The sequence below is a fragment of the Gluconobacter sp. Dm-62 genome (genome assembly GCF_018256155.1).
Classification (GTDB): domain Bacteria; phylum Pseudomonadota; class Alphaproteobacteria; order Acetobacterales; family Acetobacteraceae; genus Gluconobacter.
On sequence record NZ_JAERLY010000006.1, the window covers coordinates 1 to 56,856 of the forward strand.

Sequence of the window (56,856 nt, forward strand, 5' to 3'; positions counted from 1 at the left end):
CTTGCCCATAAAACCCGTCCTCTCTCAGGTCGGATTATAGCTTAGACACCTGTCCGAAAAATGGGGGCCACCTCTGGGGGACGGCAATTTCCACACCCTCATCATCACGGACGACACCGCCGAAGGACACCAGCTTGCCCTTGATCTGGACCGCAAGATCGTGGCCCGCGCCCTGTCGCTGAACGGGTCATGCAGCGGTGAACATGGCGTCGGCATGGGCAAGCTGGAGTTTCTGGAAACCGAGCATGGCGCAGGAAGCCTCAGCGTGATGCGTGCCCTGAAGAACACGATGGACCCGCACCATATCCTCAATCCCGGCAAGCTCCTGCCGCCCGGTCCTGTTTACACGGGCTAAGCTTTCAGGGATCTTTCAGCCAGCTTTCTTTTCAGTCCCTTCCGGATTTCAGCACCATGTCATCACTCTCCAGCCTCTGCCCCGATGTCGTCCTGATCGGTGCCGGGATCATGAGTTCCACGCTCGCCGCCCTGCTGCGGGAGCTGGACCCGTCGCTTTCGATGATAATATTCGAAACGCTGAGCGATTGCGGGCAGGAAAGTTCCTATGCCTGGAACAATGCCGGGACCGGACATGCAGGCAACTGCGAGCTGAACTACACGCCCCAGCGCGCGGATGGCAGCATCGATATCTCCAAGGCGCTGTCCGTTAATACGGAGTTCGATCTCTCGCGGCAGCTCTGGGCCCACTGGGTGCGTGAAGGCCGCATTAACGATCCGGCTTCCTTCGTTCAGCCCTGCCCGCATATCAGTCTGGTCTGGGGGACCGAGGACGTAGCCTTTCTCAAGGCCCGCTATGAAGCCATGGTCGCCCATCACTGCTTTGCCGACATGGAATATACGGACGACCCTGCCGTCATCGCACAATGGGCGCCGCTCGCCATGGCAGGGCGCGACACGACGCAACCCGTTGCGGCCACACGCATCAAGGAAGGAACGGACGTCAATTTCGGCGCCCTGACCCATGCCCTGACCGCGTCGCTCAAGGCAGACCGCAACGTCTCCATCCGCTACAACCATCGCGTCACCGATCTGACGCGGACCGAGGACGGACGCTGGCGCGTTACCGCGACGGATACTGAAAGCGGCCATGTTATAACGGTCCTAACGCGCTTCGTGTTCATCGGCGCGGGCGGCAATGCGCTGCCCCTGCTTCAGGCATCCGGCATTCCCGAAGCGACGCATTATGCGGGTTTCCCCGTGAGTGGCGTGTGGCTGCGCTGCACCGATCCTGCCATCACGCGCCAGCACCACGCAAAGGTCTATGGCAAGGCTCCCGTCGGCTCCCCCCCCATGTCAGTCCCGCATCTCGACACGCGCGTGATCGACGGAAAATCCTGCCTGCTCTTCGGCCCCTATGCCGGTTTTTCCACGAAATTCCTCAAAAGCGGTTCCTGGACGGATTATTTCCGCTCCCTGACGCCAAAAAACATCATTCCCGCTCTGACCGCTGGCAAAGACAATCTCGGCCTGCTGGATTATCTGGTGCGTCAGGTGATCCAGACGAACGATGCGCGTTTCCAGGCACTTCTGGATTTCTATCCGAATGCCCGACCGGAAGACTGGAGCAAGGTCGTGGCCGGTCAGCGGGTGCAGATCATCCGGCCAGACAGCGGATTATATGGAAAACTCCGCTTTGGAACGGAACTCGTGAAAAGTGCCGACCACTCCATCGTGGCCATTCTGGGCGCCTCTCCCGGAGCCTCTGTCACAGCGTCCGTGGCTCTCCAGGTCGTACAGAGCTGCTTTTCCGAGCGGCTTACGGAAACCGACTGGTTCCCGCGTCTGCGTCAGGTTTTCCCCGCCTATGGCGTGGATCTCACGCGGGACGCAGATGCCTGTGCGACGCTTCGTCATGACACGGCACGGGTTCTGGGGATTAGGGCCGAGGCGTGATAATCGCCTTTTTGCAGCCATATCCTGCTCATCGGACGTTACAGAGCCATCCGGGCCTGTTATGATGAATGTGATTTTACATTCATCTGTTTGTATTCACGCTCAGGAATCGATTTGAAACATGACTGATGGTTCGGGCTCCGTGATTACCACCGCCTCACCGCAGGGTTCAAAACGACGGGACAATTCCGCCCGCCAGAAACAGATTTTGGACGTGCTTCTCGAAGCTGGCAGCGCCACCATCGAGGGTCTGGCGGAACGTTTCGACGTCAGCCGGATGACGATCCACCGGGATGCCCATGCGCTGGTTCAGCAGGGTCTGATCGACAAGCTGCATGGCAGTATCGTCCTGCGCAACAAGGTCACGACCCAGAAAACCGTCAATTTCCGCCGTTCGCGCGCAACGGATCTCAAGGATGCTATCATCCAGCGCGCCGTCTCGCTGATCCAGCCAGAGCAGGTTCTGGTCCTCGATGATTCCACAACCGTGGCCGCGATGCTCCCGCTCCTCCCGGCTCTGGCACCGCTGACGATCATCACCAATGCCGTCGGCGTAATCCAGGCACTGTCGCCCTATCCCAATCTGAAACTGATCTGCCTTGGTGGCGACTACAATCCGCCGCGCAATGCGTTTTTCGGTCTGGTCTGCGAGCAGGCCGCGCAGTCCCTGCGAGCGAACATGATGTTCCTCTCGACGTCCATCATCCATAACGGGACCGCGTTCCAGAACGATCAGGACGTGGTGAAGGTCAAGCGGGCCATGATGGACATCGCAGACCAGTGCGTCCTGCTGGTAGACAGCACAAAGTTCCGCAAGGGCGGGTTGCACCGTCTGGCGTCCCTGTCAGAGTTCGACCGGGTCCTGACAGACTCCCAGCTCAAGCCATCAATTGCCAAAGCGCTGGCTCAGGATGACGTAACGCTCGAAATCTGCACCTGAGTGCAGTTCTCAGGCGTCGGGCAACGTTTGCATAAACTGTTTCAGGTTGCCCCGAATTGCTTTTTCAAACAGGGCAAGCGTTTCACTTCCCACGTAATGTTCCACGCCCTCGGAATCGACGCGGGCATTCTCTTCGCTGACGCCCAGCGCCAGAAGAAATGCCTCAACGATCCTGTGCCGGTGCCGTGCCTTGTCCGCCATGTCCTGCCCCGCAGGCGTGAGGAAAACGCCCCGATAGGGCTTTTGCGTGACGTAGCCTTCCGTTGCGAGACGGGCGAGCATCTTCGCCACAGTTGGCTGTGACACGCCCAGACGTCCGGCGATATCGACCTGCCGAGCCTCCTGTCCTTCCGATAGCAGATCGGAAATCAGCTCCACGTAATCCTCGACCAGCACATTGCGACGGGCTTCACGGTTGGCGCGGAACCCTTCGGAATGGGTTTCGACATCGGGCAGCGTCTCTTTAGGCGCGAGGTCCTTCAGCCGTTTTTTCCGTTCCATTTGCGTCCTGTGCCTCTATGCAGAAAACATTATTCACGGCGGAATAAAACATTCCCGACTGTCCTGCCAGTACGATCCATCACAATATCCCGATATTCAGTGTTTTTCATGAGGCTCATCAATATAGCACATTGAATACTGATCCCGAATGGGATTGAATATCTTCCTGATGTCAGACGCCCCTACTCCCCGCACCGCTTCCTCCGAAATCCGCCAGAGCCTGCCCGATGCGTTTTCCAGCATCCGCGTGCCGGGAGCGGACGCGTCGTGGTTCAGCCGCTTCATGGCGTTTGTCGGGCCGGGCTTCATGGTCTCGGTCGGCTATATGGATCCCGGAAACTGGGCCACGGATCTTCAGGGTGGGTCGCGCTACGGCTACACGCTGCTGTGTGTGATCATGCTGTCGAACCTGATGGCCATCCTCCTTCAGGCTCTGTCTGCGCGGCTGGGGATCGCGACGGGGCGTGATCTGGCTCAGGCCTGCCGGGAGCATTTTTCTCCACGCGTGAACATCGTGCTGTGGCTGGCTTGCGAACTGGCCATCATCGCGTGCGATCTGGCGGAAGTTATTGGCACCGCCGTAGCGCTTCAGCTCCTGTTCGGACTGCCTCTTCTGGGCAGCGCACTGCTCTCCATTCTGGACGCCCTGATCGTCCTGCTGCTGATGAACAAAGGATTCCGCTATCTGGAGGCGTTCGTGATTGCGCTTCTCGGCATCATCGCCCTGTGTTTCGGAATCCAGCTTGTCGCGGCAGCCCCTCCCATACACAGCATTCTGACCGGTCTGCTTCCCAACCCGAAAATCGTGACGACGCCCGGGATGCTCTATGTCGCAATCGGTATTATCGGCGCGACCGTCATGCCGCATAACCTGTATCTGCATTCCTCGATCGTGCAGACCCGCGCCTATGACCGCACACCGGCCGGACGTCGGGACGCCATCCGCTGGACGACGTGGGACAGCACGATTGCCCTCACGCTGGCGCTGTTCATCAATGCGGCGATCCTGATCGTGGCGGCGGCAGCATTCCACAATTCCGGCCATCAGGACGTGGCGGAAATCCAGGACGCCTACCGGCTACTCTCCCCAATCCTGGGGCTTGGCATGGCCTCTACGTTGTTCGCGCTGGCCCTTCTGGCGGCAGGTACGAACTCGACAATCACGGGCACTCTCGCCGGGCAGATCATCATGGAGGGCTTCCTGCACCTCCGCATCCCGCACTGGGCACGACGGCTTCTGACGCGCGGACTGGCGATCGTGCCCGTGGCCATCGTCACGCTGATTTACGGCAACCGGGGCGTGGGCGATCTGCTGATGGCCAGTCAGGTTATTCTTTCGCTGCAACTGCCCTTTGCCGTCATACCGCTGGTGATGTTCGTCTCGGACCGTCGGAAAATGGGTGAGTTCGTGATTTCCGCACCCGTTCGCGTCATCTCATGGGGCGTTGCGGGGCTGATCCTGCTGCTGAACTTCAAACTGCTTTACGACACGCTGGCGGGCTGAGCGTCAGGTCGGGTTGGCAACCCACGGGTTCGCCCGGAAAACCGACCAGCCCGTATGCTGCACAAGCCGTTCCAGCGCGCGCGTCCCAAGCAGGGAGTTGCCCTGAGCATTCAGCCCTGGCGACCAGACGGCAATAGACGCTACGCCCGGCGCAATCGCCAGAATACCGCCCCCCACACCGGATTTTCCGGGCAGTCCGACGCGGATGGCAAAGGCGCCAGAGCCGTCATAGTGGCCGCACATCATCATCAGGGCGAGGATCGTCTGGGCGTTGCGCTCTGACATGACCTGCTCGCCCGTGCGCGGATTGCGGCCGCCCGTCATGAGATAGGTGCCGACCTGTGCGAGCTGGTGGCAGCTCATGGTGAGCGCGCACTGGTGGAAATAGAAATCCAGCGTATCCTCGACCACATTGCGGATATTGCCGAAGGTCCGCATGTAGTTCGCCAACGCCATGTTGCGAAAACCGGTCTCACGCTCCTGCCGGGCCACATCTGTGTCGATGTCGATTGAGGACGGGTCACTTACCAGAGGACGCAGGAAATCCAGCAAACGGGTCTGCGCGTTTTCACGGCCATAGCGGGACACCAGAATGTCGGCAATGACGATGGCGCCTGCATTGATGAACGGATTGCGAGGGATCCCCTGCTCGTTTTCCAGCTGGACGATGGAATTGAACGCGCTGCCTGACGGCTCCTGACGCACGCGGCCCCACAGCTCTTTTCCCATGGCATTGAGCGCCATACTCAGGCTGAACACCTTGGACACGCTCTGCACCGAGAACGGGATTTCCGCATCTCCAACTGTATGCGTTTCCCCGTCCATCCCCACGACTGCCATGCCGAAACGGTTCAGATCCACCCGTGCGAGCGGCGGAATATAATTGGCCACCGTGCCCCGTTCGGACGCCGTGCGCATTTCCTCTGCGATCGAGACGATACTGGACGCAAGTGTGGTCATGGAGCCTCGGTGAATGGAGCGCGATGTGACTGAAAGAGCAGGAGTTTCACAGGCTGGTGCGGGTCCGGGCAACCCGCGCAGGCATGAAGAGGGATATGCACCCAAAGCATGGCTGGGAAGACGGACCTTCCCGCCATGCAGGACGCATCAGGGGGAAATCACGCGATGCCGCACCACCTGCCCCACGATGACCAGCGCAGGTGATTTGACCTGCGCTTCAGCGGCCTGTTGCGCGATGCTGGACAGCGTCCCCGTCAGGACCCGTTGCGTAGGCTGCGTTCCACGCTCGACGATGGCCACCGGCCAGTCGATGGGAAGTCCTTTCGCCAGCAGTCCGGCAGCAAGCTGCGGCAGGGTCGAGATCCCCATATAGATCACGACTGTCTGTCGCCGATCGGCCATATCGTCCCACGGCAGATCCAGAACACCATCGGCTTTTGCATGTCCTGTCACGAACAGACAGGCCTGGGCGCAGTCGCGATGTGTCAGGGGAATGCCAGAATAGGCCGCGCATCCATTGGCCGCGGAAATGCCAGGCACCAGCCGGAACGAGACGCCTGCTTCTACCAGAGCCTCGATTTCCTCACCGCCCCGTCCAAAAATGAAGGGGTCCCCCCCCTTGAGGCGCAGAACGCGCTCGCCGGCCTGCGCACGCCGGACCATTTCACGATTGATCTCTTCCTGCGGCAGCGCGTGACGGTTCCGCTGCTTGCCAACGAAAACAAGTTCGGCGTCACGACGCACCATATCCAGCAGGGCCGGAGACAGCAGATTGTCATAGAGGACTGAATCGGCGTTCTGCATCAAATGCAGGGCCTTGAGCGTCAGGAGATCCGGATCGCCCGGGCCAGCACCCACCAGCCAGACTTCTCCGGGCTTGCGATCCGCGTCCAGAAGCGCCCCCAAAAACACATCCGAGCGGCTTTCATCGCCAGCGCGCGCAGCCTCTGCTCCCGGACCGTCCAGAAAGCTTTCCCAGATGCGCTTACGGTCCTGAACTGCGGGATAACGACCGGAAACCAGTGCACGACGGGACTGCATATAGGCCGCGAGACGTCCAGTCCCGTCGGGGAGAAGTGTCTCGATCTGTTCACGCAGACGACGTGCCAGAACGGGCGCTGCTCCGCCGGTGGAGACCGCCACACGCACCATCCCCCGCCGAACCTGCGCAGGCGTGATAAAACTGGAGGGCTGGGGATCGTCCACTGCGCAGACGGGAATATTCAGTTCGTCCGCAAGGGACGCAACCCTCCGGTTGATGTCCCGATTGTCCGTCGCGGCATATACCAGGCGACAGCCCGGCAGATAAGATCTCAGGGCTGTATCATCAGCCCGGCCGCCGACGTGATAGGCCCGACCTTCGTCAATCCAGCCCTGAACAACGGGATGAAGATCCTCGGCCAGAATATCGATGCGCGCGCCATGATCGAGCAGGAGACGCCCCTTGTTAACGGCGATTTCTCCTCCACCCACCAGCAGGACACGGGCGCCTGAAAGCCGAATGGAGATCGGGAACCAACCCGTCTCGGGATTTGCCTCAGGGGAAGATACGGTAGGCTGGATGTTCATCGAGGCGCGGGTTTCCGGATTAGGACATGTCATTGGCTTATGTGCCATATTCAGCGACAGGTAAGCCTCAACGTCAAATCTGAAAGAGAGCCTCGGTCAGGAAACGGGGCGCATGGCCTGAACACCACACGCCCCGTGAGAGGTTGTTACCAGCCGCCCTGACGTCCCGGCCCATTGCTCTGGCCGCCCATGCCGCCCCCATTCATACCGGGGCCACCCATGTTCTGCCCGCCCATATTCTGACCATAGCCCTGATTTCCATGACGGTGATGATGGTGTCCGTCATCACGACGACCATCGTAGGGGCCGTCGCAAGCTGCCAGCGATAAAGAAAGACCGGTACCAAGCGCCAGAGCGATAATCTTTTTCATCATGTTCTCCATCGAAACTGTCTTGGCCCCGATTATGTCGGGCAGAATATGGTGTTCTCAAGGACAGAACGTAACGGAGGATAACAATCCTGGCTTACCGCGAAGAAAGTCCAGCAGACATTCTGATAGAATGTTATAATCGGCCCCAGAAAAGAGACGGGTTGACTGATCCTTCCTCATCACACTGCTTTTTATGGAACATGTCCTGTGCCTGGATTGATCGTCAAAATCTTCAAGTCCATTCAGGACGGCCCCGGTTTTCTTATTCTGCTCGGAATTCTGGCGGTTGCCGTCTTTGTGGGATATGTCATCCTGCATGCACTTGTCGGCTAAGGCATCCGCCCCGGCAGACAAGCGCATCGCCACAGACAGGACCCTCTGCATGACCAAAGGCGATCTTGAAAAGCGCCTCGATTTTCTTCGGGAAGCCTCCCGCCTCAAGGATATTCTCAGACGGACCTATACCCATAGCGGCCAGACCGAAAGCACGGCCGAACACACCTGGGCCCTCTGCCTTCTGGTCATGACCTTCGCCGACCAGCTTGAAGGTATCGATCTTCTGAAGCTTCTGAAAATCTGTATTCTGCATGATCTTGGCGAAGCCATTCACGGCGATGTTCCGGCGATTTCGCTTCATGCTTCTGCCAATAAGGCGGCACAGGAGCGCGAGGATCTGCTGACAATCATGGCGCCGTTGCCCAGCGATCTTCAGGCCGAGTTTCTGGCCCTGTGGGACGAGTATGAAAACGCGGCCTCTCCCGAAGCCCGTCTGGCCAAGGCCTTTGACAAAATTGAAACCATCAGCCAGCACAATGCCGGCCTCAATCCCGATGATTTCGACCACACGTTCAATCTGACTTATGGCCGGAAATATACTGACACCACGGAACTGACCCGACGGATCCGCGCCATTCTGGACGATGAAACGCGCCGGAACATGCTGCGAAGCCAGAACATGGTCGCGGGCTGAAACGCCCTTTCTGCTCGACACAGCGATACAAACCCGCCAGAAACGGCTCCAAATGGCCTTCAGTCGTTACGATACCCTTACAGAATCGTGACATTCTGCATTTGATGCGGACGATCAGGCCCGCACGACAATGCAGGAGCAGGCAGAAGAACGCATGCCGGATCATGACCTGAAAACTCAAGTCGCCGCATCGCTGGCACGCCCCATGGTCCGCCCTGCTCTCAGCCTTGTCTGGGGTCTTGGCAGCCTGTTCTCAACCACTTTCGCACTCGCACAGACCACCGCACATTCCACCACATCCCAAAGCAGTGGCACGACCGTGACCACGTCCACGACGTCCGTAAACGGGGGCGAGAAAATTGTGGTCAAGGGCTATAAGCCCGCCAGCGCCGTGCTGGGGGATGCCAAACCAATCATGCAGATCCAGGCGGACGAAATCCGCTCCTATGGCGTCGATACCGCAGCCGATCTCCTGACGGCCATTGCACCGGAAACGCGCTCAGGACGTGGCGCGACAGGCAATACGCCGGTCGTCCTGCTGAACGGCAAGCGCATTTCCGGTATGCAGGAGGTTAACAATCTGCCGTTCGAGGCCATCGCACGCATCGAAATCTTCACCGAGGAAGAAGCCCTGCGTTACGGCTATCCGGCTGACGAGCGCGTGGTGAACATCATTACCGTGAAGAATTTCCGGGCCGTACGGATGCGGGCGTATGGCAGCACATCCACGGATGGCGGCGGCGATGATGGCGTCCTGGGGGCCAGCTTCACGAAACTTTCCGGAGAGCGCCGGATCAATCTGAGTGCGCGCTATGAAGCGCAGGCACGCCTACTCGACAGTGATCGTGGCGTTACGCCCCCTTCCGCCAGCAGTCTCTATTCCAATGCCGGCAACATCGCGTCGGCCAGCGGGGGCAGCCTTGACCCGGCACTGGATGCTCTCGTTGGACAGAGCGTGACCTCGGCGGGTGTCCCGTCTCTCGCGAGTGGACAGGTCCCGACGCTTCAGGACTTCACGACTTACGCCAATGCGCCGCATGTCAGCTCAAATGCCTCGGACTACAGTCTTCAGCCCAGAACGCATGATCTGGAACTGAATGGTGTCTATGCGGATCAGATTTTCAAGGCCGTCTCGGCCTCGTTCAACGCCAGTTACACCCACAGCAATTCCGAGAGCCTTCAGGGACCGGCACGCGGCATCCTGACGCTTCCAGCCGACAGCCTGTACGCACCGTTTTCGCAGGATACGCTGCTGTACCGGGACTACACGAGTGTCTCCGCCTTGCAGCAGACCTCACATACGGATGCCGTACATGCAGGGCTGAACTTCAACGGAGATGTGGGGGACTGGAAATGGAACAGCACCGAGAGTTTCGACCGCTCCACTACCTCGACCAACAGCCAGACCGGTCTTGATCTGACATCTGCACAGACTGCCCTGACGGACGGAATGGCTGGCTTCGATCCATTCTCGGACGTTGCCCGGAACTGGCTCAATACCCGTCTGGTCAATCACGGACATACCACCGGCACGACCGGCAAGATCACGGGCCTGCTGTCCGGATCGCTGTTTTCCCTGCCCGCTGGCGATGTTTCGACCAGTATTGCCCCAACAGGCACACTGACCGAGCAGAACGCGACGTCTCTCAGTCAGGGCAAACTGCAACGCACCCATATCAGCCGCAGTGTCGGCACACTTCAGATCAACGGCGATATTCCGATTGCCAGTGCGCGAAAACATGTCCTGTCGTTTCTGGGCAAGCTCGATGCGAATATCAACGGTGCCGTCAGTCAGGTGTCCCATTTCGGAACACTGGGAACAATCGGCGGAGGTGTGACATGGGAGCCGGTATCCTGGGTCCAGTTTCCGTTCTCGGTAACCAACCGCACAGAGGCGCCCGCAGCAACAGATCTCATTGCGCCCCAGATCGAAACCCCCAACGTCACGACCTATGATTACGTCACCGGACGCTCCGTACAGGTAACGACCATTTCAGGAGGCAACAGAAGCCTTCAGGCGGCGGACCGGCACGAGATCAGTATCGGCACGATCATTTCCCCGACTTTTCTCGATGGTGCGCGGCTGCATGTCAATTACGTGCGGGATCGCAATCATAACCCGGTCATGAGCCTTCCGACCGCCACGGCCGCCATCGAGGACGCCTTTCCGGACCGTTATCAGCGCAACTCGGATGGTATCCTCGATGTCGTCGATATCCGTCCCGTCAATGCGCTTATGGAAAAGCGGAACGAGTGGAACGCGACGTTCTCGTTTTCCCGACCGCTCGGAAAAAAACCTGCCGGGAAAGGCGGGAAACATGCCGCTGGAGGCCGGTATTACATTGTCCTGACGCAGGTATGGCGCCTCAAGGACACAGTGCAGTTGCGCAGGGGCCTGTCACCGATCGACCTGCTCAATGGAGGCACAATCGGCGGAACAGGCGGCCAGCCGCGGCATGACGTCGAGCTTCAGGGGGGCGTGTTCAGGAACGGGTTCGGCTTCCGCCTCGTCACAAAATGGCAGTCTGCAACTTCCACCCTTGCCAGCACCCACGCCAACAGCCTGTTCTTTAGCGACCTTGCGACCGTAAACACCACAGTCTTTGCCGATCTGGGAGAAATACCCCGCTGGCAGAACCGAAACTGGGCGAAGAATTTTCGAATTAATGTGTCGGTCAGCAATCTGTTCAACAGCCGCATCCGCGCCAGGAATGGTTCCGGCATAACGCCTGCCGGCTACGAACCGGCCTTTCTGGACCCGCTTGGCCGAACCGTATCGTTTTCAATTCGAAAATCGGTCTGAGCCTGTTCAGGCGTTCGGCTCATAAACCCTGTGGAAACGGCTTCCCAGCGAGGTCAGAACCTCATAGCCGATTGTCCCTGCTGACCGGGCCAGCGCATCCACATCCTGTTCAGGTCCCAGCACAGACAACACATCCCCCGCTTTCAGGCCGTCTGGAGCGTCGGTGAGATCAACCGAAATGCTGTCCATCGAGACACGCCCAATCACCGGAAGTCTTGTCTGGCCATGCCAGACAGCCCCTCGCCCAGCCTGAGCGCGGAAGAAGCCGTCCGCATATCCCAGTCCAAGCGTGGCGATCCGTGTGGATCTCGGTGCCATCCAGCCCAACCCGTACCCCACGCGATCTCCGGCCTGTATCGTCCGAATCTGTACGATCCGCGCATCGAGCGAGATGACCGGCTTCAAAGCACGGTTCCCTTCAGCGGGGGCGATCCCGTAAAGAGCCGCCCCTGGCCGGATCAGTTCGAAATGATATTCCGGACCAAGGAAAATTCCGGATGATGCGGCCAGGGAACGCGGCACTCCCGGAAAGGCCATGGCCATGTCCACAAAGCGACTTCGCTGCATCATGTTGGCAGGATTGTCGGGCGTATCCGCGCAGGCCAGATGACTCATCACCAGTTGCAGGTTCAGGCCTTCGAAAACAGACCGATCCTGCAGATCTGCCTCGCTCAGCCCAAACCGGGACATCCCGGTATCGAACTGAAGCGCGGCCGGAAAGGCATAGCCCTGTTCTGCGCAAAGCTGCACCCAGCTTCGCACCTGATCGAGATCGTTGAGAACGGGCACCAGACCATAGGCCTGCATGCTGCCCTCGCATCCGGGCATGAACCCATGCAGTACGAAAATGCGGGTATCCGGCAGGCTTGCGCGTAATGCAATGCCCTCATCAAGATGCGCCACAAAGAAGGTTTTCGCGCCGCACCCAGCAAGCGCCAGGGCCACACGCGCCGCCCCCAGCCCATAGGCATCCGCCTTGACCACGGCAGCGCATTCCGCCCCTGCGCCAAGCCTGGCAACATGAGCATAGTTGTCAGCAATGGCCTTGAGGCTGACGGTAAGCCATGCCCCGGCCCGGGCAAACGCCGGATCCTGATTTTCTGTCTGCATCGAGCTGTCCGTAAGGCTACGATGCTTTCTTATGGCACTCCTGCCGCACGACGCAACGGCGGCGCACTCTTTTCAGAACAGGAATTCTGGGCAACAAGACGGAACGCGTCGCATCCGAACGCAATCTTCGGTCACAAAAAGTGAGTTCAGATTTCCGGGGAAATGCCTATTTCTGGTGCCTAACAGGATTAACGGCAAGACTGTCACGAAAGTTTCCATAAATTGATGTCAGACGACTCTTCGTCTTCTCAGGCTGCAAGACCCGGCGGTGTCCAGCGCGTCATGAGCAATCTGGGTGTCCTTCTGGGAGGACGCGCAGTCAACGCGCCGTTAAGCCTCATTCATATCTGGCTGGCGACCCATCTGCTGGGAAGCTACAGTTTCGGCCTCGTTGCAATGATGTATGCCTTTGCGCGAACGATGGGCGATATCGTTGACTTCCAGTCCTGGCAGACGGTGCTGCATTATGGTCTGAAGCCACTGACGCAAGGTGATCGTCGCAGTTTCCAGAAAATCGTTTCCTTCAGTCTTCTGCTGGACAGTCTTGGCGGCCTGCTGGGCTTTGGCGGCGGTATCCTCATCAGTCTCCTGGCCATGAATTTTCTAGGCTGGCCACCTCAGATCCATATCACTGGCGTCGTTTACTGCGTCTCCATCCTCTTCATGGCTTCTGCCACGGCAACTGGCCTTCTGCGGGTTTTCGACCGGTATGATCTGCTGGCCGTACAGGGCACCGTCGCGACTATCGTCCGTGTGATCGGCACGGCCTCAATGGCTCTGGGCTGGGCGTCGGTGACGGCGCTTGCGAGCGTCTGGATCGCCGCGGAAGCCGCTGCATGGAGCACCATCTTCTTCATGGCGGCCCGTGAAATGTACCGCCGCGATCTGATCCGCGGCCTGTTTCACGAGATGCGCGGCATTCTGCCCGAAATCCTGAGTGGGCAGTTTTTCCGCACCTATCCGGGGATCTGGCGTTTCGCGCTGAACACAAACCTCAATTCCACCCTCGCCCTCGCGTTCGGTCATATTGGAACACTCGTGGTTGGCGCCTTTGTCGGCCCGACGAGTGCTGGCTATTACCGGATTGCAAGTCAGATCGCGGCGGGGATCGCCAAGCCCGCCACCCTGATCCAGACAACCGTCTATCCCGAAATGGCCCGGCTGTGGCGTGACCGGGCCATGAACCGCCTGTATCGCATGACGGGACAAATCGCTCTGATGGCGGGCGGCATTGGCACGGCCCTGCTTCTGCTGACCCTGTTCGCAGGACGCCCTCTCCTGCAACTCTACATTGGCCATAAAGGGGCGACTGAGGCCCTGCCGGTCACGCTGTGGCTGCTTGCCGCAGAAGTGGTCACCGTCTGGGGGCTCCCCCTTGAGCCACTGCTGTTCACCACGAACCGCTCGGGTGCAGCAATCGGGGCCCGCATCCTCGAGTGTCTGTTTTTTCTCCCGGTCCTTGTGATGATGGTTCGCCAGTACGGGCTGAGCGGCGTCGGACCGGCCACATTGTGTGGCGTCACACTGCTGATCACGATCCAGCTTGTTTTTGTCGTCCGTGCCGCCCGCAGCCCTACGGGAATTCCGGCATGAAAGTGGCCTTTCCCCTTATCGGGCAGCGTCACCAGACCCTGCATGCCCTGCCAATCGCGCTGGAAATCTCCGCACGTCACCCCGACGTCGCGGTCCACGTGTCCTGCCTGACCGTAAGCCATCTCGAACTGGCCCGTTCGCTGGCGACACTCTATCCCGAAGCCCGGGTACAATTTGATCTGCTACCCATTTCTCCGAAGCTCCGCCGTCGGATCGAACAGCATGGCCTGCGGGTCGTGGACCGCTTGATCGGACTTTTCGCCTCCCGGCACTATTTCCGGACCTTTGATGCGATCATCGTGCCGGAAGCGACGTCGTTGCAACTTCGTCGTGTGGGGGTGCGCCGCCCGAAAATGATCTGGACCGGGCATGGCGCCGGGGACCGGGCGATCGGATTTGCCAAACATCTCGGAAAATTCGACTTCCTGCTGGTCCCCGGACGCAAGGTGGAACAGCGCATGCTGGAAAAAGGCATCATCCGCCCCGGCGCCTATCATCGCGGGACCTATGCCAAGTTTGATCTCGTGCGGCGCATGGATGCGAAACGACCCAAGCTCTTCAACAACAGCCGGCCGACGATCCTGTATAATCCGCACTTCCTGCGCCGCCTGTCATCATGGCCGGAAATGGGGCAGCAGATCCTGAAGTTTTTTGCCGACCAGGATCGCTACAACCTTGTTTTCGCGCCTCATTTCCGACTCTTCGACAATCACCGCGAGGAGGGGGAAGCCCTGAAACGACAGTATGGGCACCTTCCGCACATGCTGATTGACCCGGGCAGCCACCGCAGCATCGACATGACCTACACGATGGGCGCAGACCTCTATCTGGGCGATGTCAGCAGTCAGGTGGCCGAATTCATGATCCGCCCGCGCCCTTGTCTCTTCCTCAACGCCCACCATGTGAAATGGCATGGCAATCCGGATTACCAGTTCTGGAACCTGGGGCCGGTGACGGAAAACGTGTCGGATCTGGGCCGCAAGATCGAGAATGCCTTCGAAACGCATCCTCGTTTTCTTGAGGCGCAGCGCCAATATGTATTAGAGACATTCGAAACACTGGGTGATGAGCCCACCGCACCCGCTGCTGCGGATGCAATTGTCGATTTTCTGAAAAGGGCTGCCTGATGTCAGGCGATCCAAACGGAGCTAGTCCAGGTTTGACCGAGGCCAACCAGAACCCAACCGCCAATCCCGTTCCGACGCCAAGCCGTTCCGGCTTGGAAAGACGTTACGGTGATTTCCCCAGCTTTGCAGCCGCACTTGATTACGCGGCTCAGGGTGAGAGCGGATTCAACATCTATTCCGGCCGGGGGCAGCTTCTTGAAGCGCTGCCTTACCGTCTGCTGCGCGAGCAGGCCCGCTCCATGGCCTGCCGTCTGCTGGGCCTTGGTCTCGTTCCTGGTGACCGTGTTGCGATCGTTGCGGAAAGCGATGGCGATTTTGCGCGGATTTTCTTTGGCTGCCAGTATGCCGGCCTCGTTCCCGCGCCTCTGCCCCTTCCCGTCGCGTTCGGCGGAAAAGAAGGCTATGTGGGAACCCTGCGCGGCATGATCCAGGTCGCCTCAGCCCGTGCCGTTGTCGTGCCGGACGTGATCGGAAGCTGGACCGGAGATATCGTTGACGGTCTCGATCTGGTCTTCGGCGGCTCACCCGCAGATCTGTATCGCCATGCCGAAGCCCGGATCGAACTTCCGGAAATTTCTTCGACCGCCCTGTCCTATCTCCAGTTTTCTTCGGGCAGCACGCGCTTTCCGATGGGTGTTTCGGTCACACAGGCGGCGGGGATGGCCAATGCCCGCGCTATCGCCCGGGACGGCCTTCACGTTCATCCTGCGGAAGATCCTCGTGATGACCGCTGCGTCTCGTGGCTGCCGCTGTATCACGACATGGGTCTCGTCGGCTTCTTCCTGACGCCCCTGACCTGCCAGCTGTCTGTTGACCTGCTGCCGACCCGCGAGTTCGCGCGCCGCCCGCATGTCTGGCTGGACCTGATCTCCCGCAACCGCGGCACGATCGCCTACAGCCCGTCCTTCGGTTACGAGCTCTGCTCGCGCCGGAGCGGTCAGGCCGATCTGGACCTGTCGTGCTGGCGCATTGCTGGCATCGGTGGCGACATGATCCGCCATCACATCCTTGAAGGTTTCGCCGAGCGTTTCGCCTCCAACGGTTTCCGGGCCAGCGCCTTCGTTGCAAGCTACGGCATGGCTGAGGCGACCCTCGCCATCAGCTTTGCTCCGCTCGACACCGGCATACAGACCGACACGATCGATCTGCGTCGCCTTGAGAAGGATGGCATTGCCGAGCCCTCCAACGACCCGTCACTTCCGCTGCGAACCTTCGTCCTGTGCGGTGAAGCCCTCCCCGACCATCAGATCGAGGTTCGCGACGCAGCAGGCCGTGACCTGGCGGACCGCCAAGTGGGCACCGTCTATGTACGGGGGCCGAGTCTCATGTGTGGCTATTTCCGCCGTCCCGATGAGACGGAGGCCGTCCTGGATGCAGATGGCTGGCTGAACACCGGTGACCTTGGCTATCACCTTAACGGCCAGATCGTCGTCACCGGACGCGCCAAGGATCTCATCATCATCAACGGCCGTAACATCTGGCCGCAAGATCTGGAATGGTCCGCCGAAAGCGAGATCTCGACGCTGCGTTCACGTGACGTTGCCGTGTTCTCCATCGATGCTGAAGAAGGTGAAAAGATCGTAGCCCTCGTCCAGTGTCGCGCGACTGAGGATGCAAGCCGTAACCAGCTTCGCGATGAGGTTACGAGTCTGTTCCGCCGCCAGCATGGCGTAGATGTCGACGTCATTCTTGTGCCGCCCCGTATGCTGCCCCAGACATCCTCGGGAAAGCTGACCCGCGCGAAGGCCAAGACCATGCTGCTCTCCGGCCAGTTCGATCAGCAACCCGAAACCACGTCTTCGGTCGCCTGATACTCTACCGGCTCCTGCTCCCCGAACGCCTGAAAAGGCAAAGGGGTGGCGAACGGGGCCGGTTTGGAGCATAAGGCTTGCCCAAGATTGCACAGACACCGAGAGTTGAAGTCCATGACTGACAGCGTCGCCGGCATTTCCGGAATGATCATTGAGAAACTGCTTGCCAATCCGAAAGTTCCCCGGGACATCGATGGCAACAGCAAGATTGTCGAAGACCTTGCCTTTGACAGCCTGGCCGTCATGAACTTCGTCATGGAAATCGAAGACGAGCTGGACGTTTCGGTACCGCTGGACAAGCTTGCGGACATCCGGACCATCAACGATCTTGCCGGTTGCCTGCACACGCTGAAGGTTGCCCACGCGTGACTGATATCTTCGCCAAGCATCAAGGGCTGCGCGAAGCCTATGACGGCCTGACGGCCGCGTCACCACGGAACCCGTTTGAGGTCGTGATCGAACGTCCGATTTCCGCCAGTGTGGGAATTATCGAGGGCCGCGAGACGCTGCTGTTCGGGACCAACAACTATCTTGGTCTCAGCCAGTCGAAAAAGGCCATCAAGGCGGCTGTGGAAACGGCCGAGACGATGGGTGTGGGCACAACAGGTTCGCGCATTGCAAACGGCACTTTCGGCCTGCACCGCAAGCTTGAAGCCCAGCTCGCCGAATTCTTCCGTCGCAAGCACTGCATGGTATTTTCCACCGGATATCAGGCCAATCTGGGCACGATTTCGGCTCTGGTGAACAAGGACGACGTCCTGCTACTCGATGCGGACAGCCATGCCAGCATCTATGATGGTGCCAAGCTTTCGGGCGCGCAGGTCATCCGCTTCCGTCACAACGATCCGGTCGATCTTGAAAAGCGTCTGGCACGCCTGAAGGACCACACGGGCGCCAAGCTCATCATCGCCGAGGGCATTTACTCCATGACGGGCAATGTTGCCCCGCTGGACAAGTTCGTCGATATCAAGACACGCCACGGCGCGTATCTGATGGCTGACGAAGCGCATTCGTTCGGCGTTCTGGGTGCACATGGCCGTGGCGTTGCCGAAATGCAGGGCTGTGAAGACGGGATCGACTTCGTGGTCGGCACCTTCTCCAAGTCCCTCGGGACCGTCGGCGGCTACTGCGTCACGAACCATGACGGCGTGGACCTGATGCGTCTGTGCTCACGTCCCTACATGTTCACGGCGTCTCTGCCCCCCGAAATCATTGCAGCCACCATGGCCGCGCTTGAAGACATGCAGGCCCGTCCCGAACTGCGGACGAAGCTTCAGGAGAATGCAGCACGTCTGCATTCCGGACTTCAGAAGGCTGGCCTGAAAACGGGCGAGCACGTCTCCCCGGTCGTTGCCGTAACGCTGGAGACCGTGGATCAGGCCGTGGGCTTCTGGAACGCGCTGCTGGAAAACGGGGTCTATGTGAACCTGTCACTCCCGCCAGCCACGCCAGACAACCGGCCGCTGCTGCGCTGCTCGGTCATGGCAGCCCATTCCCCCGAGGAAATCGACCGCGCCGTGGCCGTCTTCGCCGAAGTCGCCCGGCACTTCGGCCTTTAATCCATAAAAATGGGGGATCCACCGGATCCCCCATTTTTATTCAGACTGTCGGACGCTTCAGAAGCCTCCGGGCCCGCCACAGAAGCAATGGCAGCATCACAAGCGGATGCCGGCTCTCAAAGGGCGACAGCTCCATATCAAAACCCGTATGGCGCTGGATCTTCCAGGCAAGATAGGACGCGCCGTTTTCAAACGTGAAAGCGGCTTTCAGCAGTCTGGCTACATTACGCGGGCGGCCGGACGTCTGAATCAGCGCCCAGCGACGGGCCGCTCTCTGACGGAGGCCAGTGTCAATGACGGGTTCGAGCCGATCCCCGTGAGCCGAAAACTGAAGATGCCCCCGCGCCCATCCGAGAGGCAGCAAAGCGGCGTAACGGACCTCCTGCCCTTCCAGAATACTGTTACCCCGGCCTTTTTTCTCAACCCGAAGTTCTGAAGCGTAGGTATGAGCAAAAAGGGTCTGCCAGAAGCCCAGCGCCGTCATGGACGCCTCGCCCAGAAGAGCCGCCCAGCACGACGCCGTCGTCACGCAACCCGCAATCAGCGACAGGATGGCATCCGCACTTTCCGGATCACGCACCCAGACCAGCCGTACCGGCTGGCAGAACCGCGCCCAGATTGTCGTATCCAGTGCGGCGAGACCGGTTCGGGCCTCGAATTGCGAGCGTGATAGAACCGCGATTTTCGCTCTCAGAACACGGCCGCCATGATGGAACTCGGAATAGCGGACATTGGGCGGCAGAACGAGGTTGCCGGTTCGGGCAACCAGACCGCCTGAAAAACCTTCGGCGTCTTCGGTGACGATATAGAAGTCGAGAATACCGTCCGGGTCAGCTTTTCGAAGCAGCGATCCGTAAAACAGCACGCCGAGCGGAAGAACGGGACACGCATGCGCCAGCGCATCGGCAAAGGCGACCACACCGGGATCAACCGGGGTCGTCAATTCGCCAATCAGGCGCTGCTCGAGCGCATCAGGCATGCAGGAACCGGAAACCGGGCGCACGTTCCAGATGCAGAACACCATCAGGCGCAGCTGTGAAGACTTCACCATCCAGCACGAAATCGCTCTCTGTCACCAGCGTCATGTCATCCGTGCGACCGCTGACATAGTCCGGATGACGGCGCAGCCATCGGGGGGCACGGCCGAACAGCAGCGCTGCCGTGGCCCGCAGGAGGCTGTCAGGGCGGGCGTTCACATCCAGATAGCGAAGGCCTTCGACATTGGGCTCAGCATCCCAGAACGGCCAGATCCCACGGGACAGGCAGGACAGGCCGGTGACGAGGAACATGAAGCTCTGTCCATCATAGGCATGGCCACCCGTCTCGATCCGCAGAGGATCCCCCTTGAGCCACGCTTCACGGCTCCGGCGGAACATAAGACTGACAAACGTGGTGAGCAGGGTAATACCGACAGCCAGATCATGCGGGGCAAAGCGCAGAACCGTAGGAGAATGGGCAATCCGCACGGCCCGCGCGAAGCCTGCACACCCGCCGAAAAGCCCCAGTACCGGCATACGATCTGTTCCAGGCCAGGACAGGCGGATCGGTGTGCGAATGCTGGAACGCAACGCGCCCTTGCGCAGACGATGGATCGCATCCATACCCCGCAGCCCGAAACCTACGTCACTCGCAATCAGGTTCGTATTCCCTGATGCCAGAACCACGATATCGGGAAGCTTATCAGCAGGGTAAGCCCGCGCAATAGCGGTCAGGGCAGTGCTGACCGTCCCGTCTCCCCCGTCGATGAGGATGGTATCAACACCACGCTCGTACAGCTGACGGACATGGTCAGTGGTCCCTTCCCGGCTATCGGAAGGAACAAAATCCTTCCCCAGAAGGGCCTCGGCCTCGACAGCAAAACTGGAACCGTTCCGGCGGTTTTTCCGGCTACGGGCATTATGGATCAAGGCTATGCGCACTAGGGAGGCAATCTTCGTATGGCGTTCGGCTATGCGGGCGGGTCTAGCACGGCTATGATGGAACTGCCAGAACAAGGCATCCCGGTGCGACCGGAAGCCGGTTCCTGGCGTGGATACTGACAAGGCCCTTTTCTGATCATGACCCCTGACCTGCCCGCAGATCCCATCTCGTCGCGGCAAATGTCCCCTGTCCCCACGCCCGCTGTCACACCGACTGTCACACTGGCTCATATTTCGGACCCGCATCTCCCTCCTCCTCCGGTTCACTGGCGTGAGGCGCTCAACAAGCGGGCGTTAAGTCTCCTGTCATGGAAAAAGCACCGCCAGTACGTTCACCTCGCGCAGACCTGTGCGGCGCTAGTAAAGGATATCGGGAGATCGGACGTAGACACGATCCTGGTCAGCGGAGATCTGACCAATTTCGGAACGCCCGGCGAATTCGCCGAAGCCGCAAGCTGGCTCGAATCCTTGCCTGCCCCCGCACTCGTCATCCCCGGCAATCATGACTGCATGGTCCGCCAGCCGGCCTCCGCCGGTTTACAGCAGTGGGAGCGCTGGTCCGACCGGCAGTATCCGTATGTCCGCATCCAGAATGGCATTGCGATCGTCGGCGTCAATTCGGGCATTGCGACAGCCCCGTTCATGGCCTGCGGACGCGTCGGGCACAGACAGCGCGAGCGACTGGAAGCCCTCCTGGAACAGCTGGGTCGGGAAGGCCTGTGTCGGGTCGTGATGATCCACCATCCGCCGAAACGTGGCCTCGTCCCCTGGCGCAAGTCCCTGCTTGATCATCGTGAGGTCGCGGGCGTCTTCAGGCGCGCAGGGGCAGAAATCGTCCTTCACGGTCACTCCCATGACGCGACCCTGACCCATATTGCCGGAACCGACATTCCGCTGCTTGGTGTGGCGTCTGCATCTCTGACGGATGACCGTCCGCATCGGCAGGCCTGCTGGAATCATCTGAGCATCCACCCATATGAGAAGGGCTGGAAAATCGATCTGGCACGTCACCGGCTCGATGGCTCGGTCAGTGAGCGGGCGTCGTGGAAGCGTTCAGGAAGGACAGTTGCGTGAAACAGCGGGCCCATATTCTGGACCGGTATCTGCTGACACAGATGGCGCCTCCATTTGCGATCGCGCTGCTGGCGATGCTGGTTGCCCTGCTGCTCGAACGCCTGCTGTCTCTTTTTGACTATCTGGCCTCTGCAGGCAGTTCGCTTGCTACCTGCATCACCCTCCTGACCGATCTTCTGCCCCATTATTTTGGCATTGCCCTGCCAGCGGCTCTCTGTATCGCGGTGTTTCTCACCATTCGCGGCATGAGCGACAATAACGAGATCGATGCGCTTCAGGCCGGACGGGTTTCGCTCATGCGGATCAGCCGTCCGTTCATGATCGTGGGGCTTCTTCTGGGCGCCGCAAGCGTGTTTCTGTATGGTTATATTCAGCCCGTGGCCCGATATGATTACCGCGCCGGGTTCTATTTTGCGGAGCATACCGGCTGGGCCCCGCATCTTCAGGCAGGAATGTTTGCCTCCACATCCAGCAAAGCCGTTATGACTGCCGACAGCGTCAGCCATTCCGGCACCCGCCTGAGACGCGTTTTCATCCGCGAGGTGAATGCCAATGGTGTGGCTCATATCATCACGGCCAGAACCGGCGCACTGACCATTTCGGAAAAAACCCGCAGTACACGCCTGGATCTGTGGAACGGCGAAATCGTGGACGATCCGTTTCAGGCGGCCAAACCTCACAAGCCAACTGTGACCCATTTCGAACATGTCGTCCGTGTCATCGACCGGCCAAACAAGGAAACGACCTTCCGTTCCCGCGGGGCGGACGAGCGCGAACTGACGCTGTTCGAACTGGCACATGATCTGCGGTATGGGTTGCCCGGCATTGAATACCGCACACTTCGTGCCGAAATGGATTTCCGTATGGCCCGCGCCATCGCCATCCCCTTCATTCCGCCGCTGGCGGTCGCACTGGCCATCAGCGCCCGACGCAGAAAATCCGTCTGGGGCCTGATCGCCGTAGCCGTGATCCTGATCGGCTTTGACCAGACAATCATGTTCGGACACAGCCTGGCCTCGACCGGGCGCCTGCCGATCTGGCTGGCGATCTGGGTGCCGGAAGCCGTGTTCTGTATAGGGTGTCTGGCTGCCCTGCTCCGTCGATCCCGCGGGTCCTGGCGTCGCCGCAAGCTGACACGGGCTTCTGCATGACCGACTCTGCCCATCACATGCCGCGCTTCGTACTGATCAGGGCGCTCAACCGTGCCCTTCTGGGACGGTTCATGCTCTGCGGCGCCGTGCTCGTCTCCCTGCTGGAAATCCTGGCGCTTCTGGAAAAAACGACTCCAATCCTGAACCGCCATCTTGGCGTGCGCGGGATCCTGACATTCGCGTTTCTGCACCTGCCTGCCCTGAGCATCGATATCCTGCCGCTGGCTTTCATGGTGGGTGCTCTGTTTCTCCTCACACAGATGACGCTATCGAGCGAAATCTCGGCGCTGAGGGCTGCCGGGCTTTCAACGCCGGCACTCTATCGCCTTCTCCTTCCAGCCGTACTGATTGCCGGCATCGGCGGAACCTGCGCGCAGTACTGGCTTGTCCCGACCTGTGAGAACGCTCTCACGACATGGTGGAACCGGACGGATCCGCTGGCCGGACAGGAAGGACAGCCCGAGGACGATATCCTCTGGTTTCGAGCAGGTCCGACGCTGGTACGGATCGGACAGATCGCCCAGGGCGGCTCTTTTCTGCGGGACGTAACAATCTATCACCGGGATGGCACGGGCCTGTTGACCGGGACCGAACATACGAATGTCCTGATCTACAAGGACGGCCAGTGGCATCCTGATGGCGCGCAGGACCTTTCCCTTTCAGACGACAAATCGTTCGTCAATGTCACAAAGGGTGACAACACTTTCATCATCCCTGCCACGCCGTCAGCCATCATGACGCTCTCGCAAAACGGTGCATTTGTGACACCGGGTCAGATCAGCGCCATTCTTCACAAGGGCGCACCAGCAAGTCTACCAAGGGCAACATATCGTATGGCCCTCTTCGGAGGCATGATTTTACCCATTGAAATTGCAGTAATGCTTCTATTGACGCTCCCGGTGATCTATATCCCACCCCGTGCGGGACTTCGAAATCCGCTTCCGGTGTATGTGCTTGGCGCCGGAATGGGCTTCGTCATCCTGCAGGGAATGATTTCCGCACTTGGAAACGCGGGCACACTACCAGCACCACTTGCTGTCAGTGTCGGGCCGTTGCTGGGCGCCCTTCTGGGGCTGACCTGGCTTTTGCGGATGGAGGAACGATGAGCAATTTCAACGCACCGTGGCGCAACATGTCCGCCATCCGGACAGGTCGCAGCTTCGATCTGGGAAAGATGAACCTCTCGCAATTGTGGTTCGCTTACCTCACCTACCCGACAATCCTGCTCTATTTCGCGCTGATCGCAGGGGCCGCCTGGGCGGCCCTGCATTTTTCGACTGCCCTGTGGACGACGCTCATTCCCGTTCCCGTCGTGATCGTGGTCTATCCGCTGGCCTGGTATGCGATTCACCGCTTTATCCTTCACGGGCGCTGGCTGTACCGCAATCACTGGACGGCCTCGCTGTGGAAGCGCATCCATTTCGACCATCATCAGGACCCGCATCTTCTGGACGTGCTGTTCGGCTCTCCGCTGAACACGGTGCCGACCATGGCCATCATCACGATGCCGATCGGTGGTCTGATCGCGGGCTGGAGTGGAGCGTTCTGCGCCCTTTCAACCGCGCTGATCATGACCTGCATTTACGAGTTCTTCCACTGCATCCAGCACCTGGCCTACAAGCCGCGCTGGAAATGGGTCGCGGACATCAAGCAGCTGCACGTCCTGCATCATTTCCACGACGAAGACGGCAATTACGGCATCACGAACTACGTGCCGGACCGTCTGTTCAGCAGCTTCTACCGCGAAGCCCGCGACCGACCCCGCAGCAAGCATGTGTTCAACCTCGGCTACGACATCGAGGAAGCGCACCGCTATCCGTGGGTCATGGACCTGACGGGGACGCCCCCGAAGGACCGTCCCGACGGTGCCCGCCCGGCATCATCCCGCACGGCCCCCGACCGTAACCGCGCGGCATGAGCCTTCCGGTTCTGGTGCTCGCCGGCTCCCGGGACGGCGAGAATGACGTACTCGCAAAACTCGGGCAGGTCTCCCACAAGGCGCTTCTTCCCGTTGGCGGTCAGCCCATGCTGGCCCGCGTGCTCGACACCATCGCCCACACGCCCGGCCTTGGCCCTGTCACAATCAGCATCGAAAACCCGGACTGCATAAGGGATCTGGCAGGCAATGCCACGATCCTGCGCTCCGCGCCGTCCCCCAGCGAAAGCGTTGCCCAAGCCATCGCGTCCATCGGCACGCCCTGTCTGGTGACGACAGCCGATCATGCGCTCCTGCGGCCGGAATGGATTCAGGAGTTCCTCGCTAAGGCACAGGGCTGCGATCTTGCGGCCGGTGTGGCACTCCGCACGACGGTTGAGCGCGACGTGCCCGGCACGAAACGCACCTATATCCGCCTGTCGGACATGAGTTTTTCAGGCTGCAATCTGTTCCTGATTGGCACGCCAAAGGGGCGGAACGTCATCGAACTATGGAAGCGCCTTCAGCAGAACCGCAAGCGCCCGCTCCGGATGGCGCTGACGCTGGGTCTTGGCACGTTGCTGCGCGCCGTGACGCGCACACTGGACTCCACAGCCCTGTGCCGCCGCATCCAGACCCTCACCGGCGCCAGCGTCCGTCTGGTGACGCTGTCAGACGGCCGCGCGGCGGTCGATGTGGACAAGCCGTCCGACCTGACGCTGGCTGAACAGATTCTGGCCCAGACGACCCCATGAAAATCGCCTACATCATCAATTCGCTCGAGTGTGGCGGCGCGCAGCTTCCCATTCCGGATATTGTATCCGTTCTGAAGGCCCGCGGCGGGGACGTGACCGTCTTCGCACTGGCCCGCAAGGACGGCCTGGCCATCCCGCTGGTCGAGGCCGCAGGCATTCCCGTCCGCGTCCGTGAAGGCACAACGCGCGACCATATCGCAGCCTATCGCTGGCTGCGCGACGAGATGGAAGCCTTCCAGCCCGACCTGATCTGGACGTCCCTGAGCCGTGCAACACTTCTGGGACAACTCGTCGCCCTGCGCCACAAAACACCAACAGTCCACTGGCAGCATTGCGGACGCCTGAAGAAAGCCAATGCGTTCCTCCTCAGGCTGTGCCGCCCCTACACCACGCTCTGGGTCGCCGACTCCCAGTCCGTCATCACCTTCGCCGCCAAAGAACTCGGCCTCAGCGACAATTTTGTAGCCTGGCCCATTTTCCGCGCCGATCCCAATGCGCCGCTGGCAACGCCCTGGCAGAACGGCGAAGTCGTGCGCGTCGGTTCACTGGGACGGCTGAATCCGGTCAAGGCTTACGATATCCTCTGCGAGGCCGTGGCCCTGCTGAAGGACCATCCCGACCTGCCACCGTTCCGTCTTCAAATTGCAGGCGATGGCCCCCTGCATGCCGCGCTTCTGGCCCGCATCGCAGACAAAAATCTGCCGATCGATCTTCCGGGCTATACGTCAAAACCCATGGATTTCCTGAAAACCCTACACCTTTACGTCCAGTCGTCGCATTGGGAGGGCATGTGTGTTGCCGGGCACGAAGCCATGACCTGCGCCCTCCCGGTTGTCGCAACCCCCGCTGGGGAGCTGCCATCCAGCATTCTCGACGGCGAGACGGGGCGCATCGTGCCGTTCGACAACGCCCCTGCCCTAGCAGCAGCTCTGGCGGACCTGATTGGCAGACCGGCCGACCTTGCGGCAATGGGCGAACGCTCCCGCGAGCGGGTTCTGGAGCGCTTCGGCCCGGAAGCCTTCACCCGCAACGGCAACGCCGTACTGGACCGTATTCCGGGCTTCTGAACGCCCGGAATACACGTCCTTCAGGCACCGAAGATCCGGCGCTTCATGTTCAGCAGATCCCGCTTCGGCCCGATCCCGATTTTCTTGACGTCGATCAGCGTCACCTGCCCGGCTGCGGAGAGCGTGTGCATGCCGTCCGGAAAGCGCCGGCGCAGGGTGGCCGGAATGGAAACCGTCAGCCCGGGCGTGACTTTCGGCAGTTCACGCTCCAGCCCCTCAATCTCCAGAAGCCGAATGCCGCGCCCATAAGTGCCCTGGCAGTCCTGAGTCGGCAGGATGATCTTTCCATCCACGACAACCGGCGTGCCCCCGGGGCGCGCACCTGCACGGTCATTCAGGAAAAGCCCGAGATTCTTCCAAGGCCCCGTCAGCGTGTCCGCCACGGAAATATTCAGCAGGCTCTGGCGCTCGGCCTTGCTGCCTGCAGGCGTCCAGAACATCCACCAGCGACCGGCATAATGAAGAGGGGTCGCATCGATTGCCGCTTCGGGGAAATCAAAAGCCTCGACCCGCTCCCACTCATGCGGAAATGACCTCGCACGGTAGAGCGAAAGACGCCCCGACGCACTTGCCTCGGGCAGCATATAAACCGCACCCTCATGCTCGAACACGAACGGGTAGGACAGGTGCCAGGGCTCTTGCAGAACGGTTTCGCGCGACAGCATCCGCCCCGTACCGTCATAGATCAGGACCTCGATCGTCCCTTTCGGGCTGCGGTAGTCGAAGGCCTCGGCAAAGACATACAGCTTCCCGTCACGCCAGACTCCGAACGGGTCCGCCAGAAAACGATGGTCTCCGATATCGGGCAGCGTCGTGATGGGAAAACCGTTCAGACTGGCCGCCTCGACAACCTCCGCCAGAGGCGCGTGAACGATGGCGCAGCGCCAGTGATCAGTTCGCAAAAATGGCAAGGGGTAGTCTCCCGCAAAAATACCGCTTCAAAAAAACCTGTCGGGGCAGACGTAGAGCGCAGATCGGGGCAGGATGGAACCATGAGTGAGGCTCTTTCCGCAATTTCCGCAGACATCTCCTGCGGCCTACCTGAAACGCAACTGGCCATCCGCCGCGCCGTTCTCGGACTCTGCCGGACAATGAACTGGGCGGCCATCAATGAATTTTCCCTCCCCGCCGCAGGGCGCAGGGCGGACATTATGGCGCTGCTGCCCGATCATTCCCTGACCTGTATCGAGATCAAATCCGGCCTGCGCGATTTTCAGACCGATCAGAAATGGCCCGAATACCGCGACTGGTCCGACCGGCTGTTTTTCGCGGTGGATGACGGTTTTCCCGCAGACCTCATCCCGCCGGATGTGGGGCTGATCGTCGTCAGCGTGAGCGCCGTTCCCCCTGCCCTGCGGGACAGCGTTCTGGCAGAATGCACGATCATCCGGGAGCCAACGCTCCACAGGCTCGCTCCCGCCCGCAGGCGCACCCTGATGCATCTGTTTGCGACCACAGCCGCCAGCCGGCTCATGAGCCTTGAAGACCCCGCCATCACGGCGTCCCTCCGCGCCGCACGGCGCACAGACTAGGACTGTTCCATGACTTTCGATCCGATTGCCGTCCGCCTCGAAGCCGCCCGCAGCGTCGTCCGCGACGCAGCCCAGCTCGCCCTCTCCCTGCGCCCCGCTCCGGGCGGCCCGAGCGGAACCCTCAAGGGGCGGCAGGACTATCTGACCGAAGCGGACGGCGCCGTCGAAGCCCTCGTCAGCCGCCGCATCCAGGAGCTTTTTCCCGAAGACGGTTTTCAGGGCGAGGAAAACGGCACCACACGCGAGGGCGGTTTCCGCTGGGTCGTGGATCCGATCGATGGCACCTCGAACTATGCGCGTGGCCGGGACCGCTGGTGCGTCTCGCTTGGCCTTCTGGAGGGTGATGAGCCCGTCGCGGGTGTGATCGAAGCCCCGGCTCTGGGTGAAGTCTTCACGGCCCGGAAGGGCAAAGGCGCATTCCTGAACGGCAAGCCCATCAAGGCCTCCCCCATCACCAATACGCAGGAAGCCATGATCGAAATGGGCTGGTCCTCCCGCGTTCCGGCCGGCGTTTTCAATGAAAAAATCGCCGCCATCATGGCGCTGGGCGCAATGCCACGTTCGGGAGGTTCCGGCGCGCTCGCGCTGGCGGATGTGGCATGTGGCCGCTCCGACGGTTATCTGGAAATCGTCATCCAACTCTGGGATGTCGCGGCCGCACTGGTCATTCTCGCGGAATCCGGCGCGGCTGTATCGCCCTTCCTCCAGACCGGCGGCCTGACGGGCGGTGCGACTATCCTTGCAGCCGCACCCGGCGTCGCACAGGCTCTCTCAGCCGCGGTTGACGTGGAAATCTGACATCCCCCTCGCCCCGCACTCGTGATTTGGCCGCATTTGGCGCATAGTGCGGGAAACATCTTTTCGATGACAGCAGAAGGTATCCTCCATGACCCTGTCCGGTCTCCTGCGTATGACTACGCTCGTCGCCTCGGGCTGCATCGCCCTGTCAGCCTGCTCTGATGCGCCCCAGACCACAGCCAGCCAGCAGCAGCTCGTGGTCGATCGCGCCACGCTGGCCGTGCAGGATCTCTTCACGGGCACCACACCCGCGTCACGCTCCCAGAAACTTCTGGCGCAGGCCAAGGCCGTCATGGTCTGCCCGTCCGTGCTGAACATGTCGTTCGGGATCGGCGGCTCTGGTGGCCGCTGCGTACTGCTCAGCCGCGATGCGCGGGGCTCATGGTCCGATCCGGCGTTCTACCGTCTGAGCACGGCCTCGCTGGGACTACAGGTCGGCGTTCAGAGCGCGGAAACCATCCTGTTCATCATGTCCCAGCGCGGCATTCAGGCTATTCTGGACAGCCAGTTCAAGTTTGACGCCTCCGCTTCCGCATCCTTTGCCAGCATCGGCACGGGTCTGGAGGACAGCACGGCCGGCGCCCACAATACCGATATCTACGCCGCCCAGAAGAACGAAGGCCTGTATGCGGGTGCCGCGCTGGGTGGCTCGAAGTTGACGGTCGATAGCGGTGCGAACCGCGCCTATTACAACCAGACGGTCGGCCCCGAAGACATCGTTGTAACGATGCGCGTCAACAATCCATCCGCCGATCCGCTGCGCCGCGCTCTGATGTCGGTCGCCCAGACTCCGGCAGCATCCACGGTCTCGTCCCGTGTGACGCAGGCCGCCGCCACAGCACGCAACACCGCCGCGCAGGACGTTGTGGGCAACAGCCCCTACCCCACGACCTATGATGCCTCCCGTCCCTATTCGGCACAGGCCACCGGTGTTCAGAGTCAGAGCCTTGCTCCGTTGAAGCACTAATACACTGTCCCGCCCTCTCTCCGGAGGGTGGGACTTCAGTTCGGGTTTGCGGGTGCCGCTGTCAGATGCGCGTGATAGGCGCGGATGTTTTTATCCTGATCGGCGAGCGTCTCGGCAAAATTATGCCCGCCCGTCCCCGACGCCACGAAATACAGCATTTTCCCGTCCGCCGGATGCGCAGCCGCGTCCAGCGAACTCTGCCCCGGCGAGCAGATAGGGCCGGGGGGCAGTCCCGCCTGTAGATAGGTATTGTACAGCCCCGGTGTCTGCAGGTCCTCATGCGTCAGGGGCGCGTCCAGCGTGCCTGCGCCATTGCTCAGGCCGTAGATCACGCTCGGATCCGTTTGCAGTCGCATACCCAGTTTCAGACGGTTCAGAAACACGCGCGCCACCATGGGCCGTTCGGACGGCACAGCCGTCTCACGCTCGATCAGGGACGCCAGAACCAGCAGTTCCTGCGGAGACTGGACCAGCCCGTCCAGCGCCTCGACATTCCGTCCGTCCCAAGCTGCGGCGAGCTTGGCCGCCATCATTTTCTGTAATTTTTCTGCCAGAGCCTGACGCTGCGTTCCCCAGACATAGGAGACAGTCTGCGGAAAAACCGTCCCTTCCGCGAGCGTCGGCAGATCACCGCTCAGTGCGGGGGCCTTGCTCAGAATGGCTGTGATTTTGGCCGCCGTCAGACCCTCAGGGATTGTCACCTGATGGGAGACGGGTTTGCCATGACGGAGGATCTCAAGGACATGCGCGACAGAAACCCGGGAGGGAAACTGGAGTTCCGCCGCATGGATCTGGCCGTCACGATGCGTCAGAAAGGTCGCAATCCGGAAAAAAGTGCCGGAGGCCCAGGTCGGGGAAAGAATTCCATCGTCCTGAAGGGCTTTCGTCACACGGGCATTGTTGCCGTGCGGAATAACGAAAGTCTTCGGGTCCTGTAGCGGACCCGGATCAGTATAATGACCGTACCCCGCAGCCAGTCCGGCCACGAGCAGAAGCGGCGCCCCGAAGAGCGCCAGCTTGCGGCCAGCCTTTGGAGGAAGAACGAGCTTCCGCGGTTCTTCGCTGTCAGACTGGCCTTCAGACATTAAAAACGAACCCTTCCTCAGTCCTTGAAGCGCTTGAGGATGATGCTCGCATTCGTCCCGCCAAAGCCGAAGCTGTTGGACAGGGCAACGTCGATCTTGCGCTTCTGCGCCACATGCGCAACGCGGTCGATCACGCTTTCACGCGCCGGGTTGTCCAGGTTCAGCGTGGGCGGCACGATACCGTCACGGATGGCCTGAAGGCAGAAGATCGCCTCAACCGCACCGGCCGCACCCAGAAGATGGCCGATGGCCGACTTCGTGGAGGACATGGCCAGACGCTTGGCGTCATCGCCAAAGAGGCGCTCGACCGCATCAAGCTCAAGGTCATCCGCCATGGTGGAGGTGCCGTGAGCGTTGACATAATCGATGTCGGCTGTGGTCAGGCCACCGCTGTTGCGCAGCGCGGCCTTCATGGCACGGAACGCACCGTCATGTCCCTCGGCCGGAGCCGTGATGTGATGGGCGTCGCCGGACATGCCGTAGCCGCCGATCTCGCCATAGATTTTCGCACCACGGCGCTTTGCGTGCTCAAGCTCTTCAAGCACGACCACACCAGCACCCTCACCCATGATGAAGCCGTCGCGATCCTTGTCCCACGGGCGCGATGCCTTGGTCGGATCGTCGTTGGAGCCGGTGGAGAGCGCACGGGCCGAGCAGAACCCGGCAATACCGAGCGAGCAGATAGCGGCTTCCGCACCGCCAGCCACCATGACATCAGCGTCGCCATACTGGATGAGGCGTGAGGCGTCACCGATGGCGTGAACGCCGGTCGCACAGGCCGTCACGACAGCATGGTTCGGTCCCTTGAATCCGTAGCGGATCGAAAGGTGACCGGAAATCAGGTTGATCAGCGCCGCGGGAATGAAGAACGGCGACAGACGGCGGGCCTTGCCGCTCGAAACCGTCAGGGCACCGTCATAAATCGTCTGGAGACCGCCGATACCCGAGCCGATCATCACGCCTGTGGCACAGCGATCGTCCTCGTCCTCAGGCTTCCAGCCTGAATCCTCGACAGCCTGAATGGCTGCGGCAAGGCCCAGATGGATGAAGCGATCCATCTTCTTCTGGTCCTTAACCGGCACCCAGTCGGACAACGTGAGACCACCTTCCGCCGTCGGGCCGTCCGGAACCTGTCCAGCGACCTGGGCAGGAAGTTCGGAAGGATCGAAATGCGTGATCCGGCCAATGCCGGACTGTCCTTCGATCAGCCGCTTCCATGTCAGTTCCGCGCCCACAGCCAGTGGGCTGACAACACCGATACCGGTTACGACGACACGCCGCCCGTTAGTTGCAGTCCCGCTCATCGATGCCTCTTGTCTCACGTTATGTCCGGGTCTTGCAGTCGGGCCTCATGAAAAGCCCGACTGTTCTTCCGCCTTGTCTGGCAAGACGGGCATCCGGAGCCGGAAAACCGGCTCCAGTCAGCCTCAGGCTGCTTTCTGCTTTTCGATATAGTCGATGGCATCCTTGACGGTTGCGATCTTCTCGGCTGCATCTTCCGGGATTTCAACGGAGAAAGCTTCTTCGAAAGCCATGACCAGCTCGACCGTATCGAGGCTGTCAGCGCCCAGATCGTCGATGAACGACGCGTCCGGCGTTACCTTGCTTTCGTCCACACCGAGGTGCTCGACAACGATCTTCTTTACCTTGTCAGCAATATCGCTCATCTGTCTGTTCCTTATGCCCATCCGGGACCCTGTTGCCCGTCCGGTGCGTTACATCAAAACTCGTACTGCCGTCTGCCAGTCCGGAAGCCCGGAGATCCCTCCCGGGCAGAGCCACCCCCGTCAAAGGGGAAGCATTGCCGCCGGAAGAACCGGACATCAGCCTCAAGCAGGCCGGGCAAAGCAGCGCGCGATTAGCATGCTTTAACCAAAAAGGCCAAGCATTCACACCATCGCCATGCCACCATTGACGTGCAGGGTCGTACCCGTGACCCATGCCGCCTCATCGGAAGCCAGATATACTACTGCGGACGCCACGTCACCAGTATTCCCCATCCGACCGAGCGGAATGGACCCAACCAGCTTCTCACGGACAGTTTCCGGCAGCACATCCGTCATCGGCGTAGCAATGAAACCGGGAGCCACGACATTGACCGTGACACCACGCGGACCGGCTTCCTGCGCCAGAGACTTGCTCATGCCCACGATGCCGGCCTTGGCGGCGGCGTAGTTGGCCTGACCGGCATTACCCGTCGTGCCTACCACGGATGCGATGGAGATGATGCGCCCCGCACGACGGCGCAACATGCCTTTGAGGGCAGCGCGCGCCAGACGGAACGGGCTTTCCAGATCCACGGTCAGAACCTGCGACCAGTCACTGTCCTTCATGCGGATGGCGAGCGTATCGCGCGTCAGGCCGGCATTGTTGACCAGAATATCCAGCGGAGCCCCCGCAACAGCTTCGGCCTTGGCGACGAGGCCGTCAGCCTCGGCAGGGTCTGACAGGTTGGCGACGGCGATATGGGCGCGCTCGCCCAGGCTGTCAGCCAGTTCCTGCAGGGCCGCTTCGCGCGTGCCGCTAAGCACGACCGTTGCGCCCTGTTCATGAAGCTGGCGGGCGATCGCAGCGCCGATGCCGCCTGATGCGCCCGTGACGAGGGCCGTCTTGCCGGTAAGAGAGAACATGATCGGTTGTCCTTAAAGGGTCTTGAGCAGGGCTTCGATTTCCGCGGGCGTTCCGGCATTGCTGGTCGCCAGTTCCGGCGCGATACGACGTGCCAGACCGCACAGGACCTTGCCTGCACCGAGTTCATGCATGTTCGTCACACCCATCGCCACCATAGCCTGCACGCTTTCGCGCCACCGTACGGTGCCCGTCACCTGCTTCACGAGAAGCTCGCGGATGGTTGCCGGATCGGTCACCTTGGCTGCCGTGACATTGGCAATGACGGGAACAGACGGCGCATTCAGCGTGGCGGTTGCCAGCGCTTCTTCCATCTCGCGCGCGGCCGGGGCCATCAGCGAGGAATGGAACGGCGCGGAGACCGGCAGCTTCACGGCGCGCTTGATGCCATGCTCCTTGGCGACGACGATGGCGCGATCAATCGCGCTCATCACACCTGACACCACGATCTGGCCACCACCATTGTCGTTGGCGATCTCCAGCGTCTCGCCCTGGGAGGCCTCATCGCAGATCGCACGGGCCTGAGACGCATCCACACCCAGAAGAGCCGCCATACCGCCCTCCCCGGCCGGAACGGCGCGTTGCATGGCCTGACCGCGCAGACGCAGCAGACGTGCACCTTCGGCAATGCCCAGCGTACCAGCAGCGGCAAGCGCGGAATACTCGCCCAGCGAATGCCCGGCCAGCAGGGCAGCCTTGTCTGCAAGCTTAAAGCCGCCTTCGCTTTCCAGCGCGCGCACAGCGGCCAGCGAGACCGCGAACAGCGCGGGCTGGGCATTTTCCGTCCGTGTCAGCTCATCCGCATCACCAGTGAACATCAGGCGCGACAGATGATCGCCAAGCGCCTCATCCACTTCCTGAAAAACGGCACGGGAGGATGCAAAAGCTTCGTGAAGGGCCTGACCCATCCCGACGGACTGGCTCCCCTGTCCGGGAAAGACGAACGCGTGAACCGACATGGATCCCCCTGCTGGCAGTGAATTTAAGGTTTCGCGTGATGCGTCCTCACGGTCCATCTGTCAAATCCCGCGTCAGTTTTTACGCTTGAGCGTAAAAAATTCATCCGTCGGCACTTTCACACGGATCATGGAAAATGGCCTGTCAGAGCGGAACACGGTCCCGGCCTGATAGTCCTGCGGCCGGAGAATGAACGTGTAAGGCACGGACCCCTGATTATCGACCAGAAGCCGCGCCGCACCGTTTTCCACGGCCTCAAACCGCGCGCCTGGGGCCACATCGACCTTCAGACGATGCGCATCCGGGGCCAGAAAAGCCAGAACTACACCGAAAAAATCGCTGATGGAGGCATTGATCTCTCCAAGCCATACCTGCGCCTGCTCTTTCGTAAAAGACGGCGTTGGCAAAGGTGCAACTTCAATCGCCAGTTCAAGCTGGACCTTTCGGTCGGACGGCAGGGTCAGCAAAACGGGCGGATTTTCAGCCAGAAGCGCATCCGAACGGGGAAAATGCATCCCGCGGTCCTGCCCGACGAAAAGCGGGATATCGCCACTTTTCGCATGAAGCACGACATGCGCCTCTGACGGCACGGCATGATCGGGCAGGATGTCTCCCAGAAAATGCAGCGAAAGGTCCTTCCGGGCCTGCTCCGGCAGGCGGTCGAACCGCTCATAAACCCAGTGGATACCTTTGTAGCTGCCGACACGCATGGCGTGCTGTCCGGTGACAGTCACGGTCTCCGTTGTCTGGGCAAGAGTGACGGAGAGCGGCATGCAGACAAGAGCTGCAAACAGGACCGCACCAGTAATGGCTTTTCTCAAACCCCGCTCCTCATACCGCGCGACATCATGACAAATGATGACTATCCGATCTTCTGCATCACGATCAGGACCTGTGGCAACCGCACGGGGTTGTCCATGTATTCGATCAGGCGAAACAGGCCACCCCAGGCCTTGATGATATAATTCCGCGGTATAATCGCCTCGCCATAATGCGCGCCTGGTTGCGGCGGTTTCGACGACGCTGCATGCAGGAAACGTCCGGCCTCGAACTCCGCATTGGCGCGGGCCTCATCGATAAAGCTGTCGGCGCAGACTTCGTGCCAGGGATGCTCCAGCCTGATTCCGGAAGCGCGCTTGAGGCGCTGCTCCGCACAGAAGGCGATGAACCTCCGGCTCTGCGTGGTCATGACCAGCATCCCGCCCGGTTTAAGCAGGCGATGGAACTCCCGCACCCAGTGCCCGGCCAGAAACTCATCCAGATGAGAGAACACGGACCATGACGTAATCAGGTCAAAACTTTCGGGCATCAGGAGTGTGGGCGGAACAAGACCGCAGCCCAGAAAGTTGAGCGCCGGATTGGCCCGTCGCGCGGCCATAAGAAAGCGGTCCGTCGTCTCCACACCATACAGATTGGACGCGCGGATATCTTTCATGAAGAGCCGTGCAATACGCCCCCACCCACAGCCAAAATCCAGCAGCGTCGTCTCCGGCCCGACCGGTCGCCCCGCATAAGCGCAATATGCTTTGATTTCCCGAAAGAAGACATGCGCCTCATGGATGGAAATTTCTCCATGATGCCCATGGATTTCCCGCTGAAGGTCATCCGGCGGGAAGGCAGGCATCGGCACACCCCGGATTTCAGGAATGTGGACGGACGACACCAGGACCTGAAGCCATTCCTCGTCGCTGATACCACCAAAGGTATCAAAAACGGCGCTAATGCATTCCGATTGGTTCATTAATTCCCGCCAAAGACCTGTCGTAACGTTTATTTAACGCATCCTCGCAGGCACGGAAACACATGACCAGAGCATGGTTATGAAAATCGCAGCAGCTCTCACGAGCGGCTTCCATCCGCATTGACACAATCCCGTGTCACTTTTGAGAAACGGGCGGTTTTTTGTGGAATGCATAAAATAAAGGAGCGATTGTTCCCGCCGTCATGGCAGTCACATGCTGGTGACGGACAATCGAAGGATCTTTTTTCAATGTCCCTTTCTGGAAAAGTTGCCGCCGTTACAGGCGCGGCCCAAGGTATCGGCAAGGCCATTGCCCTCCGTCTGGCCAAGGACGGCGCAGACGTCATCCTGCTGGACGTCAAGCAGGACATTCTTGTTCAGACGGCCAAGGAAGTTGAAGCTCTCGGCCGCCGCGCGGTCGCACTCACGGCCGATATCAGCAATCGTGACCAGTTCGCCACGACCTTGAGCGAAGGCGCGAACACACTGGGTGGCCTGGACATCATGGTCAACAATGCCGGCATCTGTCAGGTCAAGCCGGTCCTGGACATTGAACCTGCCGAAATCGAAAAGATCTTCAGCATCAATGTGCAGGGCGTCCTGTGGGGCATTCAGGCAGCAGCAAAAATTTTCAAGGAAAACGGTACGAAAGGCAAAATCATCAATGCCTGTTCGATTGCCGGGCATGAAGGCTACCCGCTTCTGGGCGCCTATTCTGCAACGAAGTTCGCTGTCCGCGCCCTGACACAGTCCGCCGCCAAGGAGCTGGCCTCCTCGGGCATTACGGTCAATTCCTACTGCCCCGGCATTGTCGGCACGGATATGTGGGTGACGATCGACAAGCGCATGGCCGAAATTACCGGCACGGAAGTTGGTGCAACTTACAAGAAATATGTCGAGGGCATTGCTCTTGGTCGGGTAGAAACCGGGGACGATGTCGCAGGTTTCGTCGCCTATCTCTCCAGCAGCGACGCCGATTATATGACAGGCCAGTCCGTCCTGATCGACGGTGGTCTCGTTTTCCGCTGAGACCAAAAAAAGGGGGGGGGCCGGTTTCCCGCACCCCCCTTTTTATTACCGACCGATCAGACGGCCGCGCTGCCAGGCTTCGGCAGCACCTTCAGGGTCCTGCCCTTCAACGGAAATGACGTAGTCTAGGGCGCTCATGACCTTGTTGCCCAGCATCATTTCTGAAAGCTCGTCGAGCAGATCGCTATCTGCCTGACGGGCTACGTCTTCACGCAGGATCATCCGGGCCGACATTTCCCCACCCAGCAGACGCGCCGGGTCCTCGATTACTGTCAGCAGATCCGTATGGAAGACTGCGTGCGGCTGCATCGCAACGACCAGCGGTTTCTCTCCAGCATCACGGGCCTTTTCAAGACGCTCGATCAGCGCCCCCTCCCCGATGCTTTCAATCGGCAGAACCGACAGGGCCGGAAGCTGCTTGAGAGCCTCTTCCAGTGCCTGACGGCTGTCATCGCTGACGATGATGCGATCCACATCCGCAGAGGTCAGGGTACTGACAGCGCCCAGCGGCGTGAGGGCCGCAAAGCTGACGACAGGCTGATAGAGATCGCCCAGAACCCGACGCCCCGGCCCGGCAAGATTTTCATCCCGCGGGAACCAGGCGGACACGAGAAGATCCACTTCCCCCTGTTCCAGAGCCTCTTCGACGTCATCGGGATCCAGATCAACGTATTCGACCTCGACCTCATAGGCCTCAAGGACGCGCGCGACCGCGCTGGCACAGCCCGCATGCAACGAGGTGTACAGATGGCCGATCGTCATTTGCGTCATGAGAATGGGTCCGTCAGGCAGAAAATTGAAACGTGAGACCGTGATTAGGCCCCACGTTCCGATTTGTCACGACCTTACCAGATCTTTACGCGCTGATCCGGTGCCAGATAGAGCTTCTGGCCGGGCTTCACGTCGAACGCATCATACCAGGCATCGATGTTGTGAGCCGGGATGTTGACGCGGGTGACGGCCGGGGCGTGCTCGTTCGAGAGCATCTGCTGACGCAGCGCATCCGGACGATCCTTTTCACGCCAGACCTGCGCCCAGCCGAGGAACACGCGCTGATCGCCTGTCAGACCATGCACGACTGGTGCAGGCTTGCCGTGAAGCGAGTCATGATACGCCTGAAGACCAAGGTTCAGACCGCCGGAATCCGCGATATTTTCGCCCATGGTCATCTTGCCGTTCACATGCGCGCCTGGCAGGACTTCCTGCGCGTCATACTGAGCGCCCAGACGGTCGGCCAGCTTCTGGAACGCATCCGTGGACGCCTTGCTCCACCAGTCGCTCAGACGGCCATGCTCGTCATAATGACGCCCCTGATCGTCAAAGCCATGGCTCATCTCGTGCCCGATCACGCCGCCGATGGCACCGTAATTGACAGCCACATCGCCCTTCGGATCGAAGAACGGCGGCTGAAGGATCGCAGCGGGGAACACGATCTCGTTCATGGTCGGATCGTTGTAGGCGTTCACCGTCTGCGGCGTCATGCCCCATTCGTCACGGTCAACGGGCTTGTCGAGCTTGTCCAGATCATGCTGCCAGCTGAAGGCCGCACCACGCACGGCATTGCCGTAAACGTCGCCCTTGCGGATATCGAGCTTGCTGTAATCCCACCACTTCTTCGGGTAACCGACCTGAATGGCGAAATGATCCAGCTTGTTCAGCGCGGCCTTGCGGGTCGGCTCGTCCATCCAGCTGTTGTGTTCCAGACGCTCGTGGAAGGAGGACTTCACCTTCTGCACCAGATCCGTGATCTGCGCCTGTGCTGAAGGCGGGAAGTAGCGCGCAACATATTCGCGGCCCAGTGCCCAGCCCAGAGCCCCGTTTGTTACGCGTACACCACGCTTCCAGCGCGGAGACTGCTGCGCGACACCCGACAGCGTATGGCTGTTGAACTCGAAGGACGCGTCATAGAAGTCGCTGGACAGGAAGCCTGCTGCATTGTCCCCGAGGTGGAACGCCAGCCAGGCGCGCAGCGTCGCAGGGTCTGCAGCCTTGAGAACGGTGGCCATTGCCTTGATCCCGGCAGGCTCGCGCACGTCGATCTTACGGCTTTCCAGCCCTTCAGCCGGCAGACCAGCACTGGTCAGGAACGTCACCCAGTCGAAATCAGGCGCGAGCTTCTGAAGCTCGGACACTGGCATCGGATTATAGATCTTGAGCGGATCGCGGGTCTGATCGCGGGGCACCTCAACCTTGGCCAGAGCCGTTTCGAGATCGACCACTGCCTGCGCGTTCTTCGCGGCATCCGACCAGCCCTCAAGCGTCAGCATCTTGGCGATATAGGCCTGATAGGCCTTCTTCTTGTCCGCAAGCTTGGGGTCCGTGTAGTAGCTCGTGTCCGGAAGACCGAGGCCACCGCTCACACCAATGCTCATGCCCTGATCAAGCATCAGCATGTAGCGTTCCGGATCCTTCTGGTCCTGCTCCACGCCGATCTGGAACGTGGAAAACATCATGGACTTCAGGGACGTACCAAACGCCGCAGCGAGAGACCTGCTGTCATTGACGGCACGAATTGTTTCAAGGTCGGCTGCTAGCGGCTTGCCACCCAGACGGTCCACGGCCTTCTGATCCAGGAAGCTGGCGTAAAAGGTTCCGATCTTTCCCATCTCGTCCGCAGGCTGGGCAGCAACCTTTTTTGCGGCTTCGTCGAGAATGGTCTTCTGACGCGACAGGGAAAGTTCGTAAAGAATCCGGAATGGGCCGTAGCTGCTCATATCTCCGGGAATCTTAAGATTTTTAAGATACGTGCCGTTGGCATACTCGAAGAAATTATCACCCGGCTGAACCGCATGGTTCATGCCAGCTTCATCAAAGCCCCAACCTGAATTGTACCCGGCGGCCTGGGCTCCGGAGACAATCAGCCCTGCCGCCAAAGCCAGCAGACTTGCGCTGTGTTTCAGAGTATGTCGTGATGTAAGGAATCGCTTCACATTAAACCTCATTCCAGAGTGGTGCCTCTAGAATGAGGGATGAAATATCATTTCGTCAAAAGGACGGAATGCAGACCCTGCGTCTAGCGAGCTGAACGGGCTTTTTTTATTTTCGATGTAGTGCCTGCAGGAGAGATGGTAGCCGCGACCGTATAATCGAAAACGACAACCTTCTCGAGGTAAGGCGCTGCGAATTCCTTGAAAGCTTCATGGGCCGGATCAAAGAACGCAGGGTCTGTCACAACGGGTTTTCCGACATAATAATTCCGATCCCCTTCGGAGCGGAACGTCACGAGGAATGCCTGCTGCAGACCGTCATCCGCCCCTTCCCCGCTGCTCTGGAAGCCGGTTTCGATGCTGACAACAGCCGGCTTGCCATCCGCACGACGGCTGTCCTGCACCAGATGCAGGAAACGCCCCGACACTTCGGCACGCTGGGCCGTCGTCGAATCCTTCGTGTAGCGGAACATCACCATGTGACGAACAAGGCCGACACGCCAGTCAGGCGAAGTGAACTGCGCATAGCCAATCTGTTTCGCCAGCTGTTGCGCCGAGAGAGTCGCTGCGCTGACCGTATCGGTCTTGACCGGCCCTGATGAGGCGATCGGCAGGGAATAGGGATCCGCTTTGGCCGTTGGAAACCGATACTGCCCAACAGCGCAAAGAGCCAGAGTTGCGCCGTAGACGGCACGACGGGAGAAAATGGCGGAAACGGTCATCGAGATCTCCGGACGCAAGCGAAATAAACAGGTGCCTTTCATGGCACAGACGCCCGGTTTCGTCTTCTTTTTTCAGTATCCCAATGTTTCGCGGATGCCGTCAGGCCTGAACCTGCTTCCTGAACACCCTCTGGCGCCACTGGATCAGTCGGAAGACCAGTGAAGAGGCCAGCTTCTGCCAGCGCGAATGCGGCGTGAAGCCAATGGTCTTGAAGATCATCGCCGTCACACGATCAATATGCCGGGGCTGATAAAAACCCATCGCCTTGGACATATAGGCCGCAATGCAGCGCTGGTGGTCGTAAGCCATACCTGGCGGCTCGTTGGTCGTGTGATAGGCCGAGGCCAGTTCGTCGTCCTCGCTCTCCGTCACACGGCCCAGCGCGATGCGTGTGCGTGCCCAAACACCCAGCTTTTCGCGCTTCAGATATCGGCGCATGTGATCGTAGAACAGCTTGAAATGCCGGTATTCGTCCGCCGCGATCTGCTTGCAGATGGCCTTGAGAAGGGGCTCCTCGGTCGCATCGGCCAGCGCTGTATAGAATGACGACGTGCCGGTCTCTACCATACAGCGCGCAATCAGTTCACCCGTGCGCGAGCCGCGGATCGAGGCGTCCACATCGGCATCGATCTTGTACGATGCCCGGTAACGGTCAAAGGCGGTTTCATAATCCCAGGACGGGTCGGCGAGCATGGCCCAGCGACCAAGCGCGTCTCCATGCTGCACTTCCTCGACGGCCCAGTTCTCGGCTGCCTTGCTGAAATCCGGGTCACCCACGAAGACGCGACGCAGGTACTGGGCATAGTCGAGACCGTTTTTTTCCACCACGGAAGCGGCCTTCACGAGAGGGATGATTTCGGGATCCACGCGGGACGGATCAAAGGACTTCCAGTCCATCTGATCGATATGCCAGTGTTTCATTCTGCGACCTCGTCCGTTTTCCGGCTCACTAATAGTGACGATCAGATGACACGGTGGGACAATTTTGGGTAGGTGTGATGCAGCAACCCTTGGAGATTGATCCGTGACGGCCACCCATACGCCCCACCCAGACGTCCGCCACGACTGGACCCGCGACGAAGTCGAAGCCCTCATCAGCCTGCCTTTCCCCGAGCTGATGTACCGCGCGCAGACCCTGCATCGCCGCTACTTCGACCCCACAAAAGTGCAGATTTCCACGCTTCTTTCGATCAAGACGGGCGGTTGCCCGGAAGACTGCGCCTACTGTCCGCAGAGCGCACTTCACGAAAAAAGCGTCAAGGCCGAACGCCTGATGGCCGTGGAATCCGTTCTGAAGGAAGCGCGCGCTGCCAAGAAAGCCGGTGCGGGCCGATTCTGCATGGGGGCCGCCTGGCGCACGCCGAAGGATCATGACCTCGACACCGTCTGCGAAATGATCGAAGGCGTGAAGTCACTTGGGCTGGAAACCTGCGTGACGCTCGGAATGCTCGACGCGCAGCAGACGGAGCGCCTGAAGACGGCGGGGCTGGATTATTACAACCACAACCTCGATACGTCCGAGGAGTTCTATGGCTCCATTATTTCCACCCGCACCTACCAGCAGCGTCTCGACACGCTCTCCAACGTGCGGGACGCAGGCATCAATGTCTGCTGCGGTGGAATCGTGGGCATGGGCGAAGACCTGTCCGACCGTGCAGGCCTGCTTATGACGCTCGCCAACCTGCCCAAGCACCCCGAGAGCGTGCCGATCAACCTGCTCGTCCGCGTTGAAGGCACCCCGCTGGGTGAGGCCGAGGCCGTCGATCCCATCACCTTCGTGCGCATCATCGCCACCGCCCGCATCATGATGCCGGAAAGCCATGTCCGCCTCGCCGCAGGCCGCGAAAACATGACCGACGAAGCCCATGCGCTGTGTTTCCTCGCGGGTGCGAACTCGATCTTCTGTGGCGAGAAGCTCCTGACCACGCCGAACCCGGCCGAACACCGCGACCGCCAGCTCCTCTCCGCGCTCGGCATGTCGCCCATGGTGCAGTCCGAAGCCGAGATGGGCACGATGCGCCCCGCCGTGACGGAAGAAGCCGTCTGTGAGATGGCTGCGTCCTGATCCTCGGTCCACGCATGAAAGGGGAAGTGTTCGAAAGGGTGCTTCCCCTTTTTTATGCTTGGCCTTTGACGGCTTCTTCCCTAAACCCACGCCCTTTGCCCAAACCGGAAGAAAGCAGGACCAATGACGGCGCCCGGACACAACCAGACCAAAATCCGCGTCGGAATTGACTTCGGCACCACCAACAGCGTGGTCGTGATCGCAGATGAGAACGGCAATACCCACCCTGCCCGTTTCGTCTTTACCGACCACGACACCAGCGAAACCTGCCGCACCCTGCTCTGCCTGTGGATGGATCAGGACGGACGACGCCGCGTCATGAAAGACGCGATCGGACTGGACGCCATCGAGGCCTATCTGGACGATCCGGCCGAGAGCCGTCTGATCATGTCCATGAAAACCTATCTCGCACAGGGCTCCTTTCGCGAAACACGGGTTTTCAGCAACGTCATGACGCTTGAAGCCCTGATCGCGCGCTTCCTCACGTCCCTGATGGACAAGGCCGGGCTGAACCCTTCTGATGTAAGTGCCACGATCGGCCGTCCCGTGCGGTTTGCGGGCGAACTTGCTGATGATTCGCTCGGTGTGGACCGTCTGCGCGAAAGTTTTCTGGAAGCAGGCTTTCCCGAGCCCAATATCGTCCTCGAACCCGAAGGTGCGGGCTGGCGCTTCATGCAGCGTCTGGACCGCCCGGCGACCGTTCTCGTTGGCGATTTTGGCGGCGGCACAAGCGATTTCTCGATCATGCGCTTTGATCCGAACACCAGCCCGCGCGTCACGACGCTGGGTCATTCGGGCGTGGGCATCGCAGGCGACCAGTTCGATTACCGCATCATCAGCAACGCCGTTGCCCCGGCACTGGGCCGGGATGCGACCTATCGCGTCATGGGCGGACAGCCCCTGCCCGTCCCGGCGGAATGGTTCGCAAGCCTTGGCCGCTGGCATCGCCTGTCCCTGATGCGCACGCCCCAGACCCTGCGGGACATTGCAGACGTCGCCAAGACGTCCTCCGAGCCGGAAAAACTGCGAAGCCTGCTGCGATTGATCGAGGATCAGGAAGGCCAGAACCTCTATCGCGCGGTCGGACAGGCCAAGAGCGACCTGTCCCGTCAGGACAGCACCGTTCTGCGCTTCATCCATCGTGATCTGAAAATCGAAGAAACCATAACCCGTGCGGATTTCGAACGCTGGATCGCCCCCGATCTGGCCCGTCTGGACGACGCCATCGAAGGCGCCATGCATCAGGCCGGACTGGGGCCGGACGATATCGACCGGGTGTTCCTGACGGGGGGGACGTCATTCGTTCCGGCTGTCCGTAACCTGTTTGATCGCCGTTTTGGCGCGGATCGCGTGGATGGTGGATCAGAGTTCGTCTCTGTTGCTGAAGGTCTGGCCCTGATCGAACGGGAGCGCCAGCAGGCCTGATCAGGTCCCGGTACAGTCAAGAAAACTCCATCGTCAGGCCGTTTCTGTTTTAAAAAAATCTGTTCAAGCTTACCCGAAGTGACGGGAGCACCTCACTCGGACAGGACAACAAATTATACTTTTTTATTTAGTGAAGAAAATTCCGGATTATGTGATTGGGAATTTTCTTCATTAAAGACTTTATCTTTCCTTGAAACACCATAAGCATGCGCTATGCAGCCGGTGATGTTCTGTTTTCGAGCAGCATATTTACAGTAATGCACCCTGTTCAATTATGGGGGCGGGAAAGAATACTAAAGATGTCTCGTCAGTATTTTTTAAGGGTTTTCCTTCAGATCAATATTCTTTCGGCTATCGGCACGACCCCTTTTGTACTTCATGCCCAGGACACGTCCCCGCCACTCCAGCAGACGCTGCCACAACCCACAGCCCGCCAGCTATCGTCTACAGGCTCGGCGATTGCTCTTCCGCCGGTCCCGAAGCCTGCCAGCCGTCCTCACCCGCCAGCACCATCAGCCGATCATCTGGGGGCAATCTTCGATACGGAGAGCATATCCTCCCTTCTCAACCGCAATAACGATGCGCTGCGACGCAGCGATCTGACGGCCGGTTATTACGTCCCGGCGGAAGCCTTCGGTCATATCGCACCCCAGCTCTCCCCCTATCGGAACTGGCTCGCCGAGCGCGGATTCAGCTTCGAGTTTTCCTACAAGGGCGAGGCGATGGCGAATGTCGGCGGCGGTATCAGCAAGGGCATGTCCTACGCCCATGAACTGACCTTCAACACACGCTGGGATCTGGGGCGGCTACTGGGGTTGGATGGATGGATTTTGCATGCGGTGATGATGGAGCGCGCGGGCCGTCAGGTCTCTTACGACCATGTCGGGGACCATCATATCCTTCTGAGCGAAGTCTACAGCCTCTCGGGCCATGCGGCGGCCCATCTGGCGGACATTTATCTCGAAAAAGCATTCTTCAACAATCGTCTCAATATCAATATCGGCCGTATCACGCTGACGCATACCTATGCGACCTCCGTGCTGCTCTGCACCTTCATGGTTCAGTGCTCGGCACCGCCCGCCATCAAGGCCGATGAGGGCTGGAGCGTTTATCCAAAAGCCACCTGGGGCGGCACATTGCGCTTCAAACCCACCCGCGACCTGACCCTACGCACAGGCGTCTACAGGGTCGGCGCACTGACGGAAAACCCGAGTGGCTGGGCCTGGGGCAGTGAACGCTCGACGGGCGTCATGCTGCCGATCGAACTGACCTGGGAGCCCTTTATCGGTCCAGATAACCTGCCGGGCCATTACAAACTCGGCTTCGCCCATGATACCTCCCCTTACGCGGATCGCCTCGGGACCATACCGGCGATGTTTGCGAAAGAGGTTTTTCATGACGCCACCAAACCGCGGGACACGTTCTATATCGAGGCCGACCAGATGGTCTATCGCAAGGGCGGTCAGCACCAGATGGCGGGCGGATACATCCTTGCAGGCTATGTGCACAACACGCCCAGCGTCTCGACGTTTTCAGATCAGGTCTATGTCGGTGCATCGCTGCTGGGCATCATCCCCCGCAGACCGTTTGACCGTTTCGGCGTGATGTATTCCTATTACCAGATGAGCCCCGCTATTACGCTCGGCCAGCGCCTGCGACAGCTCGCTGGCATGTCCATGGGCGCCTTCGTAAACGGCCCCCAGACCCATTCCGCCATTCTGGAAGCGTATTACGGCGTGCCTATCCGGCCCGGTCTCGTGGTGCAGCCGGAGTTTGAATACATGATGCGCCCGGGTCAAACCTCGGTCATCCCGAATGCGACACTGGTGGGCCTTAAGGTCCTTGGAAACCTGTAAAACAAACTCACCAATAACAGATCCGTTACTTACGGTTTAACAGAAATGTTATCTTGAAATATTTAAATTACCTGTTCGTGATTTGATTATAAATATTTATTTACATAACCTCAGTACAGACAAGGACCAGTGCCAAAGGGCTTTTCACATGAAACCGTTGCTTGCTTCTTTCTTCGTTCTTGGACTTCTGGGCGGAACAGCGCTCGCGCAGGAGCCAAAGGTTGAAAATGCCGTCGCCAGCAGCGCTTCGAACGAGAAACCTCAGGTCACACAGGCGGCAGACCACAAGAACAGCGAGACCTGCAATCAGGTCTGGGTGAACACCGCCACTCATGTCTATCACGTGCAGGGCAGCTTCTGGTACGGCGCCACGTCTCATGGGACGTATATGTGCGAGGAAGACGCCAGGCGCGCAGGCAATACCCGCGGACAGTTCTGAGTCTTTTTATCGAAACAGCATCAGACCCTACACAATATGGGCCAGATGCTTCAGGCCTGTTCAGTCGGTCGCGCCGACCCCGGACTGGTCAGCCGGGGTTCCACGCACCTGCACCGTGACCTTTCCGGGTTCCTGCGTTTCAGCAGAGGCATCTTTGGGCGTTGACCCATTGTCTCCAGCCTGTTTTGCAGCCATCTGCTCGCTGATTTTTTCCTGCTGTCGCAGTGCCATGGCCTGTGGCTGATGTCCCGAGCCTTCAGCGGCATCAGCCGCCAGGGCAAGCGCACGACGCATCCCGCGATAATCCAGAACATCCCTGCGGCTTTTCACCACGGAAAGCGCCGCGCTGTAAGCCAGTTCCGGCTGACCCCGCAGCAGGTTCAGACGCGCCACCAGTTCCTGCCGGTCAACCGTCGCGCTGGTCTCATGAAAGATCGTCAGATCATTCACGCGCTGCGCCAGAACCGTATCCTGCCTCAGATCCGCAGCGATCAGACCCGACAGGTACAGCGCCCGTTCACGGATCCCCATATCCGAAGACTGAAGCGCACGCCCTACAGCCTGCGATGCGAATACGGTGTCATAAAGCCGGTATAGGGCGGCTGCGCGAATTACGGCCAGATCAGACGTATCGGAGAAATTGCGCAGGCTCAGCGCGGCCTCAGTCTCGCGGAGGCTTTGCAACGCCTTCTGAGGCTCGTCTTCCGCCAGTAGCACCGTCGCCAGATTGAAACCGGCTTCGTGAATAGCGCCCGCATCGTCCCGCATCAGGGCGCGGTCCATGGCCGTCCGGTACTGAGCCTCGGCCTGTGTCGCCTGACCAATCCCATAGACACTTTTGCCAGTATCCATGGCATCTTCATAAGGCTGATCAGGCTTCGGAGCCTTCGTCGCGGTCGAGGACGAGCAGCCGCCAAGCGTCAGGACCATGAGGCCCGTACAGGCCAGAAGAACGCGCTTCATGGCCGCACCGCCTGCGCCGGAAGACGACGCGAAGGTTCCTGTTCCGCACCTCCACCGCCCAGCAGCCACAACCCGCGCAACTGATCCGTCAGCTTGCGCAGACTGCTCGCACTTGCTTCCGCCTGCGCCAGAAGAGCGGGAAGCTGCGCCGTGGCCGTATTGGCATGAGCCACGGTCTGCTGAACCTGCGGCATGCTCTGACGCAGACTTGCCGTCGCGGCCCGGGCATTGGCCATCGTTCCATCCACCTTCGTCATGACGCCCCCTGCCTGTTTTTCGATGGGCCGAAGATCCGCAATGACGCCATCAAGATGGGTGAGGGCCTCGTTGGCCTTGTCCAGCACGTCATCCTTGACCAACAGCCCACCGATCGTGCCCTGTCCCTTGCGCATGTCGGTCAGCATGTCGTTCACCTGCGCGGTAATGAGCTGGACGTTGTTCATGGCCGGGACGAGCTTGTTGCGCAGATCCGTGACGGTCTGGGTAATCACGTCCGCCGGGTTGGCCTCGACCGTCGCCTGAAGAACTGCATAGTCCCAGTCGAGCGGCTTGCCCTTGCCCCGACCCAGCTCAATGTAACTCGCACCCGCCACGATCAGCCGATGGCGAATGATGGCTGTGCTGTCCTGCCGGATGAAATTGGCGAACTGCGGGTCCAGATCCCCTTCGGCATACATGCGTCCCGTCTCATTGAGCTTGAGGCGGCGGATTTCGCCCGCATGAACCCCCATGACTTCGATGTCATTGCCGATTGCAAGCCCTGCGACCCCACTTTCGGGGAGCACGAAATGCAGTTTCTTCTCCGGGGTCAGCCACTGGCGCAGGAAACCGGCCTCTACGACGGCCACCGAGAACATGACGATCGCGGCAAGGACAAGCAGCCCGACCCATTCATCCGCATAGCGGTTCTGAAAGAGCGGACGGGCGGTCTCGGTCTGGCGTACGCGAAACATCAGGAACCTCGCATCGAAAACAGTCCGTCATCATAAAGGCGCAGGCGGATGGTGGCGTCGGACGCATAATCCCCCCACCCGCTTTCATCCGGAGCCATCCACACAACCGCGCATCCCCGGTCCCGCAGATCGGTCACGAGAGACAGGAACGCATCCATCAGGCTAGCCGAAGCCCCTTCCATCGGATGCTCCAGCAGCAGAAGGGCCGGCTCCCCCATCATCGCCCGCACACAGGCCGCGCGCTGACGGTCCATGGACGACAGACGACCCGGCGGAATCACCGGCAGTCCCGGCAGACCGAGCCGGACGGCAAGATGCACGGCCTGCGACTGCAATTTGTCGATCGGGGTGCGTGTATGATGCAGTTGTGGCCATAGGATGTTCATGTGCGTCCCGTACAGGTCCACCCATCCCCCCGTGACCACGACGCGCCCGATCCGCCCCCGCAGCGCATTGCTCCGCCGTTCGTCCAGATCGGCCCAGTCCAGCCCCATGCAGCGGACATGCCCGTCACCCAGCGGAATGAGTCCGACGCACATATCCGCAAACAGGGCCGCCTGCCCCATGTCCCGACACTCGATCAGGGCACATTCGCCGGGATTGAGACGCAGGTTGTAGCGGCTCGACACCAGCCCGCTTTCATCGAACTGCGGTTTGGCGTCCAGAAGCTCCAGCCGGGCATCCAGCGAATTGGGGAAAACGTCGTCGGTTTCAGCCATCGAAGCACACACTGAAAACGACGTTGATGACCATGATGGAGAGCATTCCACGCGCAAACCCGCGCGGCAGCATGCTCGACAGGTCGTCCTCGGTCGTGACGTCCATGCCGGACAGGCACGAGCAGACCCCCACGGCATAACCACTGAAGATGAACTTGGCGGGGATCACGAAATAGTCGATCGGCTTCACGCTACTCACGACCTGATCCAGAAACGCCCAGATCGGCATCGTGATCGCGTCCTCGACCCGGCAGACCGCATAGCCAACCAGCAGGGCCGTCATGCTGAAAATGACGCCAAGCGTGAAACCGCTGATCGTCATGGCCAGGCTACGCGGCACCAGGAACGAAATGAACGGATCGACCCCCATCCCGGTCATGGCGCGCATCTGGCCACCCGTCGTGAGCGTGCCAAGCTCGGTGAGCATCAGCATCCCCGAGCGGCCCAGCAGGATCACCCCCACCAGAACCGGCGCGATCTCACGCACCAGAACCGTGGAGAGGATGGAGCCGGTCATCTGCGCCATGCCCGCGAAACCGAGCCAATAGACGGTCTGCGCCACGATGCCGAAACCCGTCAGCGCGGCCGTCACCAGTGTGCTTAAAATACCGCCGCCCACGGCCTGATGCAGGGACGCCCAGAACTCGATCCGGACCGTCCGCCGCCAGGTCGTCAGGCGCGTCGCCTCGCGCATGATCCCCCAACCCGCACCGATCATCATCAGCGTAAAGCGCATCTGCGTGCGGGAAAAATACCCCAGATGCACCAGCATGCTCCGGACCATCGTGATCCGGTCTAGGTTGCGCAGCCCTCTCATCGACGACCCGCCAGAATGAAGCTGCGGGTGATCCCGCTGTTAGGCAGGTAGAACATGCCCCGCGCCCGGAAGAGGAAATGTTCGCGCAGGATCATATAAGCCTGTTCGGACACCTGGATCGTACCCGCATCCGGCGCGCTGCCGGTCAGGAGTTCAGCTCCGTTGAGCGCATCGCCCCAGATATTGAAGACAGAGGGCGCTTCGCCAAGTTCCGACGCCATGACAGACCCCACATCCATGCCGATGCGGAACACGGGGTCCAGATCCGCCGCAGCCAGCGAGGACAGGCAGGCTTCGCGGATCGAAACCGCCGCGTCCGCCAGCCGCACAGCCGCGGACGGGTCGGGCGTCTGCGAACATCCACCTACGAGAACGAGCCGGTTGCTCACGACCTGAACGGAGAACAGCCCGCTGTCACGCGCGATTTTCTGGATTTCCAGACTGAGCGTGCGGATCACAGTCATGGCGCGCGCAATACTGTCACGGTCAGGCGCATAGGGGTCCACAAAGGAAATGACCATGACCGGCACCTGAGGATATACGCCAGCCGCAACCGGCTCTCCGGCCTGAGCTGAGGGTTCCAGAAGAAAGCCCTCGTCAAATCGCGTGTCATGCTTTTCAGCCGGAACGGAGAGGCCCGAACTGCCTTCGGCCGCCGCTGCGTCGAAAGGCTTGGCAAAACGCAGTGCCACGACTGAGGCCACAATGGCGATGATATGCTCTATCGCCTCCGACTGCCCCGGATCTTCCAGCACAATCGCCCCAACCGTCTTGTGAGCATTGCGAACCGGCTGAAACAGCAGCGTATTGGCACCCACCGCACGCATAATGACGCGCTGGAAGTTCTGCGTCCGCTCGTCCTGCGAGGCATCCGCGATCGACAGGGTGTGCCCCTCTTCCAAAGCCTCGAACAGCTTGCCGTTGTCCCGCCGGCTGATCTCAACGCCCGTGCTGTGCACGTCACGCGACGGATCAAAGGCATCTTCGCACAGCATACGATCGCCATCCGGCAACAGCCGCCACAGGCTGGCGCGTCGGGCACTGGTCCGGGCCGTCAGAGCTTCAGTCAGGATGGGGACTTCATGCGCGGGATCGAACAGATCGGGTGTACTGGCGATTTCCAGAAGCGAAGCGTTCTCTGCCTTGATCTGGTCCCGACCCCGCTGAAGCCGCTTGCGCAGACGCTCGACATGCCGCCCCTGAGCCACCAGTGCGAGCGCAAGCATCGAGGCCAAGCCCACAACCAGCAGCGAAAATCCGATGTTCTGCCGTCGTGCCGTTTGCGCGAAATCCGCAAAGTCACTTTCCGGCGCATTCAGCAGCAGAACCCAGTGCCGATGCACAAACGGCAGTTCAGAAGCAATGGTGACGTAATTCCGGCCATTGGCCTCGACCACGCCGGTCCCCGGTCCCTTGATGCGGAACCGGTTGAGCGCATGCGTGAAGACCGGCTGTGTCTTGGGATCGAGAAAAACGTTTCCCGGGTCAAAGGTCTTCGGATCCTGCCCGGCGGCAACATTATGCCCGGCAATGATCTGGCCATGCATATCCACGATCACCGCCTGACCGCTCCGCCCGACCTGAAGCCTGTTGAGGAAGGACGTCAGCTGGTTCAGCGAAATATTGATCGCAAAGACCGATTTGTGCCCGTCATGCCCGTCATAGGCGAGAGACGCCGTGATGATGAACTGATGTGTGGAAATATAGGCGTAAGGATCGGTCCAGTGGAGCTGGCGGTCGGGGTCGTTCTGATGTTTGACAGCCTTTGCGAACCAGGGCCGTGTCACGACATTATAGCCGTCCGCCGGGTCTGCGCCCTCACCGGTAATGTTGCCGTCCTTGTCCGTATAAACGTGGTGATAAACCTGCCTGCCGCTGTCGATCTGGAAATGGGTCTGCTCGAACCCGTCCTGACCGTGGCGCGTAATCATCCAGAACTGGCCCTGATCATTCGCAATATAAAAGCTGTCCACCTGAGGCGTATGCGTCAGGATAGAGCGCCCATAGAGCATGAATGTATCAGGCGTCGCGTTTGTCAGCGGATCGCGGAACATGTCCTGCGCGATCAGGGAACCAATGGAGGCTGGTGCAAGATAATCGCTGACTTCCTGTGTCACGTAACGCTGCTGGCTGCGCAGAAGATCGTTAGACAGCGAAATCGCGCCCTTGCGGGTCGTCTGGTAATTATGGAGGCTGATGCCCGTAATCGCGGCGATGACCAGCAGCACGCCTACAAGCGGTCCCAGGATCTGGAAGATCCGGCGCCGGTCACTGGCAGGGCTCTTGGTTGGGTCCACGATTTCTGCGGCTGACAAGGTATTTTCTCTCCGGACAGGCACGGGGTCGCGGAACAGGGCCATACTACCGCGATAAGATAGAACAATATCCTCCGAGTATTGCCAGACTGCAACCCGCAGCCACGAACTGAAACACGCCCTTACATTGGAAATTTACCATTTCCATATGATCCGTCAGATGCTTTTCAGCTCTTCCGCGCTGAACCAGAGATGGCGAATGATGGATTTGGCCGCTATGGTCAGGCGTTTTTCCAATGCGGTGGTTTTGCTGGAAGCCGTCCGAACTGCGGTGTCTTACATGCATAAATATCTTTCTCACCGCGCCGTCCTGTCATTTACAGGAACGGACCGCGCCAGCTTTCTTCAGGGGCTCGTCACCAATGACGTCCAGGCCCTGACGGACAGCACGGCGGTCTGGAGCGCCCTGCTCACGCCGCAGGGACGGTGGCTGAGTGAATTCTTTCTATATGATGCCCCTGACCGCATCCTGATGGACTGCCCGGCCAATCATGCGGATATGCTCGTCAAACGCCTGTCGCGCTTTCGCCTGCGTGCGGATGTTCAGATCGAGAAGACAGGCCTGCATATCGTAACAGGCACGGAAAACAGTCCTATGCCGGAAAGTGCGGTCACAAACGCCCCGGACCCAAGATGCGATGATGCAGGATGGCGGGCTATCGTGACCGAATCAGGCACTAGCGGTGAAACACCTGCCGAATTTCTGGAGCGCCGTCTGACGCTGGGATTGCCAGACGTCATGGATTTCGAGAGCGAACAGACACTGGCGCTCGAAGCCGACATGGATCTGTTGCACGGCGTGTCGTGGAAAAAAGGCTGCTACATGGGGCAGGAACTGACAGCCCGCACGCATTACCGCGGCCTCGTCAAACGCCGCCTGCTACCGGTCGTTCTATCGGACGGCGTGTTCCCGGATGAAGGCGGCGTTATCGTTTCCGGCGAGCGTGAAGTGGGCGACATCCGTTCCCGCAGCGGCAATCGGGCGCTCGCCATGTTGCGGCGGGATGCATGGTCTGCGCCGGAGCTGACATGCAACGGACAGCCACTTTCTGTAGTCTGGCCCGTCTGGTTTCCCGAGGAGATGCGTTCGTGACCTATATTGCCCCCGCCCCGTCCGCCGTCGATGAGATCATCGCAAAGGTGAAATTCGATGCGAACGGCCTGATCTCCGCCCTCGCGCAGGCGCCGGACGGCGTGGTGCTGATGCTCGCCTGGATGAACGCCGACGCCCTGCGCGAGACGCTTCTGACCGGTCGCGTCTGTTACTGGTCCCGCAGCCGTCAGAAGCTCTGGCGCAAGGGCGAAACCTCCGGCCAGCAGCAGAAACTCATTGAAGCGCGCCTCGACTGCGACATGGATGCTGTTCTGATGATCGTCGATCAGACCGGCGTGGCCTGCCATACCGGTCGCCGGAGCTGTTTCTATCACGGCGTGACGCCGGACGGGCTGCGTGACACGTCGCAGCCCGAAATCAGCGCCGAAGAGCTTTACGGCCGCTGATCGACCACAGTCGCAGCGGTCCAGCCCGGCACGAGGAACGTAGCCGGGCAGCCGTTCTGATCGTCTGGTGAGGACAGATAGGCCCCCTCATACGGGAAACGCGACAGCTTCTTTGGGTCCAGCGTAAACCAGAGCTGCGTCAGGACCATCTGGCCATTATGCGCAGGCTCGCAACGCACCTGAAGAGCGCGGCTGTCCCGGACATTCATCAGACGCGCGAAAGTGGCCAGCATGTCATCGCGGTTGACCTGAAACCCGGCCTGCTGCGACAGCCACAGCCCGAACGCCGAAGCGGCAAGCCGGTCCCGCATTTCCATGGACGTGACGAAAAAGCGGTCCGCATCATAGCCAAAGCAGCGGGCATGTTTGGTGTATTCATGCACGTAAAGCGGCTTCTTCAGATGCGGCACAACACCCCGCAGCGCCTCAACCGTTGTCGGCAGAAGCTGCGGCGGCGTGTCGTCGTGGTCGTAGAGATCACAGCCCTTGGACCACCACTCCTGTACCGGCACACCCTGCGCTTCCAGAGCATGGGGCTCTGAAGCCCACAGCCCGTGCAGGCCGATCGAGATGCGATGCGTCTGGTCCGCTTCACATCCACCACCGGAAGCACAGAAACCCGGCTGCCAGGTCAGCGCCAGCGTGTCATGCCGGAAATCAGTATGGGCCGTGGGGGTGAGCGAAGGCCCGCTCGGAACCTGCGAGACGCAGCCTCCCAGCAGAAAAAGAGCAGCAAGAACGGAACGCTTCACGCGGATAGCCCTCTGGCATGATGGGTCAGATGGTCCGCAATAAAACTCTGCACGAACCAGTAGGAATGGTCATAGGCGGCATGGCGGCGCAGTTCGAGAGACTGTCTGCCCTCTTTTGCAGCCCCTTCCAGTGCCTCGGGACACAGATCCGTCAGATACTGGTCCATCAGTCCCTGATCCACGAGAATGGTGGACGGGTGCGTACGCCCTGAACGCAGCAGCAGCGTGGGGTCGCAGCTCTGCCATTTTGCCGGATCGCCGCCGAAATACGCATCGAACGCCTTCTGCCCCCAGGGCACCGTGCTCGGATGGCAGATCGGCGCGAAAGCCGAGACGGTCTTCCAGCGATCGGGGTGTTTCAGCGCCTGAAGCAGCGCGCCCATCCCCCCCATGGAATGCCCCATGATGCCGCGCCGTGCACCGTCCAGCGGATAGAGCCGCTCGGTCAGCGCAGGCAGCTCTTCGCCAACATAGGTCTCCATGCGGTAATGCCGGCTCCAGGGCTCGGAGGTGGCATCAATATAGAACCCGGCCCCCGATCCCAGATCATAGGAATCATCCTCGCCTTTTGTGCCCGTATGGCGCGGAGACGTGTCGGGGGCGACCAGCGCGATGCCATGTTCAGCGGCAAAGCGGAGCGCATTGGCCTTGATGAGGAACGTCTCCTGCGTCGCCGTCAGGCCGCCAAGGACATGAATGACCGGGACTGCCTGCCCCGCGAGCGCTTCTTTCGGCAGAAACACTCCAAACGTCGCAGGCACGCCCAGAGCTTCGGAATTGTGCCGGACAAACCGCAGGGAGCCGTCAAAACAGGCGTGATGCGCCAGAACTTCAATGTCGGACATACTCAGTACTCCACGACAGTACGGATGCTCTCGCCACGGCTCATCATGTCAAAACCCAGATTGATGTCGGACAGCTGGAGCTTGTGTGTGATGAGAGAGTCGATATCGATCCGGCCTTCCATGTACCAGTCCACGATTTTCGGCACATCGGTCCGCCCGCGCGCGCCGCCGAACGCCGATCCGATCCAGCGCCGCCCCGTGACGAGCTGGAACGGCCGTGTGCTGATTTCCTGCCCTGCCCCGGCCACACCGATAACGCAGGACACACCCCACCCACGATGCGCGCTCTCAAGCGCCTGACGCATCAGGGTCGGGTTGCCGACACACTCAAATGTGTAGTCCAGACCACCGCCCGTCATCTCGATCAGATGGCCGACGAGATCTCCATCCGGCCCCAGATCCTTCGGGTTCACAAAATCCGTCATGCCGAACTGGCGCGCGATCGCCTCGCGTTCGGGGTTGATGTCGATGCCAATGATCCGGTTGGCCCCGACCATTTTCGCACCCTGAATGACATTCAGGCCAATGCCTCCCAGCCCGAACACTGCAACGGTTGCGCCGGCTTCGACCTTGGCCGTGAACAGCACGGCCCCGATGCAGGTCGTCACACCGCAGCCGATGTAGCAGATCTTGTCGAACGGCGCGTCGGAGCGGATTTTCGCCAGCGCGATTTCCGGCAGGACCGTGAAATTCGCAAAGGTCGAGCAGCCCATGTAGTGATGGATCGTCTGGCCTTTGTAGGAGAAACGGGACGTGCCATCCGGCATCAGCCCCTTGCCCTGCGTGCTGCGGATGGACGTGCACAGGTTCGTCTTGCGCGACAGGCAGGACGGACATTCCCGGCACTCAGGCGTATAGAGCGGAATAACGTGATCGCCGGGTTTGAGGTGTTTCACCCCGGCGCCAACCTCACGGACGATCCCCGCACCTTCATGTCCAAGGATGGCTGGAAACAGACCTTCAGGGTCCTGACCGGAGAGCGTGTATTTGTCGGTATGGCACAGCCCCGTAGCCATGATCTCGACCAGGACTTCCCCGTCGCGCGGGCCTTCGAGCTGAACCGTGTCGATTTCCAGCGGTCTGCCGGCTTCGAACGCAATGGCGGCGGTTACGTCCATAACATCACTCTCCTCTGAAACGGTCTGGACAGGGTGTCGTATCAGAGGGCATCGCGGCAAGAGCCCGCTGCAAAAGAAAGTAAAGTGACAGA

54 protein-coding genes and 1 pseudogene are annotated in these 56,856 nt (G+C 60.1%); 28 read left to right on the forward strand and 27 right to left on the reverse strand.

The window, feature by feature from the left end; genetic code table 11:
• Positions 1–73: 73 nt before the first annotated feature.
• The 3 genes and pseudogenes from JK202_RS08010 to JK202_RS08020 all read left to right on the forward strand — a co-directional run.
• Positions 74–355 (forward strand): annotated as a pseudogene (locus tag JK202_RS08010) (FAD-linked oxidase C-terminal domain-containing protein); the annotation flags it as partial.
• 56 nt (positions 356–411) lie between these two features.
• The gene (gene mqo / locus JK202_RS08015) at positions 412–1,911 is read left to right on the forward strand and encodes a malate dehydrogenase (quinone) (protein WP_211559981.1); all 1,500 of its coding nucleotides are present in this window, start codon (positions 412–414) and stop codon (positions 1,909–1,911) included.
• Between the two features lie 121 nt (positions 1,912–2,032).
• On the forward strand, positions 2,033–2,851 hold the full coding sequence (locus JK202_RS08020; protein WP_211559983.1) for a DeoR/GlpR family DNA-binding transcription regulator: 819 nt from the start codon (positions 2,033–2,035) through the stop codon (positions 2,849–2,851).
• 9 nt (positions 2,852–2,860) lie between these two features.
• On the opposite strand, the gene mntR is transcribed toward JK202_RS08020, so the two are convergent.
• Positions 2,861–3,352, reverse strand: a complete 492-nt coding sequence (mntR, locus tag JK202_RS08025) for a manganese-binding transcriptional regulator MntR (RefSeq protein ID WP_211559985.1) — start codon at positions 3,350–3,352, stop codon at positions 2,861–2,863.
• Positions 3,353–3,521: 169 nt separating this feature from the next.
• Here mntR and JK202_RS08030 point away from each other — a divergent pair, with 169 nt between their 5' ends.
• Entirely contained in the window at positions 3,522–4,856 is a 1,335-nt protein-coding gene (locus JK202_RS08030) for an Nramp family divalent metal transporter (protein ID WP_249199812.1), read from the forward strand.
• Between the two features lie 3 nt (positions 4,857–4,859).
• Here the strand turns inward: JK202_RS08030 and JK202_RS08035 are convergent, their stop codons facing one another.
• The 3 genes from JK202_RS08035 to JK202_RS08045 form a co-directional block, all read right to left on the reverse strand.
• Positions 4,860–5,816 (reverse strand): glutaminase, encoded by a 957-nt coding sequence (locus JK202_RS08035; protein ID WP_211559989.1) that lies wholly within the window; start codon positions 5,814–5,816, stop codon positions 4,860–4,862.
• 147 nt (positions 5,817–5,963) lie between these two features.
• The gene (cysG, locus tag JK202_RS08040) at positions 5,964–7,385 is read right to left on the reverse strand and encodes a siroheme synthase CysG (protein ID WP_211559991.1); all 1,422 of its coding nucleotides are present in this window, start codon (positions 7,383–7,385) and stop codon (positions 5,964–5,966) included.
• A 146-nt stretch (positions 7,386–7,531) separates the two neighbouring features.
• Positions 7,532–7,759, reverse strand: coding sequence for a hypothetical protein (locus JK202_RS08045; RefSeq protein WP_211559993.1), 228 nt, complete (start codon positions 7,757–7,759; stop codon positions 7,532–7,534).
• Between the two features lie 204 nt (positions 7,760–7,963).
• On the opposite strand from JK202_RS08045, the gene JK202_RS16405 reads away from it, so the two are divergent.
• The 3 genes from JK202_RS16405 (at position 7,964) to JK202_RS08055 (ending at position 11,529) form a co-directional block, all read left to right on the forward strand.
• Entirely contained in the window at positions 7,964–8,089 is a 126-nt protein-coding gene (locus tag JK202_RS16405; protein WP_283091791.1) for a hypothetical protein, read from the forward strand.
• Positions 8,090–8,138: 49 nt separating this feature from the next.
• Entirely contained in the window at positions 8,139–8,726 is a 588-nt protein-coding gene (locus JK202_RS08050; RefSeq protein WP_211559995.1) for an HD family hydrolase, read from the forward strand.
• Positions 8,727–8,880: 154 nt separating this feature from the next.
• Positions 8,881–11,529, forward strand: a complete 2,649-nt coding sequence (locus tag JK202_RS08055) for a hypothetical protein (protein WP_211559997.1) — start codon at positions 8,881–8,883, stop codon at positions 11,527–11,529.
• A gap of 6 nt (positions 11,530–11,535) precedes the next feature.
• Here the strand turns inward: JK202_RS08055 and alr are convergent, their stop codons facing one another.
• Positions 11,536–12,639: an alanine racemase gene (gene alr, locus JK202_RS08060; protein ID WP_211559999.1), complete on the reverse strand. Its 1,104-nt coding sequence runs from the start codon at positions 12,637–12,639 to the stop codon at positions 11,536–11,538.
• A 225-nt stretch (positions 12,640–12,864) separates the two neighbouring features.
• Between alr and JK202_RS08065 the strand changes: the two genes are divergently transcribed.
• From JK202_RS08065 to spt, 5 genes are all read left to right on the forward strand, one after another.
• A complete protein-coding gene (locus tag JK202_RS08065; RefSeq protein WP_211560001.1) occupies positions 12,865–14,232 on the forward strand; it encodes a lipopolysaccharide biosynthesis protein in 1,368 nt (455 codons plus the stop codon).
• Complete coding sequence (locus JK202_RS08070) at positions 14,229–15,359, forward strand: sensor domain-containing protein (protein ID WP_211560003.1); 1,131 nt, start codon at positions 14,229–14,231, stop codon at positions 15,357–15,359. Before JK202_RS08065 ends, JK202_RS08070 begins: the two co-directional genes overlap by 4 nt.
• Positions 15,359–17,170: a fatty acyl-AMP ligase gene (locus tag JK202_RS08075; protein ID WP_211560005.1), complete on the forward strand. Its 1,812-nt coding sequence runs from the start codon at positions 15,359–15,361 to the stop codon at positions 17,168–17,170. Before JK202_RS08070 ends, JK202_RS08075 begins: the two co-directional genes overlap by 1 nt.
• A 114-nt stretch (positions 17,171–17,284) precedes the next feature.
• Positions 17,285–17,539, forward strand: a complete 255-nt coding sequence (locus tag JK202_RS08080; protein WP_011253570.1) for an acyl carrier protein — start codon at positions 17,285–17,287, stop codon at positions 17,537–17,539.
• A complete protein-coding gene (gene spt / locus JK202_RS08085) occupies positions 17,536–18,729 on the forward strand; it encodes a serine palmitoyltransferase (protein ID WP_211560007.1) in 1,194 nt (397 codons plus the stop codon). The genes JK202_RS08080 and spt overlap by 4 nt, the downstream gene beginning before the upstream one ends.
• Positions 18,730–18,769: 40 nt before the next feature.
• On the opposite strand, the gene JK202_RS08090 is transcribed toward spt, so the two are convergent.
• Positions 18,770–19,708, reverse strand: coding sequence for a hypothetical protein (locus tag JK202_RS08090; protein WP_211560009.1), 939 nt, complete (start codon positions 19,706–19,708; stop codon positions 18,770–18,772).
• Positions 19,701–20,771 carry a diacylglycerol kinase family protein gene (locus tag JK202_RS08095; protein WP_249199814.1) on the reverse strand — a complete coding sequence of 357 codons (1,071 nt, stop codon included), beginning with the start codon at positions 20,769–20,771 and terminating at the stop codon, positions 19,701–19,703. Before JK202_RS08095 ends, JK202_RS08090 begins: the two co-directional genes overlap by 8 nt.
• A gap of 15 nt (positions 20,772–20,786) precedes the next feature.
• On the opposite strand from JK202_RS08095, the gene JK202_RS08100 reads away from it, so the two are divergent.
• The 6 genes from JK202_RS08100 to JK202_RS08125 are packed head-to-tail and all read left to right on the forward strand — an operon-like array spanning position 20,787 to position 26,610.
• Positions 20,787–21,722, forward strand: a complete 936-nt coding sequence (locus tag JK202_RS08100; protein ID WP_249199816.1) for a metallophosphoesterase — start codon at positions 20,787–20,789, stop codon at positions 21,720–21,722.
• Positions 21,719–22,873: an LptF/LptG family permease gene (locus JK202_RS08105; protein WP_211560011.1), complete on the forward strand. Its 1,155-nt coding sequence runs from the start codon at positions 21,719–21,721 to the stop codon at positions 22,871–22,873. The genes JK202_RS08100 and JK202_RS08105 overlap by 4 nt, the downstream gene beginning before the upstream one ends.
• The gene (locus tag JK202_RS08110; RefSeq protein WP_211560013.1) at positions 22,870–23,979 is read left to right on the forward strand and encodes an LptF/LptG family permease; all 1,110 of its coding nucleotides are present in this window, start codon (positions 22,870–22,872) and stop codon (positions 23,977–23,979) included. Before JK202_RS08105 ends, JK202_RS08110 begins: the two co-directional genes overlap by 4 nt.
• Complete coding sequence (locus JK202_RS08115) at positions 23,976–24,791, forward strand: sterol desaturase family protein (protein ID WP_211560015.1); 816 nt, start codon at positions 23,976–23,978, stop codon at positions 24,789–24,791. Before JK202_RS08110 ends, JK202_RS08115 begins: the two co-directional genes overlap by 4 nt.
• Complete coding sequence (locus JK202_RS08120) at positions 24,788–25,543, forward strand: NTP transferase domain-containing protein (RefSeq protein WP_211560017.1); 756 nt, start codon at positions 24,788–24,790, stop codon at positions 25,541–25,543. Before JK202_RS08115 ends, JK202_RS08120 begins: the two co-directional genes overlap by 4 nt.
• Positions 25,540–26,610 carry a glycosyltransferase gene (locus tag JK202_RS08125; RefSeq protein ID WP_211560019.1) on the forward strand — a complete coding sequence of 357 codons (1,071 nt, stop codon included), beginning with the start codon at positions 25,540–25,542 and terminating at the stop codon, positions 26,608–26,610. The genes JK202_RS08120 and JK202_RS08125 overlap by 4 nt, the downstream gene beginning before the upstream one ends.
• A gap of 20 nt (positions 26,611–26,630) precedes the next feature.
• Here JK202_RS08125 and JK202_RS08130 read toward each other — a convergent pair whose 3' ends face one another.
• Positions 26,631–27,521 (reverse strand): hypothetical protein, encoded by an 891-nt coding sequence (locus JK202_RS08130; protein ID WP_211560021.1) that lies wholly within the window; start codon positions 27,519–27,521, stop codon positions 26,631–26,633.
• Between the two features lie 81 nt (positions 27,522–27,602).
• Between JK202_RS08130 and JK202_RS08135 the strand changes: the two genes are divergently transcribed.
• The 3 genes from JK202_RS08135 to JK202_RS08145 all read left to right on the forward strand — a co-directional run bounded on the left by JK202_RS08135 (position 27,603) and on the right by JK202_RS08145 (position 29,907).
• On the forward strand, positions 27,603–28,142 hold the full coding sequence (locus tag JK202_RS08135; protein ID WP_211560023.1) for an MmcB family DNA repair protein: 540 nt from the start codon (positions 27,603–27,605) through the stop codon (positions 28,140–28,142).
• A 9-nt stretch (positions 28,143–28,151) separates the two neighbouring features.
• Positions 28,152–28,940, forward strand: coding sequence for an inositol monophosphatase family protein (locus JK202_RS08140; RefSeq protein ID WP_211560026.1), 789 nt, complete (start codon positions 28,152–28,154; stop codon positions 28,938–28,940).
• Positions 28,941–29,028: 88 nt separating this feature from the next.
• On the forward strand, positions 29,029–29,907 hold the full coding sequence (locus JK202_RS08145) for a lipid-binding SYLF domain-containing protein (RefSeq protein ID WP_211560028.1): 879 nt from the start codon (positions 29,029–29,031) through the stop codon (positions 29,905–29,907).
• 35 nt (positions 29,908–29,942) lie between these two features.
• Here JK202_RS08145 and mltG read toward each other — a convergent pair whose 3' ends face one another.
• From mltG to JK202_RS08180, 7 genes are all read right to left on the reverse strand, one after another.
• On the reverse strand, positions 29,943–30,992 hold the full coding sequence (mltG, locus tag JK202_RS08150; protein ID WP_211560030.1) for an endolytic transglycosylase MltG: 1,050 nt from the start codon (positions 30,990–30,992) through the stop codon (positions 29,943–29,945).
• 17 nt (positions 30,993–31,009) lie between these two features.
• Positions 31,010–32,296, reverse strand: coding sequence for a beta-ketoacyl-ACP synthase II (gene fabF, locus JK202_RS08155; RefSeq protein ID WP_211560032.1), 1,287 nt, complete (start codon positions 32,294–32,296; stop codon positions 31,010–31,012).
• Between the two features lie 123 nt (positions 32,297–32,419).
• The gene (locus tag JK202_RS08160) at positions 32,420–32,659 is read right to left on the reverse strand and encodes an acyl carrier protein (RefSeq protein ID WP_011253554.1); all 240 of its coding nucleotides are present in this window, start codon (positions 32,657–32,659) and stop codon (positions 32,420–32,422) included.
• A 222-nt stretch (positions 32,660–32,881) separates the two neighbouring features.
• Positions 32,882–33,622 carry a 3-oxoacyl-[acyl-carrier-protein] reductase gene (fabG, locus tag JK202_RS08165; protein ID WP_211560034.1) on the reverse strand — a complete coding sequence of 247 codons (741 nt, stop codon included), beginning with the start codon at positions 33,620–33,622 and terminating at the stop codon, positions 32,882–32,884.
• A 12-nt stretch (positions 33,623–33,634) separates the two neighbouring features.
• Complete coding sequence (gene fabD / locus JK202_RS08170) at positions 33,635–34,579, reverse strand: ACP S-malonyltransferase (RefSeq protein WP_211560036.1); 945 nt, start codon at positions 34,577–34,579, stop codon at positions 33,635–33,637.
• 72 nt (positions 34,580–34,651) lie between these two features.
• Positions 34,652–35,398: a hypothetical protein gene (locus JK202_RS08175; protein ID WP_211560038.1), complete on the reverse strand. Its 747-nt coding sequence runs from the start codon at positions 35,396–35,398 to the stop codon at positions 34,652–34,654.
• A gap of 41 nt (positions 35,399–35,439) precedes the next feature.
• Positions 35,440–36,318, reverse strand: a complete 879-nt coding sequence (locus JK202_RS08180; protein WP_211560048.1) for a bifunctional 2-polyprenyl-6-hydroxyphenol methylase/3-demethylubiquinol 3-O-methyltransferase UbiG — start codon at positions 36,316–36,318, stop codon at positions 35,440–35,442.
• A gap of 249 nt (positions 36,319–36,567) precedes the next feature.
• Here JK202_RS08180 and JK202_RS08185 point away from each other — a divergent pair, with 249 nt between their 5' ends.
• A complete protein-coding gene (locus tag JK202_RS08185) occupies positions 36,568–37,347 on the forward strand; it encodes an acetoin reductase (RefSeq protein ID WP_211560050.1) in 780 nt (259 codons plus the stop codon).
• A 45-nt stretch (positions 37,348–37,392) separates the two neighbouring features.
• On the opposite strand, the gene JK202_RS08190 is transcribed toward JK202_RS08185, so the two are convergent.
• The 4 genes from JK202_RS08190 to JK202_RS08205 all read right to left on the reverse strand — a co-directional run bounded on the left by JK202_RS08190 (position 37,393) and on the right by JK202_RS08205 (position 41,918).
• Positions 37,393–38,118 carry a glycine betaine ABC transporter substrate-binding protein gene (locus tag JK202_RS08190; protein ID WP_211560052.1) on the reverse strand — a complete coding sequence of 242 codons (726 nt, stop codon included), beginning with the start codon at positions 38,116–38,118 and terminating at the stop codon, positions 37,393–37,395.
• 74 nt (positions 38,119–38,192) lie between these two features.
• A complete protein-coding gene (locus tag JK202_RS08195) occupies positions 38,193–40,289 on the reverse strand; it encodes a M13 family metallopeptidase (protein ID WP_211560054.1) in 2,097 nt (698 codons plus the stop codon).
• Between the two features lie 71 nt (positions 40,290–40,360).
• Positions 40,361–40,996: a Dabb family protein gene (locus JK202_RS08200; protein WP_211560056.1), complete on the reverse strand. Its 636-nt coding sequence runs from the start codon at positions 40,994–40,996 to the stop codon at positions 40,361–40,363.
• Between the two features lie 100 nt (positions 40,997–41,096).
• Positions 41,097–41,918, reverse strand: coding sequence for an acyl-ACP desaturase (locus JK202_RS08205; RefSeq protein ID WP_211560058.1), 822 nt, complete (start codon positions 41,916–41,918; stop codon positions 41,097–41,099).
• Positions 41,919–42,021: 103 nt separating this feature from the next.
• Between JK202_RS08205 and bioB the strand changes: the two genes are divergently transcribed.
• The 4 genes from bioB (at position 42,022) to JK202_RS08225 (ending at position 46,782) form a co-directional block, all read left to right on the forward strand.
• Positions 42,022–43,062, forward strand: a complete 1,041-nt coding sequence (gene bioB / locus JK202_RS08210; protein WP_062110351.1) for a biotin synthase BioB — start codon at positions 42,022–42,024, stop codon at positions 43,060–43,062.
• A 123-nt stretch (positions 43,063–43,185) separates the two neighbouring features.
• The gene (locus JK202_RS08215; protein WP_211560059.1) at positions 43,186–44,487 is read left to right on the forward strand and encodes an Hsp70 family protein; all 1,302 of its coding nucleotides are present in this window, start codon (positions 43,186–43,188) and stop codon (positions 44,485–44,487) included.
• A gap of 299 nt (positions 44,488–44,786) precedes the next feature.
• Positions 44,787–46,343: a carbohydrate porin gene (locus JK202_RS08220; RefSeq protein ID WP_249199818.1), complete on the forward strand. Its 1,557-nt coding sequence runs from the start codon at positions 44,787–44,789 to the stop codon at positions 46,341–46,343.
• A gap of 148 nt (positions 46,344–46,491) precedes the next feature.
• Positions 46,492–46,782, forward strand: coding sequence for a hypothetical protein (locus tag JK202_RS08225; RefSeq protein ID WP_211560061.1), 291 nt, complete (start codon positions 46,492–46,494; stop codon positions 46,780–46,782).
• A 60-nt stretch (positions 46,783–46,842) separates the two neighbouring features.
• Here the strand turns inward: JK202_RS08225 and JK202_RS08230 are convergent, their stop codons facing one another.
• From JK202_RS08230 to JK202_RS08250, 5 genes are read right to left on the reverse strand one after another with little or no spacing between them, the layout of a single operon-like run.
• Complete coding sequence (locus JK202_RS08230) at positions 46,843–47,745, reverse strand: hypothetical protein (protein ID WP_211560063.1); 903 nt, start codon at positions 47,743–47,745, stop codon at positions 46,843–46,845.
• Positions 47,742–48,698, reverse strand: coding sequence for an MlaD family protein (locus JK202_RS08235; protein ID WP_211560064.1), 957 nt, complete (start codon positions 48,696–48,698; stop codon positions 47,742–47,744). The genes JK202_RS08230 and JK202_RS08235 overlap by 4 nt, the downstream gene beginning before the upstream one ends.
• Positions 48,698–49,417: an ABC transporter ATP-binding protein gene (locus JK202_RS08240; protein ID WP_211560066.1), complete on the reverse strand. Its 720-nt coding sequence runs from the start codon at positions 49,415–49,417 to the stop codon at positions 48,698–48,700. Before JK202_RS08240 ends, JK202_RS08235 begins: the two co-directional genes overlap by 1 nt.
• The gene (locus JK202_RS08245; protein ID WP_249199819.1) at positions 49,410–50,234 is read right to left on the reverse strand and encodes an ABC transporter permease; all 825 of its coding nucleotides are present in this window, start codon (positions 50,232–50,234) and stop codon (positions 49,410–49,412) included. Before JK202_RS08245 ends, JK202_RS08240 begins: the two co-directional genes overlap by 8 nt.
• The gene (locus JK202_RS08250; RefSeq protein ID WP_211560068.1) at positions 50,231–52,549 is read right to left on the reverse strand and encodes a cache domain-containing protein; all 2,319 of its coding nucleotides are present in this window, start codon (positions 52,547–52,549) and stop codon (positions 50,231–50,233) included. Before JK202_RS08250 ends, JK202_RS08245 begins: the two co-directional genes overlap by 4 nt.
• Positions 52,550–52,709: 160 nt before the next feature.
• On the opposite strand from JK202_RS08250, the gene JK202_RS08255 reads away from it, so the two are divergent.
• Complete coding sequence (locus JK202_RS08255; protein ID WP_249199822.1) at positions 52,710–53,642, forward strand: folate-binding protein YgfZ; 933 nt, start codon at positions 52,710–52,712, stop codon at positions 53,640–53,642.
• Positions 53,639–54,049, forward strand: coding sequence for a phosphoribosyl-AMP cyclohydrolase (hisI, locus tag JK202_RS08260; protein ID WP_211560070.1), 411 nt, complete (start codon positions 53,639–53,641; stop codon positions 54,047–54,049). The genes JK202_RS08255 and hisI overlap by 4 nt, the downstream gene beginning before the upstream one ends.
• Here hisI and JK202_RS08265 read toward each other — a convergent pair.
• The 3 genes from JK202_RS08265 to JK202_RS08275 are packed head-to-tail and all read right to left on the reverse strand — an operon-like array spanning position 54,037 to position 56,764.
• Entirely contained in the window at positions 54,037–54,801 is a 765-nt protein-coding gene (locus tag JK202_RS08265; protein ID WP_211560072.1) for a ribonuclease T2 family protein, read from the reverse strand. The genes hisI and JK202_RS08265 overlap by 13 nt on opposite strands.
• On the reverse strand, positions 54,798–55,646 hold the full coding sequence (gene fghA, locus JK202_RS08270; protein WP_211560074.1) for an S-formylglutathione hydrolase: 849 nt from the start codon (positions 55,644–55,646) through the stop codon (positions 54,798–54,800). Before fghA ends, JK202_RS08265 begins: the two co-directional genes overlap by 4 nt.
• 2 nt (positions 55,647–55,648) lie before the next feature.
• A complete protein-coding gene (locus JK202_RS08275) occupies positions 55,649–56,764 on the reverse strand; it encodes an S-(hydroxymethyl)glutathione dehydrogenase/class III alcohol dehydrogenase (RefSeq protein WP_211560076.1) in 1,116 nt (371 codons plus the stop codon).
• Positions 56,765–56,856 lie beyond the last annotated feature (92 nt).

Bases quoted from the DNA above. Each gene is read 5' to 3' on its own strand.
- JK202_RS08115 (WP_211560015.1), top strand. From the start codon at position 23,976: ATGAGCAATTTCAACGCACCGTGGCGCAACATGTCCGCCATCCGGACA.
- JK202_RS08020 (WP_211559983.1), top strand. From the start codon at position 2,033: ATGACTGATGGTTCGGGCTCCGTGATTACCACCGCCTCACCGCAGGGT.
- JK202_RS08120 (WP_211560017.1), top strand. From the start codon at position 24,788: ATGAGCCTTCCGGTTCTGGTGCTCGCCGGCTCCCGGGACGGCGAGAAT.
- JK202_RS08255 (WP_249199822.1), top strand. From the start codon at position 52,710: ATGCTTTTCAGCTCTTCCGCGCTGAACCAGAGATGGCGAATGATGGAT.
- JK202_RS08070 (WP_211560003.1), top strand. From the start codon at position 14,229: ATGAAAGTGGCCTTTCCCCTTATCGGGCAGCGTCACCAGACCCTGCAT.
- fabG (WP_211560034.1), bottom strand. From the start codon at position 33,622: ATGTTCTCTCTTACCGGCAAGACGGCCCTCGTCACGGGCGCATCAGGC.
- JK202_RS08215 (WP_211560059.1), top strand. From the start codon at position 43,186: ATGACGGCGCCCGGACACAACCAGACCAAAATCCGCGTCGGAATTGAC.
- JK202_RS08275 (WP_211560076.1), bottom strand. From the start codon at position 56,764: ATGGACGTAACCGCCGCCATTGCGTTCGAAGCCGGCAGACCGCTGGAA.
- JK202_RS08185 (WP_211560050.1), top strand. From the start codon at position 36,568: ATGTCCCTTTCTGGAAAAGTTGCCGCCGTTACAGGCGCGGCCCAAGGT.
- JK202_RS08140 (WP_211560026.1), top strand. From the start codon at position 28,152: ATGACTTTCGATCCGATTGCCGTCCGCCTCGAAGCCGCCCGCAGCGTC.
- JK202_RS08240 (WP_211560066.1), bottom strand. From the start codon at position 49,417: ATGGCTGAAACCGACGACGTTTTCCCCAATTCGCTGGATGCCCGGCTG.
- JK202_RS08220 (WP_249199818.1), top strand. From the start codon at position 44,787: ATGTCTCGTCAGTATTTTTTAAGGGTTTTCCTTCAGATCAATATTCTT.
- JK202_RS08145 (WP_211560028.1), top strand. From the start codon at position 29,029: ATGACCCTGTCCGGTCTCCTGCGTATGACTACGCTCGTCGCCTCGGGC.
- JK202_RS08110 (WP_211560013.1), top strand. From the start codon at position 22,870: ATGACCGACTCTGCCCATCACATGCCGCGCTTCGTACTGATCAGGGCG.
- fabF (WP_211560032.1), bottom strand. From the start codon at position 32,296: ATGAGCGGGACTGCAACTAACGGGCGGCGTGTCGTCGTAACCGGTATC.
- JK202_RS08200 (WP_211560056.1), bottom strand. From the start codon at position 40,996: ATGACCGTTTCCGCCATTTTCTCCCGTCGTGCCGTCTACGGCGCAACT.
- JK202_RS08135 (WP_211560023.1), top strand. From the start codon at position 27,603: ATGAGTGAGGCTCTTTCCGCAATTTCCGCAGACATCTCCTGCGGCCTA.
- JK202_RS08205 (WP_211560058.1), bottom strand. From the start codon at position 41,918: ATGAAACACTGGCATATCGATCAGATGGACTGGAAGTCCTTTGATCCG.
- JK202_RS08035 (WP_211559989.1), bottom strand. From the start codon at position 5,816: ATGACCACACTTGCGTCCAGTATCGTCTCGATCGCAGAGGAAATGCGC.
- JK202_RS08075 (WP_211560005.1), top strand. From the start codon at position 15,359: ATGTCAGGCGATCCAAACGGAGCTAGTCCAGGTTTGACCGAGGCCAAC.
- mntR (WP_211559985.1), bottom strand. From the start codon at position 3,352: ATGGAACGGAAAAAACGGCTGAAGGACCTCGCGCCTAAAGAGACGCTG.
- JK202_RS08190 (WP_211560052.1), bottom strand. From the start codon at position 38,118: ATGACGCAAATGACGATCGGCCATCTGTACACCTCGTTGCATGCGGGC.
- JK202_RS08225 (WP_211560061.1), top strand. From the start codon at position 46,492: ATGAAACCGTTGCTTGCTTCTTTCTTCGTTCTTGGACTTCTGGGCGGA.
- mltG (WP_211560030.1), bottom strand. From the start codon at position 30,992: ATGTCTGAAGGCCAGTCTGACAGCGAAGAACCGCGGAAGCTCGTTCTT.
- JK202_RS08160 (WP_011253554.1), bottom strand. From the start codon at position 32,659: ATGAGCGATATTGCTGACAAGGTAAAGAAGATCGTTGTCGAGCACCTC.
- fabD (WP_211560036.1), bottom strand. From the start codon at position 34,579: ATGTCGGTTCACGCGTTCGTCTTTCCCGGACAGGGGAGCCAGTCCGTC.
- JK202_RS08245 (WP_249199819.1), bottom strand. From the start codon at position 50,234: ATGAGAGGGCTGCGCAACCTAGACCGGATCACGATGGTCCGGAGCATG.
- JK202_RS08195 (WP_211560054.1), bottom strand. From the start codon at position 40,289: ATGAGGTTTAATGTGAAGCGATTCCTTACATCACGACATACTCTGAAA.
- JK202_RS08050 (WP_211559995.1), top strand. From the start codon at position 8,139: ATGACCAAAGGCGATCTTGAAAAGCGCCTCGATTTTCTTCGGGAAGCC.
- JK202_RS08065 (WP_211560001.1), top strand. From the start codon at position 12,865: ATGTCAGACGACTCTTCGTCTTCTCAGGCTGCAAGACCCGGCGGTGTC.
- JK202_RS08125 (WP_211560019.1), top strand. From the start codon at position 25,540: ATGAAAATCGCCTACATCATCAATTCGCTCGAGTGTGGCGGCGCGCAG.
- fghA (WP_211560074.1), bottom strand. From the start codon at position 55,646: ATGTCCGACATTGAAGTTCTGGCGCATCACGCCTGTTTTGACGGCTCC.
- cysG (WP_211559991.1), bottom strand. From the start codon at position 7,385: ATGAACATCCAGCCTACCGTATCTTCCCCTGAGGCAAATCCCGAGACG.
- JK202_RS08080 (WP_011253570.1), top strand. From the start codon at position 17,285: ATGACTGACAGCGTCGCCGGCATTTCCGGAATGATCATTGAGAAACTG.
- JK202_RS08045 (WP_211559993.1), bottom strand. From the start codon at position 7,759: ATGATGAAAAAGATTATCGCTCTGGCGCTTGGTACCGGTCTTTCTTTA.
- JK202_RS08180 (WP_211560048.1), bottom strand. From the start codon at position 36,318: ATGAACCAATCGGAATGCATTAGCGCCGTTTTTGATACCTTTGGTGGT.
- JK202_RS08090 (WP_211560009.1), bottom strand. From the start codon at position 19,708: ATGCCTGATGCGCTCGAGCAGCGCCTGATTGGCGAATTGACGACCCCG.
- JK202_RS08030 (WP_249199812.1), top strand. From the start codon at position 3,522: ATGTCAGACGCCCCTACTCCCCGCACCGCTTCCTCCGAAATCCGCCAG.
- mqo (WP_211559981.1), top strand. From the start codon at position 412: ATGTCATCACTCTCCAGCCTCTGCCCCGATGTCGTCCTGATCGGTGCC.
- JK202_RS08235 (WP_211560064.1), bottom strand. From the start codon at position 48,698: ATGTTTCGCGTACGCCAGACCGAGACCGCCCGTCCGCTCTTTCAGAAC.
- alr (WP_211559999.1), bottom strand. From the start codon at position 12,639: ATGCAGACAGAAAATCAGGATCCGGCGTTTGCCCGGGCCGGGGCATGG.
- JK202_RS08230 (WP_211560063.1), bottom strand. From the start codon at position 47,745: ATGAAGCGCGTTCTTCTGGCCTGTACGGGCCTCATGGTCCTGACGCTT.
- JK202_RS08055 (WP_211559997.1), top strand. From the start codon at position 8,881: ATGCCGGATCATGACCTGAAAACTCAAGTCGCCGCATCGCTGGCACGC.
- JK202_RS08100 (WP_249199816.1), top strand. From the start codon at position 20,787: ATGACCCCTGACCTGCCCGCAGATCCCATCTCGTCGCGGCAAATGTCC.